Annotated in this window: 40 protein-coding genes (2 of these 40 cut by a window edge); 23 read left to right on the forward strand and 17 right to left on the reverse strand. The window is 68.1% G+C overall.

Annotated elements, in window-relative coordinates; genetic code table 11:
* The 3 genes in view from OHA70_RS15790 to OHA70_RS15800 are tightly spaced (at most 23 nt apart) and all read left to right on the forward strand, a layout consistent with a single transcriptional unit that may run on beyond the window.
* A protein-coding gene (locus OHA70_RS15790; RefSeq protein ID WP_328333142.1) for a DUF5682 family protein crosses the window boundary here: on the forward strand, positions 1–1,074 show its 3' end. Its footprint begins 1,104 nt before the window's first position; only the last 1,074 of its 2,178 coding nucleotides appear in the window; its start codon lies beyond the left edge, outside the window; its stop codon occupies positions 1,072–1,074.
* A 2-nt stretch (positions 1,075–1,076) separates the two neighbouring features.
* A complete protein-coding gene (locus tag OHA70_RS15795) occupies positions 1,077–2,228 on the forward strand; it encodes a VWA domain-containing protein (protein WP_442913890.1) in 1,152 nt (383 codons plus the stop codon).
* 23 nt (positions 2,229–2,251) lie between these two features.
* The gene (locus OHA70_RS15800) at positions 2,252–3,097 is read left to right on the forward strand and encodes a methionyl-tRNA formyltransferase (protein WP_328333146.1); all 846 of its coding nucleotides are present in this window, start codon (positions 2,252–2,254) and stop codon (positions 3,095–3,097) included.
* 88 nt (positions 3,098–3,185) lie between these two features.
* On the opposite strand, the gene OHA70_RS15805 is transcribed toward OHA70_RS15800, so the two are convergent.
* From OHA70_RS15805 to OHA70_RS15815, 3 genes are all read right to left on the reverse strand, one after another.
* The gene (locus OHA70_RS15805) at positions 3,186–3,815 is read right to left on the reverse strand and encodes a hypothetical protein (RefSeq protein ID WP_328333148.1); all 630 of its coding nucleotides are present in this window, start codon (positions 3,813–3,815) and stop codon (positions 3,186–3,188) included.
* Positions 3,816–3,885: 70 nt separating this feature from the next.
* Positions 3,886–5,085, reverse strand: a complete 1,200-nt coding sequence (locus OHA70_RS15810; RefSeq protein WP_328335136.1) for a hypothetical protein — start codon at positions 5,083–5,085, stop codon at positions 3,886–3,888.
* Positions 5,069–6,118, reverse strand: coding sequence for a glycosyltransferase (locus OHA70_RS15815; protein ID WP_328333150.1), 1,050 nt, complete (start codon positions 6,116–6,118; stop codon positions 5,069–5,071). Before OHA70_RS15815 ends, OHA70_RS15810 begins: the two co-directional genes overlap by 17 nt.
* 103 nt (positions 6,119–6,221) lie before the next feature.
* On the opposite strand from OHA70_RS15815, the gene OHA70_RS15820 reads away from it, so the two are divergent.
* Genes OHA70_RS15820 through aceB form a run of 3 tightly spaced genes read left to right on the forward strand, consistent with a single transcriptional unit; the run spans position 6,222 to position 9,227 of the window.
* On the forward strand, positions 6,222–6,785 hold the full coding sequence (locus OHA70_RS15820; protein ID WP_328333152.1) for a TetR/AcrR family transcriptional regulator: 564 nt from the start codon (positions 6,222–6,224) through the stop codon (positions 6,783–6,785).
* Positions 6,782–7,648 carry an LLM class F420-dependent oxidoreductase gene (locus OHA70_RS15825; RefSeq protein WP_328333154.1) on the forward strand — a complete coding sequence of 289 codons (867 nt, stop codon included), beginning with the start codon at positions 6,782–6,784 and terminating at the stop codon, positions 7,646–7,648. The genes OHA70_RS15820 and OHA70_RS15825 overlap by 4 nt, the downstream gene beginning before the upstream one ends.
* A 10-nt stretch (positions 7,649–7,658) precedes the next feature.
* Positions 7,659–9,227, forward strand: a complete 1,569-nt coding sequence (gene aceB, locus OHA70_RS15830; protein ID WP_328333156.1) for a malate synthase A — start codon at positions 7,659–7,661, stop codon at positions 9,225–9,227.
* On the opposite strand, the gene OHA70_RS15835 is transcribed toward aceB, so the two are convergent.
* The 9 genes from OHA70_RS15835 to OHA70_RS15875 all read right to left on the reverse strand — a co-directional run bounded on the left by OHA70_RS15835 (position 9,209) and on the right by OHA70_RS15875 (position 19,400).
* Positions 9,209–9,586 carry a cupin domain-containing protein gene (locus OHA70_RS15835; protein WP_328333158.1) on the reverse strand — a complete coding sequence of 126 codons (378 nt, stop codon included), beginning with the start codon at positions 9,584–9,586 and terminating at the stop codon, positions 9,209–9,211. The two genes, aceB and OHA70_RS15835, sit on opposite strands and share 19 nt — an antisense overlap.
* A 4-nt stretch (positions 9,587–9,590) precedes the next feature.
* On the reverse strand, positions 9,591–10,493 hold the full coding sequence (locus tag OHA70_RS15840) for a universal stress protein (protein WP_328333160.1): 903 nt from the start codon (positions 10,491–10,493) through the stop codon (positions 9,591–9,593).
* Positions 10,490–11,941, reverse strand: a complete 1,452-nt coding sequence (locus OHA70_RS15845; RefSeq protein ID WP_328333162.1) for an amino acid permease — start codon at positions 11,939–11,941, stop codon at positions 10,490–10,492. The genes OHA70_RS15840 and OHA70_RS15845 overlap by 4 nt, the downstream gene beginning before the upstream one ends.
* 39 nt (positions 11,942–11,980) lie before the next feature.
* The gene (locus OHA70_RS15850; protein ID WP_328333164.1) at positions 11,981–14,401 is read right to left on the reverse strand and encodes a VIT domain-containing protein; all 2,421 of its coding nucleotides are present in this window, start codon (positions 14,399–14,401) and stop codon (positions 11,981–11,983) included.
* A complete protein-coding gene (locus OHA70_RS15855) occupies positions 14,398–15,258 on the reverse strand; it encodes a MerR family transcriptional regulator (protein ID WP_328333166.1) in 861 nt (286 codons plus the stop codon). The genes OHA70_RS15850 and OHA70_RS15855 overlap by 4 nt, the downstream gene beginning before the upstream one ends.
* A gap of 256 nt (positions 15,259–15,514) precedes the next feature.
* The gene (locus OHA70_RS15860) at positions 15,515–16,168 is read right to left on the reverse strand and encodes a Rid family hydrolase (RefSeq protein ID WP_328333168.1); all 654 of its coding nucleotides are present in this window, start codon (positions 16,166–16,168) and stop codon (positions 15,515–15,517) included.
* Positions 16,165–17,745, reverse strand: coding sequence for an FAD-dependent oxidoreductase (locus OHA70_RS15865; protein WP_328333170.1), 1,581 nt, complete (start codon positions 17,743–17,745; stop codon positions 16,165–16,167). The genes OHA70_RS15860 and OHA70_RS15865 overlap by 4 nt, the downstream gene beginning before the upstream one ends.
* A gap of 148 nt (positions 17,746–17,893) precedes the next feature.
* A complete protein-coding gene (locus OHA70_RS15870; protein ID WP_328333172.1) occupies positions 17,894–18,679 on the reverse strand; it encodes a S1 family peptidase in 786 nt (261 codons plus the stop codon).
* Positions 18,680–18,689: 10 nt separating this feature from the next.
* A complete protein-coding gene (locus OHA70_RS15875; protein WP_328333174.1) occupies positions 18,690–19,400 on the reverse strand; it encodes a DUF4386 domain-containing protein in 711 nt (236 codons plus the stop codon).
* Positions 19,401–19,500: 100 nt separating this feature from the next.
* Between OHA70_RS15875 and OHA70_RS15880 the strand changes: the two genes are divergently transcribed.
* From OHA70_RS15880 to OHA70_RS15925, 10 genes are all read left to right on the forward strand, one after another.
* Entirely contained in the window at positions 19,501–20,187 is a 687-nt protein-coding gene (locus OHA70_RS15880) for a TetR/AcrR family transcriptional regulator (protein ID WP_328333176.1), read from the forward strand.
* A 184-nt stretch (positions 20,188–20,371) separates the two neighbouring features.
* Positions 20,372–21,076 (forward strand): GAF and ANTAR domain-containing protein, encoded by a 705-nt coding sequence (locus OHA70_RS15885; RefSeq protein WP_328333178.1) that lies wholly within the window; start codon positions 20,372–20,374, stop codon positions 21,074–21,076.
* A gap of 35 nt (positions 21,077–21,111) precedes the next feature.
* Positions 21,112–22,083 (forward strand): TIGR03885 family FMN-dependent LLM class oxidoreductase, encoded by a 972-nt coding sequence (locus OHA70_RS15890; RefSeq protein ID WP_328333180.1) that lies wholly within the window; start codon positions 21,112–21,114, stop codon positions 22,081–22,083.
* Entirely contained in the window at positions 22,080–23,753 is a 1,674-nt protein-coding gene (locus tag OHA70_RS15895; RefSeq protein WP_328333182.1) for an alpha-amylase family protein, read from the forward strand. Before OHA70_RS15890 ends, OHA70_RS15895 begins: the two co-directional genes overlap by 4 nt.
* Before the next feature lie 191 nt (positions 23,754–23,944).
* Positions 23,945–32,998 carry an RHS repeat-associated core domain-containing protein gene (locus OHA70_RS15900; protein WP_328333184.1) on the forward strand — a complete coding sequence of 3,018 codons (9,054 nt, stop codon included), beginning with the start codon at positions 23,945–23,947 and terminating at the stop codon, positions 32,996–32,998.
* Positions 32,995–33,741: a hypothetical protein gene (locus OHA70_RS15905; RefSeq protein ID WP_328333186.1), complete on the forward strand. Its 747-nt coding sequence runs from the start codon at positions 32,995–32,997 to the stop codon at positions 33,739–33,741. Before OHA70_RS15900 ends, OHA70_RS15905 begins: the two co-directional genes overlap by 4 nt.
* 63 nt (positions 33,742–33,804) lie before the next feature.
* Positions 33,805–35,922 (forward strand): glycogen debranching protein GlgX, encoded by a 2,118-nt coding sequence (gene glgX, locus OHA70_RS15910; protein ID WP_328333188.1) that lies wholly within the window; start codon positions 33,805–33,807, stop codon positions 35,920–35,922.
* Positions 35,919–38,324, forward strand: coding sequence for a malto-oligosyltrehalose synthase (gene treY / locus OHA70_RS15915; RefSeq protein WP_328333190.1), 2,406 nt, complete (start codon positions 35,919–35,921; stop codon positions 38,322–38,324). The genes glgX and treY overlap by 4 nt, the downstream gene beginning before the upstream one ends.
* Positions 38,325–40,046, forward strand: coding sequence for a malto-oligosyltrehalose trehalohydrolase (gene treZ, locus OHA70_RS15920; protein WP_328333192.1), 1,722 nt, complete (start codon positions 38,325–38,327; stop codon positions 40,044–40,046).
* A 194-nt stretch (positions 40,047–40,240) separates the two neighbouring features.
* On the forward strand, positions 40,241–40,423 hold the full coding sequence (locus OHA70_RS15925; protein ID WP_328333194.1) for a hypothetical protein: 183 nt from the start codon (positions 40,241–40,243) through the stop codon (positions 40,421–40,423).
* 73 nt (positions 40,424–40,496) lie between these two features.
* On the opposite strand, the gene OHA70_RS15930 is transcribed toward OHA70_RS15925, so the two are convergent.
* The 4 genes from OHA70_RS15930 to OHA70_RS15945 are packed head-to-tail and all read right to left on the reverse strand — an operon-like array spanning position 40,497 to position 45,776.
* Positions 40,497–42,152, reverse strand: coding sequence for a right-handed parallel beta-helix repeat-containing protein (locus OHA70_RS15930; protein ID WP_328333196.1), 1,656 nt, complete (start codon positions 42,150–42,152; stop codon positions 40,497–40,499).
* Positions 42,152–42,799: a helix-turn-helix transcriptional regulator gene (locus tag OHA70_RS15935; RefSeq protein WP_328333198.1), complete on the reverse strand. Its 648-nt coding sequence runs from the start codon at positions 42,797–42,799 to the stop codon at positions 42,152–42,154. The genes OHA70_RS15930 and OHA70_RS15935 overlap by 1 nt, the downstream gene beginning before the upstream one ends.
* Positions 42,796–44,067, reverse strand: coding sequence for a hypothetical protein (locus tag OHA70_RS15940; protein WP_328333201.1), 1,272 nt, complete (start codon positions 44,065–44,067; stop codon positions 42,796–42,798). The genes OHA70_RS15935 and OHA70_RS15940 overlap by 4 nt, the downstream gene beginning before the upstream one ends.
* The gene (locus tag OHA70_RS15945) at positions 44,064–45,776 is read right to left on the reverse strand and encodes an AfsR/SARP family transcriptional regulator (protein ID WP_328333203.1); all 1,713 of its coding nucleotides are present in this window, start codon (positions 45,774–45,776) and stop codon (positions 44,064–44,066) included. The genes OHA70_RS15940 and OHA70_RS15945 overlap by 4 nt, the downstream gene beginning before the upstream one ends.
* A gap of 53 nt (positions 45,777–45,829) precedes the next feature.
* On the opposite strand from OHA70_RS15945, the gene OHA70_RS15950 reads away from it, so the two are divergent.
* The 7 genes from OHA70_RS15950 (at position 45,830) to OHA70_RS15980 (ending at position 56,782) form a co-directional block, all read left to right on the forward strand.
* Positions 45,830–46,507: a response regulator transcription factor gene (locus tag OHA70_RS15950; RefSeq protein WP_328333205.1), complete on the forward strand. Its 678-nt coding sequence runs from the start codon at positions 45,830–45,832 to the stop codon at positions 46,505–46,507.
* The gene (locus OHA70_RS15955; protein ID WP_328333207.1) at positions 46,504–47,766 is read left to right on the forward strand and encodes a sensor histidine kinase; all 1,263 of its coding nucleotides are present in this window, start codon (positions 46,504–46,506) and stop codon (positions 47,764–47,766) included. Before OHA70_RS15950 ends, OHA70_RS15955 begins: the two co-directional genes overlap by 4 nt.
* A 103-nt stretch (positions 47,767–47,869) precedes the next feature.
* Positions 47,870–50,233: a fibronectin type III domain-containing protein gene (locus OHA70_RS15960; RefSeq protein WP_328333209.1), complete on the forward strand. Its 2,364-nt coding sequence runs from the start codon at positions 47,870–47,872 to the stop codon at positions 50,231–50,233.
* Entirely contained in the window at positions 50,230–51,192 is a 963-nt protein-coding gene (locus OHA70_RS15965; RefSeq protein WP_328333211.1) for an AAA family ATPase, read from the forward strand. The genes OHA70_RS15960 and OHA70_RS15965 overlap by 4 nt, the downstream gene beginning before the upstream one ends.
* 25 nt (positions 51,193–51,217) lie before the next feature.
* A complete protein-coding gene (locus tag OHA70_RS15970; protein WP_328333213.1) occupies positions 51,218–53,509 on the forward strand; it encodes a fibronectin type III domain-containing protein in 2,292 nt (763 codons plus the stop codon).
* A gap of 7 nt (positions 53,510–53,516) precedes the next feature.
* Positions 53,517–54,653 carry a DUF58 domain-containing protein gene (locus OHA70_RS15975; RefSeq protein ID WP_328333215.1) on the forward strand — a complete coding sequence of 379 codons (1,137 nt, stop codon included), beginning with the start codon at positions 53,517–53,519 and terminating at the stop codon, positions 54,651–54,653.
* Positions 54,650–56,782 carry a transglutaminase family protein gene (locus OHA70_RS15980; protein WP_328333217.1) on the forward strand — a complete coding sequence of 711 codons (2,133 nt, stop codon included), beginning with the start codon at positions 54,650–54,652 and terminating at the stop codon, positions 56,780–56,782. Before OHA70_RS15975 ends, OHA70_RS15980 begins: the two co-directional genes overlap by 4 nt.
* 3 nt (positions 56,783–56,785) lie before the next feature.
* On the opposite strand, the gene OHA70_RS15985 is transcribed toward OHA70_RS15980, so the two are convergent.
* Positions 56,786–57,671, reverse strand: the 3' portion of a protein-coding gene (locus tag OHA70_RS15985; protein WP_328333219.1) for a serine/threonine protein kinase. Its footprint extends 443 nt past the window's final position; only the last 886 of its 1,329 coding nucleotides appear in the window; the start codon falls outside the window, past its right edge — the gene reads right to left on this strand; it ends in the stop codon at positions 56,786–56,788.

A 57,671-nucleotide genomic window follows, 5' to 3' on the forward strand; every position in this document is an offset into this window, starting at 1 on the left:
GACGCCGCCGAGCGAGTCGTCGAGCTGGATCTGCGGAAGCCGAACGATCTGGAGAAGTCGCGGCTGCTGCACCGGCTCAGGATCCTCGGCATCGACTGGGGCGTGCCGACCGCCGACGAGCGACGCAATCAAGGCACCTTCCGCGAGACCTGGACGCTTGCCTGGGACCCGGGACTGGAGGTCGATCTCGTTGCCGCCGGCGCCCATGGCACGACCGTGCTCGGTGCCGCGACGACGACGATGCTCAAGGCTGCTGAGGATTCGGCGACTTTGGCCGAGGTCACCTCGGCGTTGGAGCGTTCGCTGCTGGCCGACCTCTCGGACGCGTTGCCGACGCTGCTCCAAGGCGTCGACACCCGCGCGGCCAAGGATGCCGATGTCGGGCACCTGATGGCCGCGTTGCCCGCCCTCGCGCGCTCCGCCCGGTACGGCGATGTGCGCGGCTCATCAGCGGAAGGCCTCGGTCAGGTCGCCGCCAGGATGGTCTCGCGCGTGTGCGCAGGACTCGGCCGGACCGTGCACGGACTCGACCCCGAAGCAGCCGCCAAGGTCCTCGAACTCATCGACGACGTCCAGGACGCGACGGCCTTGCTGGACGAGGCGATCCGCGAAGAATGGCTCGCGACCCTGCAAGGCTTGAGTGACCGCGCATCGGTACCGCCGTTGATCGCCGGCCGCCTCACCCGCCTCATGCTCGACACCTCGCGGCTGGAAGCGTCCGAGGTTGCGCTGAGGCTTGGCCGCGCACTGTCACCCGGTACGCCGACAGCCGACGCGGCGGGCTATGTCGAGGGCTTCCTCGCTGGTGGCGGCCTCTTGCTGGTGCACGACGAACGACTGCTGGCCCTGGTCGACACGTGGCTCGCGGCGATCCCCGACGAAGCGTTCCTGGAGGCGTTGCCCTTGCTCCGCCGGACCTTCGGCACCTTCGCCTCACCAGAACGACGCTCGATCGGCGACCGTGCCCGATCACTAGGTGACCCGGCTGCCGCGGTCATTGCCGATGACAACGAGATAGACCAGTTGCTGGCGGCATCGGTTCTCCCCGTCGTCAAGCGATTGCTAGGGGTGTGACGATGGCGGACGACGAACGCATGCGGCGCTGGCGGATGGTCCTCGGCAGCGAGGCCGACCCGGAGACCGGTACGGAACTTTCCACCTCCGACCGCTCCATCGACGCCGCGCTGGCCGCCTTGTACGACGCCGAGCGAGGCGAACCGGGTACCAAGAGATCCGCCGGTCTGGGGTCGAGTGCGCCACGCGTCGCCCGCTGGCTGGGCGACATCCGGCAGTACTTCCCCAGCACCGTCGTCCAGGTGATGCAGCGCGACGCGGTCGAGCGCCTCGGCATCACCCGGATGCTGATGGAACCCGAGCTGCTCAACGCGGTCGAGCCCGACGTCCACCTGGTCAGCACGCTGCTCGCGCTCAACGAAGTCATGCCCGAGGAGACCAAGCACACCGCCCGCGAGGTGGTCGGCCGGGTCGTCGCCGAGTTGGAGGCCCGACTGGCCGAGCGCACGCGAGCAGCGGTGAGCGGTGCACTCGACCGAGCCGGCCGGACCGGGCGGCCGCGGCACTCGGACATCGACTGGGATCGGACGATTCGCGCCAATCTCAAGCACTTCTCGCCGACGCTCGGCACGATCGTCCCGGATCGGTTGGTCGGGTATGCCCGGCGCAACCACAGTGTGCAGCGGGACGTAGTACTGGCGATCGATCAGTCGGGGTCGATGGCCGAATCTGTCGTCTACGCGAGCCTGTTCGGGGCGGTACTGGGCTCGATGCGCGCCTTGCGGACGAGCCTGGTCGTCTTCGACACGGCCGTCGTCGACCTCACCGAGGAGCTGGACGACCCGGTGGACGTGCTCTTCGGCACCCAGCTCGGTGGTGGCACGGACATCAACCGCGCCGTCGCGTACTGCGAACAGCTCATCACCCGGCCGGGCGAGACGGTGATGGTGCTCATCAGCGACCTGTACGAAGGCGGCATCCGCGAGGAACTGCTCAGAAGGGCCCGCAATCTGGTCGAGTCCGGCGTCCAGCTGATCGCGTTGCTGGCGCTCTCGGACTCGGGCACTCCGTCGTACGACGCCGAGAACGCGGCTGCCCTCGCGGACCTCGGCGTACCGACCTTCGCCTGTACCCCCGAGCTCTTCCCCGACCTGATGGCGGCCGCGATCCGCCGCGACGACATCTCCGCCTGGGCAGCGTCGAATATCGATTGAGCAGTGGTGATTGACTGGGCTTCATGCGGATCGTGACGATGAACGCCTTCCTGCCCGGCTACCACAACATCGCCGGGTGGGCCGAGGAGCACGGCCACGAGATCGTGCTGGTGGTGACGCCACCAGCCGGTGCCAGCGACCGGTACGACGCGGCTGCGCCGCCGTTCGTGGTCGGACTGCCGCGGACCGCGAACGTACTGGTCACCAGCAAGCTCAAGACGGTGGCCGCGCCGGTGATCGCCGCGCTGGAGCCCGATCTGGTCATCTCGGCCGCGTTCCCTCGGCTGATCCCCGCAGAGATCCTGAAGATCCCGACGTACGGAGCGGTGAACCTGCACCCGTCGCCGCTACCGGCCGGGCGGGGACCGAATCCGGTCCGGCTGGTCTACGAAGGCGCCACCACGGTGGGCGCGACGCTGCATCGGACCGAGGCCGAGTTCGACACCGGCGCGATCCTGAGTCAACGCGAGCGGCCGTTGCCCGAGAACGTCACCGGTCCGGCGATCTTCCAGGCCTGGCGCGAGATGCTGCGCGAAGTACTGGTCGAAGGTGCCGCGCGGGCGCTTGCTGGTGAGTCTGGGACTCCGCAAGATCCGGCGGTGGCTTCGGAGGCGCCGATGTTCACGCCGGAGGAAGAGGTGCTGCGGCTGAGCGATCCGGGCGCGGTACTGGTCCGGAAGTCCGCCGCTCTCAACGTGCTCGCCGCGAAGAGCAAGGTGATCGTGGCCGGGACGAAGCAGTCCGTTCGCCGGATCGAGCTCGTATCGGCCGGTGAGGAGTCGTCGCAGGCGGGCGAGATCATCACGTACCACACAGACGGCTGGACGGTCCGGTCCGGCGACGGAGTGGTCAGGTTGTACACGACCTGAAGAGCCTTCAAGGGGCAGAGGTTCGCCTCCCCCGCGAACCTCTGCCCCTTGGTGTAAAGCGGTACCCCCGATACCGCCGGTACTTCGGTCAGCCGGCCAGGTAGGCCGACGTGGTGGCGCGGGCGAGGACGGTGGTCAGGCCGGCCTTGTCCGCGACGGTGCCGCCGACGGTGATCTCGACCCCGGCCGAGCCGCCGCCGCTGTACGCGTCCTGGAAGCGGGTCGCGACCCAGCGGGTGTGCTTGGCCGAGTCGGTGTAGGTGTAGACGATCGTGGAGTACACGATCCCGCCTGAACGGGCAGTGGCCACGCCCTGCACCTTGAGGTTCTTGGTGCCCTTCAGCGACTTCTGCTTCTGCGCGACGGCCTGCTTGGTGGTCAGGTCGTACGGGCCCTGGGCGACGCGGAGGAAGTACGAGCCGGACTTGGGGGTGAACTTCGCGTCGCTGTGGTTGATCGACGTCACCTTCCAGCCCTTCGGCACGACCGCCCCGATGTGGCAGTCCTTGCCGCCGAACCAGTTGCCGTCCTCGCACCACCAGCGGGCGTTGACGAAGCTCAGGCTGGACGGCTTGAGGCCGGTCGCGTTGCTCGCGGCAACGTTGTGCGTGGTCGCCGCGTCACTCGGCAGCGCCCCGAGCAGTACCGCCCCGACGGCGCCGATGGCCGCAATCCCTGCAGTGGAAGCGGAAACGGCCAGCTTGATCTTCTTGTTCATGATCCCCAAACCCCTTGTGTGTCAGTCTCTGCAGCACCCCCTCGGCCCTGCACACACTGAGACGGCGGCTCTAGGAAAAAGGTTGGCCGTTGATGAGATTTTTCTTCGGGGCGTAGTAGCTGGTGGGGCTGGATGCTCTCGGCAAGCTGTCCAGAGCAGGCGCCAGGGCATCCGGGGTGGGGATGAGGACCGAGTCGCCGCGGGCGATGGTGGGGTCCAGGTACTCGTGGCCGGGGAGGTTGGCCACTGCGGTGCGGCAGCCGAGCAGCATGCCTTCGAAGAGGGCGGTGGTGGAGACGCCTACCTGGTAGGTCGCGGCGGCCAGGACGGCGAGGGTGTTGCCCGCAGACAGCCGCACGCCATCAGGAAGGACATAGTCCGTACTGCGCTCGCTCGGGTGCAAGTGGAAGGCCACGTCCAGGTCAGGGCGGGCAGCCGCGAGCTCGGCCGCATAGGAGAGTAGTGCCGGGCCGGTCGTGCCCTGGGACAGGAAGACGACCAGGCGTGGGTCCTTGGCCGCCAACTCATCCGGCGACAGCGGGGAGATGAAAGAGGCGCCGGCTACCTCAGCCTTCATCCCGGCCGGCAACTCGGCGACGTCGGTCCAGTACGAGCCGAAACACCAGAGCTCATCGGGCTGGTCGGCCACGTCGGGACGCCCGGGATAGCTGTAGCCGAGGTGGTACGGGCTGATGGCGCCGTGCTGGAGCTCGACGACCCGGATGCCGAGGTCGCGGGCGGCGCCGACGATGTGCTGGTGGAAGTACGCCACCACGACGTACACGGTCTTGATCTCTCGGCGTTTGAGCAAGGTGCGATAGATCGCACGCAGCCGACTGTGTTTCGGCAACTCGCGAGCAACCAGCGCGGCGACGGGGACCTTGACGCCCGTCTCGGCCTCCAGCGCGGACGCGATCTCAGCGCAACGGGCGTGCACACGCCGGCTCCGAACGGCACCAAAAGCCGAGGTGAAGAAGTCGAGGTTGACGCTCCCCGGCAGCGGCGTCCCGTTGATGCCCGAGTCCAGTACCAGGGCCGAGTCGCCGAGCGCCGTACGCAGTGAGTCGGTGTAGATCTCGATGCCGCCCGGCTTTCGCGGGTGCGGGACCACCAGAGCGTCGTACGAGCCGCGGGCCAGGAACGGGTTGCGGGTGACGGTGCCGGCCACGTGCTTGCCGACGAGACGGGCCTGGTCGGCGCGGGTCCGGCGTACCGGGTGGGGGTCGCCGTGCAGGCCGCTGCGGCGGGTCAGCTCATGGAAGATGCGCATCCGGATGATCGGCCACGGTCGGACGCCGTCGATCTGCCAGGTCAGCAGGTCCAGCTCCCGCTCCACCTTCCAGATCGCCTGGCAGAGTGTCGTCACCGTCAGGATGGTGCCGCTCCCGGTACTCGTCATGGTTGATCCCTACTATCCCCGCGAGGCTGCCGATGCCCGAGAAGAACCGGCGGACAGCCTTCAGCAGGTACGCCTTCCGGAAGAGCACCAGACCGCCGAGGCCGAACCCCAGGGCCGACACGATCCGGGCCAAAGAATAGGCCAGTACCAGGACGTACCCGCGCACGCCCGGCCGGATCAGCAGCCGGCTGATGGTGTCGCCGCTGCCGGACCGGAAGGCGCGGCGGACCAGCCAGGACAGGGTCGTCCGGGACGGTGGCACGTGTTCGTGGATCTGGGCTTCCTCGCACCAGACGATCCGGTAGCCGGCCCGGTGCACGCGGAGGAAGAAGTGCAGGTCGCTGGAGCCGGTGTAGCGGAAGGCGGGATGGAAGCTCGGCGTCACCGAGTGGTAGACGTGCTGGGCGACCAGGGTGTTGTTCGTGTACGCCTTGTTCCGCAGATCGCCCGTCTCGTGCCGGCCGGTCGAGTCGTGGACGTCGCTGTACCGGTTCCAGCCGGGTGCGTCGGGAGGCAGGATGCCCCGGACCGGGCCGGTCACCACGTCGGCGCCGGCCGTGCGCCAGGCGCGCAGCAGAGTGCTCAGCCAGCCGGGCGGCGCCACCTCGTCATCGTCGACGAAGATCAGCGCGTCGTCGTCCCAGGCGAGCAGGACCGACTTCTCCCGGGCGAAGGGGATACCGGGCTCCGGCTCCATCGCTGCCTCGACCGGGTAGCGGCCGTCCTTGGCCGCGCGCTCGATCACGTCGGTGGCAGTGCCCTCGTCGTCGTTGTCGACCACGATGATCCGGACGGTGTAGTCCTCTTCTTCCGGAAGTTCCTGGGCGAGCAGGCTGTCGAGCAGCGCTTCCAGCAGAGCGGGTCGCCGAAAGGTGATGACGGCGATCGCGACCCTGGTGCCCATGCCGCCAGACAATATCTGTACATGGCCACCCGGCGTGAGGTCGGCTGTGTCGTGAAACCTGCTAGAAACAGCGCCTGTACCTACGCGTGGGTACAGTGGCGAGGTGGAGACAGCGGAACGGTTGATCCGGAGTACGCAGGAATTGCTCTGGGAACGGGGCTACGTCGGTACCAGCCCGAAGGCGATCCAGCTCGCCGCCGAGGCCGGTCAGGGCAGCATGTACCACCACTTCAGCGGCAAGGCCGAGCTGGCCAAAGCGGCCATCGAGCGGTCCGGCGCGGAACTGCGTGAGGCCGCCGAGCAGCAGTTCGAAGCGGCCGGTACGGCGACCGAGCGGATCGCCGGCTACCTCGAGCGCGATCGCGAGGTGCTCAAGGGCTGCCGGATGGGCCGGCTGACCGCTGACCCGGACGTGATCGCCGATCCGGTACTGCGTGCGCCGGTCGCCGAGACCTTCAGTTGGCTCCGCGCCCGGCTCGCCGAGATCATTGCTGAGGGCAAGGAATCGGGTGAGTATCCGGCCGGCCTGGATCCGGACCGGACCGCCGCGACGATCGCGGCGGTGTTGCAGGGTGGCTACGTGCTGGCCCGCGCGGACGGGTCGGACGAGCCGTTCGAACTTGCTGTCCAAGGCCTGGTTGATCTGCTCAAGGGAGTTACTTCGTGAGAATCGGTGCGATCTTTCCCCAGCTCGAGATCGGTGCGGATCCGGGTGTCGTCCGGGACTGGACCGAGACGGTCGAGGCGGCCGGCTACACGCATGCGCTCGCCTATGACCACGTGCTCGGCGCCGATCCCGCCAACCGGCCGGGCTGGACGGGGTACACGGACAAGTCGCTGTTCCACGAGGTCTTCGTGCTCTTCGGGTACATGGCCGCCATCACCACGACGCTGGAGCTCGTCACCGGCGTACTGGTCCTCCCGCAACGCCAGACCGCGCTGGCCGCCAAGCAGGCGGCGGAGGTCGACGTCCTGAGCGGCGGCCGGCTGCGGCTCGGTGTCGGCATCGGATGGAACGCGGTCGAGTACGAAGCGCTCGGTGTGCCGTTCGAGCAGCGCGGCGCCCGGCTGACCGAGCAAGTCGAGTTGCTCCGCAAGCTCTGGGCCGAGCCGGTCATCTCAGCTGAGGGCCGGCACGAGAAGATCGTCGAGGCCGGGCTCAACCCGTTGCCGCCGCGTCGGCGCATTCCGGTCTGGTTCGGCGGTGGGGCGGAGGCCGTACTACGCCGTACCGGCCGGATCGGTGACGGTTGGATGCCGCAGAGCCCGCCGACCGCTGAGGCGCGACGGCAGGTCGAGCTGGTCCGGTCAACCGCAGTCGAGGCCGGGCGCGATCCGGCGGAGATCGGGTTCGAGGCGAGGCTGTCGCTGGGGGCGGTACCGGAGAAGGAATGGCCCGATTTCGTCGAGGGATGGCGGGAGCTGGGAGCCACGCATCTCGGGGTGAATACGATGAACATGGGTCTCGGGAAACCCGAGGAGCACGCCGCCGTACTACGAGACGTCCTGCCGCTGCTGCAGGGCCGATAGGAGTCCAGCTGTGTCAGTCGACGTCATCGGGCCGATGGGTGAGCGGTACGACGAGATCTTGAGCGAGCGGGCGCTGGAGCTGATCGGGCTCCTGCACCGGGAGCTGAACCCGCGCCGGCTGGAGTTGCTGGAGCGACGGCAGGCGCGGCAGGAGGAGATCGCGGCCGGTGGGTCGCTCGGGTTCCTGGACGAGACGAAGGCCGTCCGTGAGGACCCGTCATGGCGAGTGGCGGAGGCAGCGCCGGGGCTGGTCGACCGGCGGGTGGAGATCACCGGGCCGACCGACCGGAAGATGACGATCAACGCGCTCAACTCGGGCGCCAAGGTCTGGCTGGCCGACCAGGAGGACGCGAACACGCCGACCTGGGAGAACGTGGTCGGCGGGCAGCTCAACCTGCTCGACGCGGTGACCCGCAAGATCGACTTCAGTACCTCCTCAAAGTCGTACGCGCTGAAGCCGGACGAAGAGCTCGCGACGATCGTCGTCCGGCCGCGCGGCTGGCACCTGCCGGAGAAGCATCTACTGGTCGACGGCGAGCGGACCTCGGGGTCCCTGGTCGACTTCGCGCTCTACCTCGTGGCCTGTGGACAACTGCAGCTCGACCGTGGCGCCGGGCCGTACTACTACCTGCCGAAGATGGAGTCGCACCTCGAGGCGCGGCTGTGGAACGACGCGTTCGTCCTCGCCCAGGACTTCCTCGGGCTGCCGCGCGGCACGATCCGCGCGACCGTGCTGATCGAGACGTACCCGGCGGCCTTCGAGATGGAGGAGATCCTGTACGAGCTGCGCGAGCACTCGGCCGGGCTGAACGCCGGGCGCTGGGACTTCATGTTCTCGGTGATCAAGACGTACCGCACCCGTGGCGCCGACTTCCAGCTGCCCGACCGCAACTCGGTGACGATGACCGTGCCGTTCATGCGGGCGTACACGGAGCTGCTCGTCCGTACCTGCCACAAGCGCGGCGCGCACGCGATCGGCGGGATGGCGGCGTTCATCCCGAGCAAGGACCCGGCGGTCAACGAGCAGGCGTTCGCGAAGGTCGAGGCGGACAAGACCCGCGAGGCCGGCGACGGCTTCGACGGGTCGTGGGTCGCCCACCCGGGCATGGTCGAGACGTGCAAGACGGTTTTCAGTTCGGTGCTGGGTGACCGGCCGAACCAACTCGACGTACTGCGCGAAGACGTGCACGTCACGGCCGAACAGCTCCTCGACGTGGCGGCAACGCCCGGCGAGGTGACCGAGGCCGGGCTGCGGAACAACATCAGCGTGGCGGTCCAATACCTCGCCGCCTGGCTCGAAGGCACCGGCGCGGTCGGGATCTTCAACCTGATGGAGGACGCTGCCACCGCTGAGATCTCGCGCTCGCAGATCTGGCAATGGCGCCGCAACGGCGTGGTGCTGGACACCGGCGCCGAGGTGACGACCGATCTCGTCACCGCCCTCGCCGACGAGGAGATCGCCAAGCTCGGTGGCGACCCTGCTGCCTATGCCACCGCCCGCGAGACCTTCCTCGCGGTGGCGCTCGCCGACGAGTACATCGACTTCCTGACGCTGCCCGCCTACGAGCGCTTCAAGTAGTCCTCGACGTTCACGGTCGGGATGCCGCCACCCGCGCGGGCGATCACAGCGACAGAGACCTCGTCGGTGGGATTGCTCTCGCGGTGGATGGTGAACGCCGGCACGTGGATGAAGTCACCGGCCTCGGCATCCACGTAGCCCTCGCCGCCGTCGAACTCCAGCCGGAGAATGCCCGAGACGACGTACAGGCTGGTCTCGTTGCGGTCGTGGTGATGCCAGCCGGAGATCGCGCCGGGCTGGGTCTCGACCCGCCCGGCCCACAGGATCGGCAACTCGAACGCCTTCTTGCGAAGCATCCCGCTGGTCGGGTCGGTCGCCACCAGCTCGACTTCGCGGATCACGCGCACAGGTTCGCTCATGGGATCAGTCTGACCAGGTGTAGGTGCCAGCCGGTACTACGAGGGTTGGTACTGGCGTGTGGCGGAGGATTTTGGTCGCGGTGGAGCCCAGGAACACTCGGGCCAGTTGGCCCAGGCGGCTGGAGCCGAGGACCAGGACGTCGTCGGGGGACCAGGGGATGGCGGTGAGGGCGCCGGCCCAGCCGCGGCCACGGGCGACCACCGTCTCGACGTCGGTGATGCCGTGGTTCTTGCAGAACTCCAAGGCGTCCTCGTGGAGTTCGACGGCCTGCTCGGCCCATTGGGCGGCGACCATGTCCTCGGCGTCGAGGCCGACCTCGGGTGGGTACATCGTGTTGGCGCGCGGGACGAAGGTGGCGACCCGGAGATGGCCGTTGTAGCGCTTGACCAGGGAGCAGGCCGCGGCGAGTGCTTCGCGAGACCGATCGGTACCGGCGTACGCGCAGGTCAAGGAGCCGAAGGTGGCGTGGGGGTCGCCACCGTAGCCTTGGGGAGCGAGCAGGATCGGGACCGGCGACGAGTGCAGCAGTCTGGAGCTGACGCTGCCCGCCAGGAACGAGCCTTGAGTGGCGGCTCTGGCGGAGCCCAGGACGAGTAGGTCGACGCCGGCCTCCTCGGCGACGCGGACCAGCCCGTCGGCAACGGAGCTCGAGGCGATCCGGCGGAACTCCAGCCCGTCGGGATTGCCGGGTGACAACGCTTCGACCGCGTCGCGATGGGCCTGGTCGGCGACGGAGTCGAGCCATTGACGGTACTCGAGGTCGACTCGTTCGGTACCGGGTTCGGAGCCGGGCGGTAGGACGGCGACGACGACCAGCTCAGCTCCCGTAGTACGGCGTAATGTCGCGCCGAGTTCGAGGGCTTCGGGGGTGTCGTCGCCACCGCGGTAGGCGACTACGGCCTTCACAGTTCACCTGCCTCGGTGTCGTGCAGGATCGAATGCTTGTGGCTGTAGAGGAAGTAGACGGTCAGCGCCAGGAGCAGCCAGATCCCGACCGAGATCCAGGTGACGGCGGCGATCGTGCTCGCGGCGTACGCGCAGGAGACGATCGACAGGACCGGGATCACCGGGCCGAACGGCAACCGGAAGCCGCGCTCCAGGTCGGGCCGGGTCCGGCGCAGGATGATCACCGTCGCCGACACCACCATGAACGCGGCCAGCGTGCCGATGCTGACCAGGTCGAACAGCTTGTCGATCGGTACCACCGCTGCCAGCACCGCGATGAAGGTGCTGGTGACGAGCACGTTCTTGTTCGGCGACAAGGTGTTGCTGTTCACCTCTTTGAACAACGGCGGCAGCATCCCGTCGCGGCCCATCGCGAACAGGATCCGGGTCTGGCCGTAGACGGTGATCAGGGTGACCGAGAAGATCGAGATGACGGCGCCCGCGGCGATGATGATGCCGGGCAGCGCGACCCCGGTGACGTCGTTCAGGATCGCTTCCAGGCCGGCGTCCTGACCCTCGAACTTGGGTGTGGGCTGGGCGGCCACGGCGGCGAAGGCGACCAGCAGGTAGAAGACGGTGACGATCGCGACCGCGCCGAAGACCGCTCGCGGGATGGTCCGGCCGGGGTTCTTGACCTCCTCACCCGCGGTGGAGACGGCGTCGATGCCGAGGAAGGTGAAGAAGATCGCCGGGATGGCGGCGGAGATCCCGCTGATCCCCTCGGGCGCGAAGGGCTTCAGGTTGCCGGACTTGAAGCCGGTCAGCGCCAGTACGACGAACAGCGCCAGCACACACAGCTTGATGACCACCATGATCGCGTTCGCCCGGGCGGACTCCTTCGCGCCGCGCAGCAGCAACAGGCAGCACAGGCCGACCAGGACGACGGCGGGCAGGTTGATGATGCCGGGGCCTTCGGCGAGCAGCCCGGAGCTCAGCGATTCGGGGATCCGGAAGCCGAAGACGTCGTCGAGCAACGCGTTGAAGTACTCGGCCCAGCCGACCGACGTGGCGGCGCCGGCCACGCCGTACTCGAGGATGAGGGCCCAGCCGACGAGGTAGGCGGGGAGTTCGCCGAGCGAAGCGAACGAGTAGGAGTAGGCCGAACCCGAGACCGGGATGGTCGAGGCGACCTCCGCGTAGCAGAGCGCGGTCAGGGCCGCGATGATCCCGACCAGCAGGAAGGTGATCATCACGGCCGGGCCGGCCTTGGGGACGGTCACCGCGAGCACGAAGAAGATGCCGGTACCGATGGTGGCGCCGACGCCGAACATCATCAGCTGGAACGTGGTCATCGTTCGCTCGAGGTGCTCCGACCCGTGTTCGCCCCGGCTCGCGGCGAGCATGTCGTCGATACTCTTCTTGCGCAACAACGGATGCGACGGTGACGGCGGACGAGTGGCTCTGCTCATGGTGGCCTCCGACCGGATCGGTCGGGCCAGCGTGACAGGTTAACTGCGTTTCCAGAAGTCCCGGGTGGGTGCCTTGACCGGCGCGGTGGTGCCGGCGAACTCGTCGAGGGCTTGCAGGGTTTCTGTCCAGAGGGCGTCGAGGCGGGTGTCGTCGAGTGGGATGGTGTCCAGGGACTTCAGGGTGGTGATGAGGTTCTGGAGCTTGGTGACTTCGAGGTTCTGGAGTACGGCTTCCAGGCGGCTGGCCAGGTCGGACAGGATGATTCGGCGCTGGGCCGCGGTCGGCGTACCGGCTGAGCGGAGGAGTTGGGCCTCAGCGGCTGCCTGGGCGCGGGCCTCTTCGATCAGTCCGCCGGCCGACTGCTCGATGACAGGGCTGGGGGCCATGCGCTTCGAGCTGCGGGAGAAGATTCCTGGGCCATCGCCGAAGGCCCGGCCTCGGCGGGCTGGGGCTGCTGCGCCTGCAGGTGCTGCGCCTCCAGGAGCAAAGCCCATCGCGTTCAGCGGGGCTGCAGCGAACCCCATAGCGGGCGCGGCGGGCATGGCTAGTTGGCGGGGGTCCCAGCCGGCGGGGAGTTCTACGGGTTGCGTGACGCGGTGCTTGGGGCCGCCTTCGGCGACGACTCGGGTGTCGACGGCGACTAGGGCTGTGAAGCGGCAGAGGACGTGGTGCTTCAGGGAGACCGCGACGATCTGGTGTTCCAGCTTCTCGAGATCGACCGAGCCGCCGCCGAAGGTGTCGCTCGCGGTGGCGTAGCGGTCTTCGAGGTCGCGCAGATGACCGCGGGCCCAGACGGCGGCTGCGGCGCCTTCGGTTTGGACGGCTGGGATCGTCACCTGCCATGGCTCGCCTGCGGGCGTGAGGCCGTGGAGGTGGGCCGTGGCGTTCTCGGGGGTACCGCTGTAGCGGCCGCGGAGTACGAGCGGGACGCCGGCGAAGGCGTTCGGCATCCGGGCCGGGCTGATCGTGTCGTCGAGCAGGGTGAGGCCGTCGGCGGTGAGCGTGAGGTTGGTGAGCAACGGCGTACCGATCCTGAGGTGGATGCGGTCGAGTGCCTCGTCGAGACGGTCCTCGCTCTCGACTAGCTCGCAGCGGCCGCCGCCGAGGCCGGCCAGGCGACCGAGGAAGCCGGCGTTGACGGCTTGATCGATGCCGACGGTGTGGATCCGTACGCCGGCCAGCGGTGTGGCCAGTCCGGCGAGGAGCTGGTCCTCGTTGCCTACCTGTCCATCCGTCACCAGGACGAGGACGCGGTCGCGGGAGTTGCTGTTCTCGCCTAGGAGCCGGGCGGCTTCCTGGAGCGGGGTGAACATTTCGGTGCCGCCGCGAGCGGTCAGGCCGGCGAGGTGCTCGACGGCGCGGAAGCGGTTGCGGTCGGTGGCTTCGGCCAAGGTGTTCTCGGGCAGGCCGGTGGGGCGCTCGATGACGGTGTCGAAGCTCAGTACGGCGAAGCGGTCCGTCGCCGTCAGGGTGTCGACGATCCGGGCTGCGGCTCGGCGGGCGGCGACCATCTTCCAGCCGCTCATGCTGCCGGATCGGTCTAGTACCAGCACTACGTCCCGCGGTCGGGTTGCTGTGTCGTTGACCGGCGGCAGGATGGTCAGCTCGAAGGTTCCCTCGCTGGTGGACTCCTGGTCGGGCTGGGTGGTGAAGGCTGTGGCGGTTGCTTCGGGTTCGCCGTAGGCGAGTCGGAGGATGAAGTCGCGGTCGACGCGTTCGCCGGGGTTGATGGTGACGGTGGTCTGGCGAGCGCCTTGTTCGGTGGCGATCGCGTGCAGGCTGGAGCGGATGCCGTTGAGGGGAAGGCCTGCCGGGTCGATGTCGGCGGTGATGCTGAGGCGGACGGGGTTGGGGAAGCCGGGGAGCAGGATCGGCGGGGTGATACGAGAGGCATCCGGTACTGCGTCCGTGTCGGGTACGACGCCGTCGCCGACGGACGGTCCGCTGATCGGCGTACCGGGGATGTAGCGCGGGGCGACGACCAACGGCAGCCGGTACGTCGCTTCGCCGTCCTCGTACGGGAGGGGGCCGACGAGGGTGAGCTCCACCGACACGCGCTCGCCGGGGACGATGTTGCCGACCCGCAGCGTGAAGACGTCGGGGCGCTCTTCTTCCGCGATCGACGCACGCTGACCGGCCGCGATCGCCTGGTCGTAGGTCTCCCGTGCCTCGGCGCGCTCTTTCAGCTCAGCCTCGACGGTTCGTCCATCCGCAGTCATCCGCAATCCAGTCACCGCGGCGCGCGGCGGCAACGGGAAGATGTACGTCGCCTCCAGCGCGACGTCATGGGGGTTGTGGAACCCCTGCGTAATCACCGTCCGAGACACCAGCCCCGTCACAGTCGCCCGCACGTCGATGCTCTCCAGCGGCAGATTCCCCCGCTCAGTACTCAAGCTACCGAGCCCCGCATCAGAAGCACTCTGCAACTCGTCGGGTCGGAGGGTAGGCAGAACAGTCATAACTCGTCTCCTGACGATTGAGAAAGAAGCCCCTGCCGCCTCAACTCAGCAAGCAACGGACCAGCCGCAGCAGCAAGCCGCTCGACATCCGGAACAGCCCCACCCTGATCCAGCACCACAGTCACCCCGTCAGCAATCCGCACAGCAGCAACCACCGCGACCTCCGGCGCTAACGCGCCGGAGGTCGCGGGAAGCAGGTCGGGCGCCGAGGCAGCAGCGAGACGGTGAGTGCCGCCGGTGGCAGTGCCGGCGGGGAGTACCTCATGCTCCGCCGCGCCGAGCGGAGCGTTAGCGGAGCGAGGGGTCTCGCCGGGGGCGGTGTCGGCGGGGCTGGGCTCGGGTGAGCGGTCCGCCCAGAAGCGGGCTCGGGCCAAGGCGGGCTGGCCCGCCGTCGCAGCTGCGGCCGACTCGGGGGCCGCGCCCCCGGGAGCTGCCGGCGCGGGCGCCGCACCTGCTGACACGCCCGGCTCGGGCGCCGCATCGCTCGCGCCGCCCACTCTGCCCGCGTCGCTCACCGCGGCTGGCGCGGAGGCCGCCTTTGGGGGGTTGGGTGGGAGGGCGGCGATGGGTTCTAGGGCTTGGTTGGTGGCGCCGGCTAACTCGGATTGGATTTGGGCGATGGTTTGGCCCTGGGACTGGCGGCGTTTGATGGCTACCAGTTGGAGTAGGTGGCGGTGGCTGTAGAGAGCCGTGCGGCCGCGCATTTCAGTGGGGCGGTCGACCAAGCCCGTCGTGGTGTACCAGCGGATCGTTCGCTGGTCGGGGACTGCGCGGACGCGGCCATTGGCTTGGCTCGGGTAGTCGGCCAGTGCCGCTTCTACCCGTTCCGCCAACTCACCGAGGGTCCACAGTTCCATGCGAGGATCATGACACTGTTATATGACAGTGTCAACATCCTCTCGCGGAACAGCTGAGCCCGCTCCCGCTCCCGCCACCGCCCCGCGCCAGCACCATTTCGGTGGTCAACCCCCGAAATGGCCGGTTGCCACCTGTGGTTCAGGGGTGGCAACCCACAAGGTCAGGGGTTAACCACCGAAATGTGGCGGTAGAGACGGGGCGGGGGCGGTGGGGTGAGGAGGGGATGGGGGTGAGGAGGAGGTGGGGGCGGGGCAATCAGCGTTTGGGGTAGGCGGCGTCTACCTCTACCTCGACGAGCCAGCCGGTGACGGGGAGGTTCTCGATCTCGAGGGCGAAGCGGGACGGGCGGGACTTGTTGACGACGAAGGGCTTGGCGGGGGCGGCGGTGCCGAGGGGGACGGGGACGAACTTGCCGGTGGTGAGGTCGGTGTTGGCGAAGTACTGGCGGTACGCCCGGTTCCAGCCGGCGAAGTCAGCGGCAGGTGCACCTAAAGGGTTCTGCAGGAAGACGCGCATCGTGTAGACGTCGGAGTACGAGAGCCCGACCGCCTTGAGGTTTTCGCCGATCCGGCGCAAGGCGTTGATTCCTTGGGCTTCGGTGATCGTGACGCCGGCGGGCAACACTCCACCCGGGAAGATGACAGTGTCGACGTACGAGGCCTCACTCCCCGCGGGAGCGTCAGCATTCAAGGCGCTCGGCCCGAGCCCACTCGTCTTGTAGATCGGGGTGTCGGCGCCGATCCCCACACCGGTGGCGATCATCGGGTTCGCCTGACCGGCGGGCAGGGCCGGTACGACGGTGCCGGGCCGCGGCGGCTTCGGCCGATCCCACCAGCCGTCGGCGGTCGCAGTACCGGCAACAAAAGAAAGCGCTACGACGGCAACCCCAGCAACCAAACGCTTCTTCATCGGCTCATCACCTTGCTGTGCAGGGCGGTCACGGTGGCCCGGGCGGAGACCATCGCGCCGTGCTGCCAGGCGATGGTGTGGCTGAGGTGGTCGCCGGCGAAGTAGATGTTGCCGGTCGGTTCGAGCAGCTTCGCGTAGACGCCGTCGGTCTGCGACGGCCAGCCGACCCACGAACCGCGCGAGTACTCCGTACCCGCCCAGTCCACCGAGAACGACGCCTTCACGTCCTTGCCGTAGCCGTCACCGTGAATTTTGATGCCCTGGGCAATGGCTCGCTCGAGCCGAGCGGCCGGGCTGAGCGCACCGTACGCCGTGGCGTTGGCGCCCGTGTTGTAGTAGCCGATCATCGTTCCGCGCTCGCCGTGGAAGCCGGTCGACGGGTACCACATGTTCACCAGGTCGAGGTTGCTGTTCGTGATCCCGCCGTAGATCCGGTGGTCGAGCTCCCACCAGCGTCGCCCGTACTCGATCCCGATCTTGCCCGCGTTGGTCGGCCTCGCGTACTGCAGCGCGGTGATGATCTCGGCCGGCAGGTTCGACGGCACGGTCGCCGCGATGTGCGGCGGCAACGCGCAGATCGCATAGTCCGCCTTGAGTTCCCGTGGCTTGCCGCCGCTGCTGTAGATCACCGAGACGCCGGCCGACGTGTTGCGCAACCCGAGCACCTTGGCGCCGTACACGAACTTCTCCCGGCCGATCGCCCGCTCGAACGCGTACGGGATCCGGTCCATCCCGCCGACCGGCTGGAACATCATCATCGCCTGGTCCCAGCCGAACTCGAACGAGAAGTAGTTGCCGACCCCGCTCGCGAGCACATCGCTCAGCCCGTACGGCGCTGCGGTACGCCCACCCTCCAACCCGGCGCCAGGTTCGACCTCGTACCCCCGCCGCCCATCGGTGCCCGTGTAGGCGAACCCGGCCGCTTTGTTGCCAATGGCACCAAAACTGCCGAGGAAACCGATCAGCGCCTCCTTGTCGGTCGCCGTCAACAGGCCGTCGAGCGCACCCTGGTCGGTCGCCTTGGCGAGCAACTCGGAGACGTACCCGTAGACGTCGGCCTTCGCGGTCCGATGCCGGATCGCCTTGTTCGAAAGAGAAGTGGTGCCTTCGCGATAGAGGTAGGCGTCGGCGTTCTGGTTCACGAACGGCTCGACCGCGACGCCGAGTTCGCGACAGTAGTCCAGCGTTACGTGATGCTGCGGGATCCGGCCGGGCCCGGCGTTCATGTACTGCCCCTTGGAGAACTTGGCCCGTTGCGTGTTGCCGTGCAGGTCCTTCTCCTCGGTGCCGCCGCGGACCGTCCAGTTCCGCCCACCCGGCCGCTGGCGGGCCTCCAGCAGCGTCACCTTGTAGCCGGCCTTGCCGAGTTCGTACGCCGAGGTCAGCCCGGAGATCCCGGCGCCGAGGATGACGATGTGCTTCTTGCCGCGTCCGTTCAGGTCAGTGCGCGTCGGCGCCGCGAAGGCCGGGGTCTCCGCGGCGGTGGTCAGGCCGAGCGCGCCCATCGTCGAGTACAAGACACCGGCGCCACCGGTGATACCGACCTGTTGCAGGAACTGCCGTCGGGTTTGGGGCATGTGCGAACTCCTCACTAGGCGGGTGGGGTTGCCTAGAAAGGTAAGGACAAAGTGTTTCCCGCCCGTATCCGCGCTGTGAGAATTTGGCGGCGATCGCGACAGTAATGTTTCGTATTAACGACCCTGTGGCCGCGGCGGGTCTGCTCTGTTACTTGGCGAGCTGCGCCTGAAGGGCTTTCGCTGCTGATGAGATCTGCGCGTAGACGCCGGGGTAGCCGCTTTCGGCGCAGCCCTTGCCCCACGAGACGGTGCCGAGCAGGCGGCCGTTGAGGACGAGCGGGCCGCCGGAGTCGCCTTGGCAGGCGTCGCGGCCGCCTTCGACATAGCCCGCGCAGATGTTCGTCGCGGCGGCGTAGCCGTTGGCTGTGTACTCCTTGTTCGCCAGGCAGGTCGCGTCGCCCAGGTCCGGTACGGCGAGCTTCTCCAGGGTGTCGGCGGGGCCTGTCTCTTGTGTATCGCCCCAGCCGTAGACGGTCGGTACTGCGCCCTTGCGGTCGGCCTTCGGATTCGTCTCCAGCGGCAGGACCGGTACGCCGGTAAGCGGCCGGCTCAGCGTAAGTACGGCGAAGTCGTAGCGGTTCTGGTCGTGGTTGTAACCGGGATGGACCCAGATCGACTTGATGCCGGACGTACGGCCGACGCTGGTGTCCGTCAGGTCCGGCCGGCCCTGGACCGCGGTGTAGGTCGATGCGGGCTGGATCATGCAGTGGGCGGCCGTGATGATCTTGTTCGCGCTGACCAGGGCCGCACCGCAGTACCGGCCGGTCTCTTCGGCGGAGTTGGAGTTCGTCAGCGCGATCGCCCACGGCGCTTCCGTAGTACTGGCCAGCGTGCCGCCCACGATCAGCTTGTGGTCGTGGCCATCCGAAGCACTCGCGGCACCCGCGGTGGCGAGCAGAAGAACCCCGGCGATGGCAGCAGCACGCTTCAACATGCGAGCGAACCTACTGCACGTGGTCACACGATTGCGGTAGGTCATCGGTACGTCGCCAAACCGACACGCCCAAGGCGATCGTCCACACGCCCCACGCGGTACTGCCGATCAGCCCGCCAAGATCCCAGACCGGGAAGCTGGGGATCGCCGTCGCGAGGATGTCGCCCTGGTTGGTCAGGTAGAGCACGCTCGCCACGAGTCCGGAGCTGGCGACCCACCGATGCTCGCGCAGCAAGGCGACGCAAACGCCAATGCTCCAAGCGATCGCGAGTAGTTGGCCGAGGTGCTCGCCGAGCAGTGCTCCACCGAACTGATGCTGTGCGGTCCAAGCAGCCTCGACTGCGGCTCGCGTCGTCTCGTCGCCCCCGGCGTAGGCGCGGGCGAGCGGTGGGACGACGAAAACCCAGCGCAGGAAGCCGATCAGCGAGAGGAGTACTGATGCGGCGCCTAGCCAGGTGGCGGTTCGGAGTACCGGGTCGTGGCGGCGGTTGAGCGCTTGTGGGACCAGGAGGATCGGGATCGCGAGCAGGGCATAGGTCCAGGCGACCGCGAACCAGGTCCAGATCAGGCTGGTGCCGCCCGCGGTGAAGGCCGGCAGGACGACGTCGGCCGGCTCCCGCAGGATGTCGGGCCAGTCGAAGGTCGATGAGAGAACGCTCGCGGCCACCCCGAAGGCGATGGCGGCGAGGACGAACAGTGCACCGGTGAGGCGACGCAGCATGATGGGCTCCTAGAAATTGTACGGCGTACAGAATCTGTACAGTGTCCAAATAATGTACGCTGTGCAGAGATGCGTCAAGGGGTCGAGCAAAGGAGCCTGGATGGCACCGGCAGGACGGGGGCGGCCCGGGCCGCGGCGGGCGTTGACGGAGGACGAGATCCTCGATGCCGCGCTGGCGTTGCTGGACGAGGGCGGGCCGGCAGCGGCGTCGATCCGGGGGATCGCGGCGAAGGTCGGGGTCGCGCCGAACGCGGTCTACACCTACTTCCCGGACAAGGCAGCGGTGACCAGTGCGCTGGTCGAGCGGCTGCTCGGTGAGTCCGACCAGGGCGTGTTCGCCGACCCCAGTCGGTCGTGGCGGGAGCGGATCGAGGGTGCGGCGATCGACCTGCGCGAACGGATGGTGGCGCATCCGGGCGCGGCTGCTCTGCTGATGAGCGGTCCGATGGACGGCCCGCGGGCGACCGCGCTCGGTGAGCAGTTGCAGGAGCTGCTGGTCGGGGCGGGGCTCGAGGAGCAGGAGGCCGCGCGGGCGACGTACCTGCTGATCGTCTACGTCCTCGGCTCGATCGCGCTCGAGGTCGCCGACGAGTCCGAGCCCGGCCCATTGCCTCCCGAGTCGGAGCGGATCGCCACTCGCCGCCGGGTTTTCGACCAGATCCCGGCCGAGGTCTTCCCGCGGTCAGCTGCCGCCGCCCCGACGATGGCGACCTATATCTCGACCGATCAGTACCTGTGGGGCCTGCATCGGGTGCTGGACGGCATCAGCGGCCCGAATCATGCATAGGTCCGCGCTGTAGGGGCACAGGGCGGTCAAGAGGTTGCCGGAACTCGAGGTCCCGCAACCTCCAGGCCCCGGCGTTGAGGAAACCAGCGCCGGGGTCGCCTCATGCACAACTTCGATGACGCACACTGGGGATTACTGCACGCCGAGTTCCCGGGGGGAGATCGGCTTCGGCAAGGAGCTGACGATGATCGAAGAACAAGCCCCACATCTGGAGATCGCCGCGGCGATGACCGAGGTGGCGGCCGCGATGACCGGGCCGACCGACCTGGACGAGACGCTGCTGGTGATCACCCGCTGCACCGTCGACACCATCCCGGGGATCGTCGACGCGAGCATCTCGATCACCGCCAAGGACGGCCTGATCAAGACGCTCGCGCCGACCGGTCCGCGGGTCACCCGGGCCGACCACCTGCAGTACGAGCTGGGTGAGGGGCCGTGCCTGGACGCGGCGATCGAGGATCCGGTGGTCGCGGTCAACGATCTGGCCAACGACCCGCGCTGGCCGGACTTCGGCCCGAAGGCGGCGGCGCTCGGGTTCGGCTCGCAGATCGCGTTCCAGTTCCGGGCCGAGCCGCACATCCGCGGTGCGCTCAACCTGTACGCGCAGGAGCCGAACGCGATCGACCATGACTCGGTCCAGCTCGGCAGCATGTTCGCCGGCCAGGTCGCCGTCGCGATGGGCTGGGCCCGCCAGGACCAGACCCTGACCGAGGCGCTCGCCACCCGCAACATGATCGGCCAGGCGGTCGGCATCGTGATGGAACGGTACAAACTCGACTCCGACCGAGCCTTCGCCTTCCTCACCCGCCTCTCCCAGACCAGCAACACCAAACTCAACGCCATCGCCAAGGCCCTGGTCCAGCAGGCGAACGAGCAGTCTCAGCAGTAACCGTGTAGCCCCGCGCCACATGGGCACGGGTAGCTATGACTGTCTACGGCTTCCATGCCTCGCACGAACAGGTCCCGCCCGCCGACCTGCTGAAGGCGGTGGTGCGGGCCGAGCAGGCTGGGTTCACCGCGGCGATGTGCTCCGACCACTTCAGCCCTTGGAGCACTCGTCAGGGTGAGTCCGGGTTCGCGTGGTCCTGGCTCGGCGCCGCTCTGCAAGCGACCGAGCTGTCCTTCGGTGTGGTGAACGCGCCAGGGCAGCGGTACCACCCGGCGATCATCGCGCAGGCGATCGGGACGCTCGGGTCGATGTATCCGGGGCGGTTCTGGGCCGCGCTCGGTACCGGCGAAGCGAGCAACGAGCACATCACCGGCGATGGCTGGCCGCGGAAGGCTGTGCGGCAGCAGCGGCTGGAGGAGTCCGTCGAGGTGATGCGGAAGCTCTTGCAGGGTGAGGAAGTGAGCCACGACGGGCTCATCACCGTGGACCGCGCCCGGCTCTGGACCTTGCCAGCCGAACCGCCCGCGCTGCTCGGCGCAGCGGTTTCGACGGCGACGGCGGAGCGGGCGGCCAAGTGGGCCGACGGGATGATCACGATCCCCACCGGTGATGACGAAGGGCTGCGCCGGATGATCTCGGCGTACAAGGACAACGGCGGTCGCGGGAAGGTCTGTCTGCAGGTGCATGTGAGTTATCACCCGGACGAGGCCGAGGCGACCAGGATCGCGCACGAGCAGTGGCGGACCAATGTGTTCTCGCCGCCGTTCTGCTGGGACACCGAGACCGCCGAGGCGTTCGACCAGGCGGCCGAGCATGTTCAGCCCGAGTCGATGCACCAGGCCGTGCGGATCTCGTCCGACCCGGGGCAGCACGCCCAATGGCTCAACGACTACGCCTCGCTCGGTCTCGACGCGATCTATCTGCATCACGTCGGGCAGGAGCAGTCGGAGTTCATCGACGTGTTCGGCGACAAAGTACTGCCCCAACTGGAGGTGACCCGACCGTGAGGCTGACCGAGACCGCTGACGTCTGGTGGAAGAACGCCGTCGTCTACTGCCTGGACATCGAGACCTTTTTCGACACCGATGGCGACGGGCGTGGGGACATCCGCGGGCTTTCGCAGCGGATCGACCATCTGGCCGAGCTGGGGGTGACGTGTCTGTGGCTGATGCCGTTCTATCCGACGCCTGACCGGGACGACGGGTACGACATCACCGACTTCTACGGCGTCGATCCGCGGCTCGGGACGCACGGCGACCTCGTCGAGCTGATCACGCTGGCGCAGGACCGGGGGATCCGGGTGATCGCGGACCTCGTGGTGAACCACACGTCGGACCAGCATCCGTGGTTCAAGAGCGCGCGGGCGTCGCGCACTTCGCCGTACCGGGACTGGTATGTCTGGCGGGACGAGCCGCCGGCGAACCAGCACGAGGGAATCGTGTTCCCGGACCAGGAGGACAGCCTCTGGCAGTACGACGAGGAAGCGGGCCAGTACTACCTGCACCAGTTCTACAAGCATCAGCCCGACCTCGACATCGCGAATCCCGCGGTCCGCGAGGAGATCCTCAAGATCATCGGCTTCTGGCTGCGACTGGGGCTCTCCGGGTTCCGGGTCGACGCCGTGCCGTTCCTGCTGGACACCGCGGGCGCGACGGACGCCGCGAACCTGGCTGATCCGCACGACTACCTGCGTGACCTGCGCGCTTTCCTGAACCGGCGCGACGGCCAGGCGGCATTGCTCGGCGAGGTCAACCTCTCCTACAAGGACACCCGGACGTTCTTCGGTGACGAGGACGGCGACGAGCTGACCATGTGCTTCGACTTCATCGGCATGCAGAAGCTGTACCTCTCCCTGGCGCGCAAAGACCCGGCCGAGCTGGTCAAGGCGCTCCGCGAGCGGCCCGCGCCGCCCGAGGAGGCGCAGTGGGGGACCTTCGTCCGCAACCACGACGAGCTGACCCTCGACAAGCTGAGCAAGGACGAGCGGCAGGAGGTCTTCGACGCGTTCGGGCCGGACGAGGACATGCAGCTCTACGGTCGCGGACTGCGCCGCCGGCTGCCGCCGATGCTCGGCAATGACCAGGCCCGGATCAAGATGGTCTACAGCCTGCTCTTCTCCCTGCCCGGTACGCCGGTGCTGTTCTACGGCGAGGAGATCGGTATGGGCGAGAACCTCGCCGCCGAGGGCCGCAGCGCCGTCCGGACTCCCATGCAGTGGACTACCGGCCCGACCGGCGGCTTCTCCACGGCCGACCCCGACGACCTGGCCGGCCCGGTGGTGGAGGGCGAGTTCTCGCCCGAGCACGTCAACGTGGCCGCTCAGCGGAAGGATCCCGACTCCCTGCTGAGCTGGATCAAGCTGCTCGCCCAGCGTTACCGCGAGTGCCCCGAGCTGTCCTGGGGCGAGTGCACGATCCTCGAGCACGACGCGCCGTCGGTGGTCGCCCACCGTTCGGACTACGAGGGCGGCACGGTGATCGCCCTGCACAACTTCTCGGCCGATCCCGCCGAGATCACCCTGGCGGTCGCAGGCGCCGGCGTCGGCGTACGGGTTGCCGATCTCCTCACCGGCGCGACCTCCGACGTGGACAACGACGGCACCCTGCGGCACCGCGTAGAGCCCTACGGCTGCTGCTGGCTGCGGGTACTGCGCCCCGGCGACCGGTACCTCGTCTGAGCGTTGTCCAACGGGACAACAAGAGCAGTTTGGGAGGTTCTGGGCAGGTCGGTGCCGATTGTGGGCAGAGGCCTCCGCAGAGCGAATTACCTGCATAGAATTCCCGGCGGCCGTGGATCGGCCGCCGGGGGATTTCTTGTTCGCCTGCAGGTCTCTGCTGGGGGTTGTCTGTGCTGCGTCGAAGCATCGCCATGCTCGTTTCCGCCTCGCTTCTCACCTCGTCTCTGGTGGTCCCGGAGGCCACGGCCAGGCCGGTCGCCGCTGAGGTTCCAGCGAGTCCCGCCCAAGCTCTGGCGGCTCCTGAACTGCAGCCGGCCGCCGGTCAGTTCGTACCGGTCGCGCCCGCGTCAGTGATCAACGGAGTCGCGGTGGCCGCGGCCGGCGTCTCGACTGTCACGGTCGCCGGTGCCAACGGCATCCCGGCCGCCGCGCAGGTCAGCGCCGTGGCAGTCCAGGTCACCGCGATCGGGACCACGGCCGCCGGGTATGTCCAGGCCTATGCAGCCGGTACTACGCGCCCCACCGACAGCACCAACAACTTCGTCACCGGTCGCAACACGGCCAGCTATGACGTAGTACCGGTGTCAGCGTCGGGCCAGATCAGCGTCTACTCCAGCGCTGCGTCGAAGGTCTGGGTCAGGCTCCGCGGGTACTTCACCTCGTCGTCCGCAGTGACCGCCGGCTCGACGTTCGTCCCGCTTCCGGCGACCACGGTGATCAACAACGTCGCGCTAGCCGCCAACGGCACCACCAACTACACCTTCGCCGGCACCAACGGCATCCCCGCGGCCGCCGACGTCGCTGCGGTCGCAGTCGAGGTCACCTCGGCCGCACCAACGGCAGCAGGCGTCCTTAAGGCCTATCCGACAGGCGAAGCCGCACCGGCCGACGCTGCCGTGAACTACCCGGTCACTCAGGCTCAGACCAACTACGAGACGGTCAGGCTGTCCGCAGCCGGGCAGGTGACCTTCTCGGCCAGTGGAGCCACCAAGCTGACCGTCCGCCTCCGCGGCTACTACTCCAAGCCGACCGCGACCGCTGCAGCCGCCTCGTACGTCCCAGTCGCCCCAGCGACCGTCGTGAACAACGTCGCCCTGGCAGCAGCCGGTACTACCACCGCGACCCTCGCCGGCGCCAACGGAGTACCGGCCGCCGCGACCGTCGCTGCCGTCGACGCCAACGTGGTCGCGTCCGCCCCGACCGCCGCAGGCTTCCTGACCGGCTACGCAGCCGGTACGACGCGCCCGACCGATGCCTCGGTGTACTACGCCAATGCCACCAACACGGCCGCCCACGACACCCTCAAGATCTCGTCGGCCGGGCAGACCACCTTCTACGCGAGTGGCGCGACCAAGCTGCTCCTGCGTCTGCGTGGCTACTACAGGAAGGCCACGGCTCCGCTGGCCCCGACCGGCATCACCGCTGCATCAGCGGACGGCCGGGCGACGGTCGGCTGGACCGTCCCGAAGGACGGCGGCGCCGCAATCACCGGCTACACGGTCACTGCGAACCCGGGCAACCTCAAGACCACCGTCGGCGCGACCGACACCGCGACGATCACCGGCCTGACCAACGGCACGCCGTACACGTTCGCAGTACAGGCAATCAACGCTGCAGGCACGAGTACCGCGTCTGCCGCTTCCAAGCCCGTCGTGCCGATGGGTGGCGAGGTCCTGTACGCCCATGACGCCGCAGGCCGGGTCAAGGCCGTCTTCACCTCCGACGGCGCCGGCGTCGCCTACACGTACGACGCGGTCGGCAACATCACCGCAACCCAGGCACTGCCCGCCAACCAGCTGTCCGTTGCGCAAGCCGGCCCGGCGACCGCCGTCGTCGGCGACTCCTACGAGATCTACGGCACCGGCTTCGGGCTCGACCCCGAGCAGGTGTCGGCGACCATCGGCGGCGCCACCGCGCCGATCAGCTCGTTGCGACGCAACCACCTGGTCGTCACCGTGCCCGCGGGAGCAACCACCGGCCAGGCATTGGTGAAGGTCGCCGGTGCGACGGTCACCGCCGGGTCGGTCACCTTGCTGTCAGCGCCGCAGGTCACCAGTGTCAGCCCCGCGATCGTCGACCGTGGCGCGACGTTGACCGTCTCCGGCAGCAACTTCGCCCCGGCGACCACCGCCAACACCGTGTCGGTCAACGGCACCAAGGTGCAGGTGCTCTCGGCGACCGCGACGACGCTCACCGTCCGGGCGCCCGGCTTCGGCGTGGCCGGCAAGCTGATGGTCCGGACCCGTGCGGGCACTGTCACCTCGGCCGGGCAGGTGACCGTACCGCCGTCACCGTTCCTGGCCGTGGACGTCGCAGCCTCGGTGCACCTCACTCCCGACGCCCCCGCGACCATCACGATGGCAACGTCCAACCAGCTGGCCTTGTTCAGCATCGACGGCACTGCCGGGCAGCGACTCGGGTTCCAGGTCGACGAGACGATCAGCGGTTGCTACGAAGCGCACATCTGGGCGCCGGACCGCACCGCGGCGTACGCCGAGGAGACGATCTGCGGCAAGGACTACCTCGAGCTACCGCGACCGGCCGTCAACGGCACCTACCTCGTCGAGCTGGACCCGCGGAACCCCGAGACCGGCACCTTCACCGTGGTGGCCAGGCAGAGTGCGGATCTCACCGCGCCGCTGACGATCGACGGCCCGGTCGCGAGCCTGACCACGACCGTCGCGCCCGCCCACGCGACCTTCACCTTCACCGGTACCAAGGGCCAGCTCGTCTTCACCACGCTGACCGCGCCGAGCAACCTGGCTTCCGGGGCGGTGCTCTGGGGTCCGCACGGCCAGAAGCTGGTCACCACCAACTCGTACTACGGCAGTACGAGTGGCTTCCTCAGCTCGGTCCTGTTGCCCGAGGACGGCGTCTACACCGTCGACGTGGATCCCTACAACTTCGAGTTCGGGACCTACACCGCCCAGGTCAACCTGGTCCCGGCGCCGATCTCCGCGACCACCACGCTCGACGGAGCAGCCGCGCGACTGACCATCACCAAGCCAGGGCAGACCGGCTCGGTCGCCTTCACCGGTACGCAGGGTCAACTGGTCCACGTCGACCTCGCCACCCAGCTGACGTCGACAGCGACCGGCAAGGTCGACCTGCGCGGTCCGGACGGCTCGTTCCTGTTCAGGGACCAGACCTGGACCTACTTCATGGACTACCTTGCCGACCGCTACGTGCTGCCGCAGACAGGTGAGTACCTGTTGCTGGTCGAGCCGGCCGGCGCCCAGACGGGCACGATCGACGTCGCGGTCAACACGATCCCGGCGGATGCTGTCGTCGCCACCACGGTCGACGCCGCGGCGGTTGCCGTGAGCAACAGTAAGCCGGGGCAGCTGGCCCGGATGACCTTCCCGGCCACGGCCGGCCAGCGGGTGATGATCACCTGCGTCGCGATCACCGGCCACGAGTACGACGTCAGCTACCAACTGCTGAACCCGGCCGGGACGAAGGTCGAGACCGGCAACTGCGCCTCGTCGGACAAGGGCATCCTGTTCGACACCCGGGCGCTGACGGCAGGCACCTGGACCGTCCTGGCCGACCCGAACCGGGCACTCCTGCTCACCTCCACCCTGCGGGCCGTCTCGGTCGCGGCGGACCCGGTGGTCAACTCGACGCTCGGCTCCAGCCCGGTGGTCAACCTCCTGCCGGGCCAGAACGGCACTGTCGTCTTCCCCGTCACGGCGGGCCAGCGGATCTACGTCGGCTGCACGCTGAGCGTTCCGGACCAGCAGTACGACATCTCCTTCGAGTTGCTGCGCCCGGACGGCACCAAGGCCGACACCGGTAGTTGCTACACCTCCTTCAAGGGTGAGCTCTTCGACACCGTCACTGCCGCGGCCGGCGGCAACTGGACAGTGCGGATGGATCCAAAGCTCAACGCGAACGCCGGCGCGACGATCGGCCTGTACGCCGTACCGGCCGACGCAGCCGTGGCGGCGACGATCGGTGGGGCCGCGGTCACCTTCGACACCGTGGTCGGCCAGAACGCCACGGTCTCCTTCACCGCGACCGCCGGGCAGCGCGTGCTGATCGGTTGCAGCCTCGTGGACTGGGCTGCCAAGCAGTACGACGTGTCCTTCAAGCTGCTGCGGCCGGACGGCACCACGGAGAAGACCACCAGCTGCTACGAGTCCAGTGGCGGCATGCTGGTCGACACACTCGCCCTCTCGCAGGCGGGGACGTGGCAATTGTTCGTCGACCCGGACTACATGGTGACGGCCCGAACCACTGTCCGCCTGTACTCGGTACCGGCTGACGTCGCGAAGACCACGACCGTCGGTGGCGCCGGTGTGAGCGTGACGACCGTGGTCGGGCAATCGGGCACCATCACCTTCACCGGTACGGCCAGCCAGAAGATCAAGGCCACCGTGAGTTCGTCGAGCTACCCGGCGTGTGGCGGCTACCTGCGGCTGCGCAACTCCGCGGGCACCAACCTCACCTTGACCTGTCTGACGGCTGCCAGCTATCTGACTTACACGCTGCCGTCCGCGGGCACCTACACGCTGTTCGTCGATCCGGCAGACCTCAGCGCCGGTACTGCGACGATCGCGGTCGCCAACAATCCGACGGCGGCTGCCGCAAATCTCGAGGACCGGCGGGACTTCCCGCGCGCCAAGCCGGCGGCCGCTCCCGCTCGCGCTGTCAAGACAGACGAGGAGGAGGAGCCACCACCGCCGGTCTATCCCCGGAAGCGGGACGCATCGCTGACCGGGCGGATCCTGCGCACCGATGGCAAGCCGTTGGGCAACGTGACGGTTCGGGTCGTCGATCGCGCGGTGAAGACCAAGGCGGACGGTTCATTCGTCCTGACCCGCCTTCCGCAAGGCACGTACTTGTTCGTGATGGATGGCAGGACGGCGTCGACCCGGCGGACGAAGTACGGGTACTTCGATGTCCAGGTCAACCTGCGCAAGGGTGCGAACAAGCTCTTCTACCAGCCGTACCTGCCGATTCTCGACACCGCGAACGAGATCAGCATCGCGGGCCCGACGACCGAGCCGATCGTCATCAAGACCCCCAAGGTGAAGGGCCTGGAGGTGCACATCCCGGCCGGCGTGACGATCACCGATGCCGATGGCAAGAAGGTCACCAAGGTCGGGATCACGCCGATCCCGGTCGACCGGACGCCGATCCCGATGCCCAAGGGCGTCCAGGTGCCGGTGTACTTCACGGTCCAGCCGGCCGGCGGTGAACTGCACGGCGGTGTAGCGAAGATCTATTACCCGAACTATCTCGACCAGAAGCCCGGCACCCGAGCCAACTTCTGGAACCACGAGAAGTACGCCGAGGGCTGGGAGGTCTACGGGATCGGGACGGTCACCGCCGACGGGACCCAGGTCCGGCCCGACGAGGACACCGCGATCGAGAACTTCGACGGCGCGATGATCAACGTCTCCGGCTGGCTGGAGGGCCTGACCAAGGGCATCCTCGAGGCGCTCGGCTCGGCCGGCGACCCGGTCGATCTGGGCACCGGACGGTTCACCTACAAGCAGACCGACCTGACCCTGGGTGGCTTCGTACCGATCGAGGCGGAGCGTGCCTACACCTCCGGCGACGGCCGGGCCCGGCCGTTCGGGATGGGCACGATCGGGACGTACGACACTTTCCTGACCTCCAAGAAGCAATGGCAGGAAGCCGATCTCAACCTGATCGACGGCAGCCAGGTGCACTTCGCCCGGACCTCGCCGGGTACCAGCTTCACCGACGCGGCCTTCGAGGCGCGCGGGACCACCGGGCAGTTCGCCGGGGCAACCATGGCGTGGAACGGTCGCGGCTGGGACCTGCGGCTGCGCGACGGCACCGTACTGATCTACGGCGACGAGGCGCCGCTGCAAGGGATCCGGGACCGCTTCGGCCACACCGTGACGATCCGGCGGATCGCGAAGAACGTCTACGGCAGCCAGATCGGCGCGATCGTCTCGATCACCTCGTCGGAGGGTTTCTGGCTGACCTACGACTACGACACGGCCGGGCAGGTCCTGGCGATCCACGACAACGCCGGGCGCACCGTCTCGTACACGTACGACACCGGGCTGCTGAAGACCGTCACGGACGTGAACGGCGGCGTCACGACGTACGGGTGGGACGCGGCCAAGCGGCTGACGACGATCACGGACGCGAAGGACCAGTTGTTCCTGACCAACACGTACGACACCAACAACCGGGTGATCCAGCAGAAGCTGGCCGACGGTGGGCTGTACAAGTTCGACTACGTGCTGGACAGCACCGGCAAGAAGGTGGTGAAGACCACCGTCACCGACCCGGCCGGCGCCAAGCGGGTGGTCGAGTACGACGCGGCCGGCTACCTGGTCAAGGACACCAGCGCCTCCGGTACTGCGAACGAGCAGGGGTACAGCCTGGAGCGCGACCCGGCGAGTCACCTGCCGACCAAGACGACCGACACCGACGGCCGGTCGATGGTCAGCACCTACAACGCGGACCAGCAGGCGACCTCGACGACCGTCACGCTGGGTACCGAGCAGCAGCAGGAGACGGCGACGTACAACGGGCCCGAGGGCGCGATGGACTCGAGCACCGACGCGCTGGGCAACACCACCCGCTACACGTTCGATGCCAAGGGCAACGTCCAGACGGCGACCGACGGGGAGAACCGCAAGACCACCTACGAGTGGAACGACGAGGGGCTGATGACCAAGCAGACCCCGGACGGCGCCGGCTCGACGACGTACGAGTACCTGGACGGCATGACGTCGGAGGTGACCGATCCGCTCGGCCGCAAGACGACGTACGGGGTCGATTCGGCCGGGCGGGTGCAGGAGACGATCGGGCCCGACGGCGGCGTCTCCACCGTGCAGTACGACGCCGCCAACCAGGTGCTGTCGACCAAGGATCCGCTGGGCGCGATCACGACGTACAAGTACGACAAGAACGGCAACCTGGAGTCGCTGAAGGACGCCCGGGGCGGTACGAGCGGCTGGTCGTACGACCAGATGGACCGGGTGCACGAGCTGACGGATCAGGTCGGCAAGAAGACGACCTACACCTACAACGCGCTCGGGCGGCCGGAGACCATCACGGATAGGCGTGGGCTCACGACGGAGTACCGGTACGACGAGCTGCAGCGGGAGGTGTTCACCGGGTACGGCCGGACCGGCTCGCCGGGTGCGTACCAGTACCAGTCGTCGCTCGTCTCGGCGTACGACGACAAGGGCCGGCTCGAGTCGGTCACTGACTCCACTGCCGGCGCGGGGGCGGTCGCCTACACGTACGACGGCAAGGACCGGGTCGCCACCGAGACGACTCCGCAGGGCACGATCACGCGCGAATGGGATGACACGGGCCGGCTGAAGACGCTCAAGGTGCCGGGGTTGCCCGACACGGGCTACGAGTACGACAAGTCGGACCGGCTGACCAAGGTCACGCGTGGGGCGGTCGTGGCGTCATACGGGTACGACTCGACCGGGCGGCTCAAGACGCAGACGCTGCCGGGTGGAGTTGTGCGCACCTCCTCGTACGACCTCGCTGGCGGCCTTACCGGGTTGACGTTCACGTCCGGGGCGCAAGTACTGGGCGACCTGACCTACCACTACGACGCTGCCGGTCAGTTGGACCGTACTGGCGGCTCGTGGGCGCGTGCCGACCTGCCGTCGCCGGTCGGGTCCGCAGTGTTCGATCCGGCCAACAGGCTGACGTCGCTGGACGGTGTCACCCGGACCTACGACCCGGAAGGCAATCTGACCGACGACGGCACCTCGACGTACGCATGGAACGCCCGTGGCGAGATGACGTCGACCACGGGTGCAGTGGGCGCCTCACAGATGCGCTACGACCCACTGGGGCGTCGCGTCGGAGCCACTGTCGGCAGCGAGACCTGGAACCTCCGGTACGACGGCGACAACGTGCTGGTCGAGGACGGCCCGGGTACTGCCGACGCGACGTACCTGTCCGGGCTCTCCAGCGACTCAGCGGCCGCACGGGTCGATGGGCTGGATGGGACGGGCAGCGCCTCGGCACTGCTCACCGACCGGCAAGGCTCGGTGGTAGCGAGGACGGCCCCGGGCACTGGGACAGTGGCGGCGGAGTACACGTACGACCTGTATGGCAAGGCGCGTTCCAGCCTCGCGGGCGACGCCAACCCGGTTCGCTACACAGGGCGCGAGTCCGGGCCGGGTACGCCGGCCGGCCTGCAGTTCAACCGTGCCCGGTGGTACGAGCCGGGTACTGGCCGCTTCCTGTCCGAGGACCCGGCTGGGTTCGACGGAGCGGGGCCGAACCTCTACTCGTACGTCGATGGCGACCCGGTCGACGCCACTGACCCCAGTGGCGCAGTACCGCAGATCGTGGCGGCCTGTGCTGGTGGCGCGATCATCAACACCGTCGCGGGCGCACTGCTGGGTCGCAAGCACTCCGCGGGCGACTACCTGCGCGGGCTGGCCAAGGGCTGCGTCGACGGCGTGCTGATGTTCGGGGTCGGCAAGTTCCTCAGCGTGGGACTGCGCTCGGTCCGGCCCTTCGCCCGGTACCTCGACGAGGCGGCCGAGACGGCGGCCAAGGCCTGCAGCTTCACCGGCGAGACGCTGGTACTGATGGCCGACGGCTCCAAGAAGCCCATCTCGCAGGTGGAGGTCGGCGACGAGGTACTGGCGACCGATCCCGAGACCGGCGAGCAGGGGCCGCACAAGGTCACCCAGGTCTTCGAGCACTCCGACCAGGTGATCGATCTCGAAGTGGCCGGTGATGTGGTCACGACGACGGCGAACCACCCGTTCTGGGACGCCACCGACCAGCGGTTCGAGCCGGCCGCCGAGCTCGACCGGGGCGACCAGGTCCAGTCGGCCGACGGCAGGCGCTTCACGATCGGTGGGCTGAAGACCGCCGGCGCGCGGCAGGCGACGGCGTACAACCTCAGCGTCGAGGGCATCCACACGTACCACGTGGGTCCGGACGAGCTGCTGGTGCACAACGCGTGCGTGATCCCGAGGATCACCCCACGCGGCCTGCAGCACTCGTTCGGGCGGCATGCGGAGCAGTGGTTCGGCCGCGAGGTCGGAGCGAGCAAGATGGGCGAGTGGAGCGCGCTGATCCAGCGGGCGTCGCAGAGCGGCAAGGTGTTCCCCTGGTCGAGCGGCTCGACCCTTACCCAGGCACACCTGGCCCGGATCGACGGCAAGTGGTTCGTCGCCCAGTTCGACCGGACCACCGGTGACCTGGTGACGGCCTTCGTACCCAACAACAAACAGGTGTCCGCGATGCTGCGACTATTGGGCAAGTGAGCAAGGACGCGCTCTATCCGGAACCACCGCACCTGACGATCGCAGTGTGGTCGCCCGAGGACGAGGAGTCGGTCTTCGGGCGAGCCTGCGACGTCGTGGTGGCTGCGGGCTGTGTATCGGCCGGGGTAGTCGAGTCGGCGCCTCGCGGGCAGCAGTACGCGATGCTGCAGGACCTGGACGACCGGTCGATCGCACAGCTCGGCGCGGACGCCTTCGAGACGGCCGTGCACGGCCTTGACCCGGTCCGGCGGCCGCTCAGGGCGGGTTATCGGATCAAGGGCTGGGGCACGGTCGTCGTGGAGCACCTCTTCGGTACGGAGGGTGAGACCCACCCGGTGGCGGTGTCACTGGCTGCTGACCGGCTCGGGCTGCCGGACTCCACCTGGAAGGCCAGCGACCGGAAGGCGGCTCGCCGGCTCGCGGAGTGGGCGACTGGCGTACTACGGGAGCTCACGGTCAGTACTGGAGCCGCGTACGGCGCGATCGGGGTGGAGGAGACGCTGCCCACTCCGAGCGCGTTGCGGGCGGGTGCCCCGGTCGGGAGCGTCGTGTTCGTCGGGTCGGCGCTGCCGGACGGCGTACAGGACCGGTTCAGGGCGGCTCTGCCGGGGGTGGAGTGGCCGGGCGGAGTGTTCTTTCCGGGCTGGCACCCGTTCGCCGAGTCGCCGGGCGCGGTCGACCAGAAGAAGCTGACGGGCGCCTCGGTCGCGCTCGGAGGGGCGCTTTCCGGGTCCGCCGAGTGAATTCACGGTACGGAAACGCACCACGGCTCCGCAGTTGGGGCTAGGGGTGGGTACCGTCATCGGGTGCAGAAATGGCCTGGTCGTCCTTATCCCCTCGGAGCCACGTACGACGGTTCCGGTACGAACTTCGCGCTCTTCTCGGAGGTAGCTCAGCAAGTTGACCTGGCACTGATCGGTGACGACGGGTCGGAGCAGTTGGTCCAGCTCACCGAGGTGGACGGTTTCGTCTGGCATGCCTACCTGCCCGCGGTGCAGCCCGGCCAGCGGTACGGGTACCGCGTGCACGGACCGTACGAGCCCGCCAACGGGCACCGGTGCAACCCGTCCAAGCTGCTGCTCGACCCGTACGCGAAGGCCATCGACGGACAGGTCGACGCCGATGAGTCACTGTTCAGTTACCGGTTCGCCAAGCCCGACGAGCTGAACACGATGGACAACCGCGAGCACACCATGCTGTCGGTGGTGACCAACCCGTTCTTCGACTGGGGCAACGACCGGCCGCCGGGGCACGCGTACCACGAGACGGTGATCTACGAGGCGCACGTCAAGGGCCTGACCAAGACCCACCCGGGGCTGCCCGAGGAGATCCGCGGCACGTACGCCGGGATCGGGCACCCGGCGATCATCGAGCACCTCAAGGAGCTCGGGGTGACCGCGATCGAGCTGATGCCGGTGCACCAGTTCGCCCAGGACGGGCACCTGCAGGAGCGGAACCTGTCGAACTACTGGGGCTACAACACGATCGGCTTCTTCGCCCCGCACAACGCCTACTCGTCGCTCGGCGGCCTCGGCCAGCAGGTGACCGAGTTCAAGACGATGGTGCAGGCGCTGCACGAGGCCGACATCGAGGTGATCCTCGACGTCGTCTACAACCACACCGCCGAGGGCAACGAGTTCGGCCCGACGCTGTCCTTCAAGGGCATCGACAACGCCGCGTACTACCGGTTGGTGGACTCCGACAAGTCGCACTACTACGACACCACCGGCACCGGGAACAGCCTGCTGATGCGGCACCCGCACGTGCTGCAACTGATCATGGACTCGCTGCGCTACTGGGTCACCGAGATGCACGTGGACGGCTTCCGGTTCGACCTCGCGTCGACGCTGGCCCGTCAGTTCCACGAAGTGGACCGGCTGTCGGCCTTCTTCGACCTGGTCCAGCAGGACCCGGTGGTCAGCCAGGTGAAGCTGATCGCCGAGCCGTGGGACGTCGGCGACGGCGGCTACCAGGTGGGAAACTTCCCGCCGCTGTGGACCGAGTGGAACGGCAAGTACCGCGACACCGTCCGGGACTTCTGGCGTGGCGAGAAGTACACGCTGGCCGAGTTCGGCTCGCGGCTGACCGGCTCGTCCGACCTGTACCGCGACGACAGCCGCCGGCCGCTCGCGAGCATCAACTTCATCACCGCGCACGACGGCTTCACCCTGCGTGACCTGGTCTCGTACAACGACAAGCACAACGAGGCCAACGGCGAGGGCGGCAACGACGGCGAGAGCCACAACCGGTCCTGGAACTGCGGGATCGAGGGCGAGACCGACGACCCGTCGATCCGGAAGCTGCGGGCCAAGCAGCAGCGCAACTTCCTGGCCACGTTGCTGATCTCGCAGGGTGTGCCGATGCTGGCCCACGGCGACGAGCAGGGCCGGACCCAGTCGGGCAACAACAATGTCTACTGCCAGGACAACGAGCTCGCCTGGGTCAACTGGGACCTCAGCGAGGAGCAGCAGGACCTGCTGGAGTTCACCGGCGAGCTGGTCAAGCTGCGCAACGAGCACCCGGTCTTCCGGCGCCGCCGGTTCTTCCACGGCGACACGGGAGTCGACGGACTGGGCGACCTGGTCTGGTTCACCCCCAACGGCCAGGAGATGCAGGACGGCGACTGGAGCCGTGACGACGCCCGCGCGGTGGCGGTGTTCCTCAACGGCGACGCCATCTCCGAGCCGGACCCGCGCGGTGAGCCGGTGGTCGACGACTCGTTCCTGATCCTGCTGAACAGCAACTACGAGCCGGAGGACTTCCTGCTGCCGGCCAAGGAGTACGGCGAGGCCTGGACGGTGGTCGTCGACACTGTCAGGCCGACCGGTCGCGTCAATGAGGAAGAGCACCCGGCCGGGAGCACTGTGCGGATCGAGGACCACGGCATGCTCGTCCTGACGAGGCCGCGGCAGGCAGCGCAGTGACGGCGGTCCCGCAGGCAACCTACCGAGTACAGATTCATGCGGACTTCGGCTTCGATGCTGCTGCCGAGGTGGTCTCGTACCTGCACAGCCTCGGGATCTCGCATCTGTACCTGTCCCCGATCCTGCAGGCCGCACCCGGCTCCATGCACGGGTACGACGTGGTGGACCACAGCAGGTTGTCCGAGCCAGCCGGTGGACGACCGGCCTTCGACCGGCTCGCCGCCCGCCTGGCTGACCATCGCATGGGGGCCATCGCGGACGTAGTACCGAACCACGTGGCTGTGCCGACTCCTGCCCGGCTCAACAAGGCTCTGTGGTCGGTACTACGGGATGGCCCGGGCTCGCCGTATGCCGAGTGGTTCGACGTCGACTGGGGGTCGGGCAACCAGCCGCTGTTGATGGCAGTGCTCGGCCACCGGATCGGCAAGGTGCTCGCCGACGGCGAGTTGGCGGTAGAGGGCGAAGTACTCCGGTACTACGAGCACGAGTACCCACTGCGCCCCGGGACGGAGAACCTGCCGATCGCCGAGCTGGTGACCGAGCAGTGGTACCGGCTGGCGCATTGGAAGGTCGCTGACGAGGAGCTGAACTACCGGCGCTTCTTCGACGTCGACACCCTGGCTGCTGTCCGAGTGGAGAACCAGGAGGTCTTCGAGGCGACCCACGAGCTGCTGTTCTCCTTGCTGCACGAGGGGAAGCTCAACGGCTTCCGTATCGACCACCCGGACGGCCTGGCCGACCCGCGTGGCTACCTGCGTCGCCTAGCCGAGCGCACGGGCGGTGCTTGGGTAGTAGTGGAGAAGATCCTCGAGGGCTCTGAAGAGCTACCTGGCGACTGGCCTTGCGCAGGCACTACCGGGTACGACGCACTACTGCGGGTCGGTGGGCTCTTCGTCGACCCGGCCGGGGCAGCGCCGCTCTCTGCCTTCCACTCGGAGCTCACTGGCGAGCCTGCTGACTTCGCTCAGGTAGTGGAGCAGGCCAAGCGTGAGGTGGTGCAGCACGGCCAGTACGCCGAGGTGCACCGACTCGTGGAACTACTGGCTCGCATCTGCCAGGACGACGTGCGTCTGCGCGACCACACCCGCCGTGCGTTCCACGAGGTGGTTGTCGAGCTACTGGTGAACTTCGACCGGTACCGGGCTTACGTAGTACCGGGTGAGCAGCCTGATCCGACTGCTGTGCATGCGCTGGAGCATGTGACCGAGTTGGCTCGGCGCAACCTGGATGAGGACCAGCAGGAGACGCTGGAGCTTGTGCGGGACCTGCTGCTCGGGCGTGAGGCCGGTACTGCGAGTCGCATCGACGAGCACGCGCGGCACGAGCTGATCGTGCGGTTCCAGCAGACATGTGGGCCGGTGATGGCCAAGGGGATCGAGGACACCGCCTTCTACCGGTGGTTCCGGCTGACCTCGCTGAACGAGGTCGGTGGGGATCCCTCGCATTTCGGGGTGTCGCCTGAGGAGTTCCATGCGTTCGCTGCCCGGCTGAACGATCGCTGGCCGCGCACGATGACGACGCTGTCCACACATGACACCAAGCGGTCCGAGGATGTCCGGGCGCGGTTGGGGGTGCTCTCCGAGCAGCCGGCGGCCTGGACGGAGGCGGTGCGGTCATGGCGGACGTTGTCGGAGCCGTATCGCGATTCGGGGCTGGACGGGAGTACGGAGTACCTGGTCTGGCAGACGCTGTTCGGTACCTGGGCTGATGGGCCTATTGCTGAGGAACGCTTGCAGGCTTACGTGTTGAAGGCCGTGCGGGAGGCCAAGCGGCATACGAGCTGGACGTCGTCGGACGCGGAGTACGAGGCTCAGGTCGCTGCCTTCATCACTGGTGTGTTGGGGGACTCTCAGGTGCTGGAGGCTGTCGGGCACTTTGCTGCTGGGCAGGCCGAGTACGTACGGGCGGCGACGCTCGGGCAGAAGCTGGTGCAGCTGACCATGCCGGGGGTGCCTGACGTGTACCAGGGCACGGAGTTCGTCGACCTCTCCCTGGTCGACCCGGACAACCGGCGGCCGGTGGACTACTCGGAGCGGATCGCTGGGCTGGCCCGGCTGGACGCTGGTGCTCGGCCGCATGGGCTGGCCGAGGAGAAATTGCTGGTGACGGCCAAGGCGCTGCGGCTGCGGCGGCAGAACCCGGAGGCCTTCGCTGGCAGCTACAAGCCGCTGCCGACGTCTAGTGGGCATGCGGTCGCGTTCCGCCGCGGTGACTCCGTGGTGACGATCGCTACCCGGCTGCCGGTGGCTCTGCATCGGCTTGGCGGGTGGGGCGACAGCACGGTCGTACTGCCCGAGGGTGATTGGCAGGACGTGTTGACTGGGCGCTCCGTGGGTAGTGGAGCGGCTCGAATCCATGAGTTGCTGGAGGAATTGCCGGTAGCGCTACTAGCTAGGAGCTGAATGCATACCTTCACCGTCTGGGCTCCTGCTGCTTCTACTGTCTCCCTGGTCCTCTCCGACAGTTGGTTGGAGATGAAGGCCGATCAGGGTGGGTGGTGGTCAGTAGAGGTGGCTTCGGCTGGACACGGGACCTCGTATGCCTTCTCTGTCGACGGTAGTGAGCCGATGCCTGATCCGCGGAGCGCTTGGCAGCCTTCAGGCGTGCATGGTGCCAGCCAGGTCTTCGACTCGGAGCTGTTTGGCTGGAGTGACGAGGGCTGGGCCGGGCGGGACGTACGGGGTGCTGTGTTCTATGAGCTGCACCTGGGGACGTTTACGCCCGAGGGGACGCTCGAGGCTGCTGCTGGGCACCTGGATTACCTTGTGGCGTTGGGGGTTGAGGTTGTCTCGCTGATGCCGGTCGCTGCGTTCCCTGGGCGGCATGGGTGGGGCTATGACGGGGTCGACCTGTATGCGGTGCATGAGCCGTATGGCGGGCCTGCTGAGTTGCAGCGGTTCGTGGATCGATGCCATGCGGTCGGGCTGGCGGTGTGTCTCGACGTCGTCTACAACCACCTCGGGCCTAGCGGTAATTACCTTGGGTCCTTCGGGCCTTACTTCACGTCTATGCACACGACGCCGTGGGGTCCGGCCGTCAATCTCGATGATGACGGTAGCGCCGAGGTGCGTCGGTGGATCGTCGACAATGCACTGCGGTGGTACCGGGATTTCCATATCGACGCGCTGCGGCTGGACGCAGTTCATGCGCTTGTTGATGACAGTCCTCAGCATTTGCTGGCGCAGTTGTCTGTGGAGACTGCTGAGCTGTCGATGGAGTTGGGGCGGCCGCTGGGGTTGGTGGCCGAGTCGGATCTCAACGATCCGCGGATGGTCGAGCCGGTGGCTGATGGTGGGCTGGGGATGACGGCGCAGTGGAGCGATGACTTCCACCATGCGTTGCATGTGTTGCTGACCGGGGAGAAGGCTGGGTACTACGAGGACTTCGCCGCGCCGGGAGCTTTTGAGAAGACGCTGACACAGGTGTTCTTCCACGACGGGTCGTACTCGACCTTCCGCGGCAAGGACTGGGGACGGCCGGTGGATCGGGAGCGGCGTCGCGGGTGGGAGTTCCTCGCGTACACGTCGAACCACGACCAGGTCGGCAACCGCGCGCTCGGCGATCGGCCGGCGCTGACGCCGGGGCAGTTGGCGATCGGGGCCGCCCTGGTGCTCACCTCGCCGTACACGCCGATGCTCTTCATGGGCGAGGAATGGGGCGCATCGACGCCTTGGCGGTACTTCACCGATCACACCGAACCCGAGCTGGCCGAGGCAGTGCGGGTCGGGCGGCGGCGGGAGTTCGCGTCGTACGGGTGGGATGCGGAGGAGATCCCGGATCCGCAGGATCCGGAGACCTGGCGGAGCTCGGTGCTCGACTGGACCGAGGTCGACGCTGCGCCGCATGCGGAGTTGCTGAGCTGGTACCGGGATCTGCTGGCGTTGCGGGCTCGGAGCGAGGACCTGCGCGATGGCCGGCTGTCGTCGGTGGAGGTTTCGTACGGCGACTCGTGGCTGGTCGTGCGACGCGGTGCTCTGCGGGTCGTGGTGAACCTGTCGCCGGATGAGGCGGTCGTCGCGCTGGACGGCGTACCGGCGTACGAGGTGATGTCATTCGGGAGTGTTTCGGTGGTCACGGACGGTGTTCAGCTGGCAGGTGAGAGCGTTGCCATCTTTGCAAGCTGAAAGATTTTTGCGTGAAGAAAGTGTTTGCGAAATGTGCTCGTAACGCCTTTGCTCGTTGGAAAGTCTGGACATAGCTGAGAATTTGTCCGTATTCCGTGGGTAGTTCAAGAATCGCTTGTATTCGGCTTCGTGGTGACGGACTGTAGAGGTGGCCAGCAGGAGCCGTTACCGGGGGGATGACCGGGAGGACACCTATGACTGTCGGAGGCGTTGACACCTACTACGACTACGAAGAGAAGCAGTGGAAGAGCAGGAGACTAGGCGGCGGCCCGATCGCCCGCGGCCCGGTCTGCCCGGCACCACGCACCGTAGAACATCCGGCGACAGACCGCCGGCCCCGAGACCGCCACACCAAGGACGACAAGATCCACGCCTGACGGAACCCAGCGCCTGACCACCGGCGCTGCCGCACCGGTCGCAGCCCTCACCCCGACCGGTGCAGCCGTCCGCCTAGCCGGCGGCGGTGTGGACGTCTTCTGAGGTCAGGTGGCGGAGTTCTTCGGTGGTGGGGAGGCGGCCTAGTTTGCGCAGGCGTTGGGATTGGGCCTTGCGGATGGACTCGACCAGGCGGCGGGCTTCTCGGGCGTTGCCGAAGTTGGGGGTGTCGGCGATGCGGTCGAAGTACGCGGTCAGGGGTGGGGTGGCGGTCGGATCGAGGTGGTAGTCGCCGCCTTCGACCATCCGGCTGGTGATCAGCAGGAGTTCGTCGGCCGAGTAGTTCTCGAACTCGATCGTCTTGGAGAACCGGGAGGCCAGGCCCGGGTTCGCGTCGAGGAAGTCGTTCATCTCGCCCGTATAGCCGGCCACGATGATGGCGATCTCGTCGCGGTGGTCCTCCATCAGCTTGACCAGCGCGTCGATCGCCTCCTGCCCGAAGTCCCCGCCGGTACCTGCCGAGCGCGACAACGTGTAGGCCTCGTCGATGAAGAGCACGCCACCCAAGGACTTCTCGAACACCTGAGCCGTCTTCTCGGCCGTATGACCGATGTACTGCCCGACGAGATCCCGTCGCGAGACCTCGGTGAAGCTGCCATGCGGCAAGACACCCAATGCCTTCAGGAGCTTGCCGTACAACCGCGCGACCGTCGTTTTCCCGGTACCAGGCGCGCCCGCGAAGATCAGGTGATGGCTCACCCCGCCGATGCTCAACCCCGCCGTACGCCGCCACTCGTTGACCTGGATCTCGTCGACGAGCGCATGGACCTCCGACTTCACGCCCGGCAGACCGACCATCTCGTCGAGGTCGCTGAGCAGATCGTCCAACGGTCCACCCACCTCGGCCGGCCGGGCCGACGCGCGTTCGATCACCTCGACCGTCGCGCCGTCGGCGATCGCCAGGGCCGGCTGGCCGGTGTTGTCGGTACGGCAGCCTTCGACGGTCCCGCCGCATCCCGGTGAGAAGGTGAACGCCGGCCCCCGGGTGTCATGGATGCTCAGCCGTCGCGCGATCGGCGTACTGCCGTGCGCGACGCCAACCCCTTCTGCGCCGGTGGACGAGATCTCGGTGTCCGTGAGTTCCGGCCGGCTGTACTGGTAGACGTAGACCCCGCGCCCGCCGCAGACCGAGATCGTGCAGCCGCGGATCAGCGGATCGGAGCCCAAGGCAACGACTATCCCGTCGCCGGAGATCTCGGTGACCACGGTGTCGAGGATCCGCCCGCTCGCGCCTTCGACCACGATGCCCGTCTCAGCGCCACTGATGGTGCAGCGGTCGACGGTGAACGCGCTGCTCGCGTGCACGGAGATCGCCGGCCGGGTCCGCGACCGGACCGTGCACTGCTCGACGGTCAGTACGGTCCGGTCGACCGACACGGCTATCCCGTCACCAGCCCGTACGTCCAGCCCGCGCAGCGTCAATTCGCCATCGACGGCCCGCAACGTCGGCCAGTCAGCACCATCACCGTCCAGTACTACGGTCGCGCCCGCCTCGGCCTGCAACGTGATCGACCGGCCATTGAGCTCGAGCGTCTCGGCGTACGTACCGGCCGCGATCGCGACAGCAGCCCCATCGGGCGCCTCCAGCAGCGCGGCGCCGATCGTCGGATACGCCCCGGGCCGGTCCGCTGCGACAGTGAGCACCCGGCCTGCGTGCAACGGAGTAGGCATCAGCTTGCCCGGTCCAGCAGCCAGCCACGGTCGGCAGCCTTCACCCCGGCCTGGAAGCGACTGCGAGCGCCAAGGCGGTTCATGATCTGCGCGACCATCCGGCGTACTGTCCGCACCGAGATGCCCAGCTGGGCAGCGGCGAACTCATCCGTCGCGCCGAGCGACAGCAGCCGCAGCATCTCCTTCTCACGCCCCGAGAGATCCGTGTCGACAGGGATGTCGCAATCGGCCAGCGATACGGCGTCCGGCCACATCCGCTCGAACAGCTCGGTAGCCGTCGTCACCACACTGTTCAGCCGCAGTACTGCGACGCTGCCGTTGGTCGTGTCGGCCGGGAGGACCGCGATCGAGTTGTCGATGACCAGTGCGTTCATCGGCACCATCGGAACGGTACGGACGGCCACACCCGCCAGGGACATCGCACCGAGGTGCCGGCACAGCGTCGGCGCAGTACGGGCCGTGTCGGGGTAGATGGCGCGGTACCGGATGCCCGGGCGGACGTCCCGCGGGCCGAAGGCCGGGCCGCTCGGGGTCAGGGTGCTCATCGCGATCACCGAGTCCTCGGCGTTGGCCAGCAGAGTAGCGATGCCGTCCTGGGCCGGTACCTGGTGGAAGCCGGTGGGGCGGTTCAGCATTGTGACAGTCATGAGAAAGGGACCCCCAGAGGTAGCGTGGCGGCGACAGCGGTGGTGTGCCGCCCGTCGAGGCGTTCCGGCTCCACTCCGAACGAGCGAGCCAATGTGGTCAGGACGTTGATCGCCGTGTCGAGCGTGGCGGCGTGGGCCGCGGCGACTCGTAGTACGGCGTCGTGGAGTGCGGGTTCGTGAGTCTCAGCGGGAGCTGTGACTGTGACGGTGAGCGTCTGCGCGCTTCCTGTGCCGGTGCCGAGCAACGTGTCGACCAGTGCCTGGGCAGTGGGCCGGGGGAGCTGGGCGAAGCCGTTGAGTCGAAGGCCGACCTGCAGGACGGGTCCTGCGGCCCAGGTGGTCCAGCGCTCGCGGATCTGGCCGCGGCCGGCGTTGGCGTGTGCCAGTGCGCCGATCGACGCCAGTAGGTCGGATTCGTCGAGTGGCATGCACTCGATCTGCTCCCGGTCGAAGCGGCGCACCATCCGGCGGACGGTGTTGGCCAGTACCTGGCTGAGCTGCTCGTCGGTGGCGATGTCCGGCGTACGGGCGGCGGCTACGGCGACCCAGGCGCGCTGGGGCTGCGACTGCTTCGTACCGGTGTGTACTACGAGCTGCACCGAGACTCCGACTGGCTGCTCATCGGCGGAGTCGGCGAGTGAGCTCAAGCGCGGCAGTAGTTGGTGCTGGGCGTCGGAGCCGACCCGGAGAGCCACACTGGCTCCGGCTGGCCTGCTGAGCATGCCGTACGGCTGCTCGCGGACGGTCAGCTCCTGGGCTGACGTGCGGCCGCAGAAGACGCTGACCAGGTTCATCGCCGGGTCGCCGGCCAGGTCGAGCCGACGGCGGCGAGCGAGGAAGGCGAGCAGGATGCCGACCCAGCGGTAGAGCCAGAGGCCACGGAAGCGTACTGCCGTCAGCAGGATCAGGGAGATGGCTGCTAGCGCGGTGAGGATCAGTACTAGTCGCGAGCCGGTGGTGGCTGCGCCGATGGCTACTAGCGCGACCTGCCAGCAGACGATCTGGCCTACCCGGATTGCTCGCTCAGGTAGCTCGATCTCGTCGACAGTGGGTTGCTGGGTCGTGGGTGGGGTTACCAGGTACGACCGTTGGGCTGCTGTGGTTGTGGTGGGGAGCGCTGCCGCTGCTGGAGGCGCGGAGCGTTGCGGGAGGGCTGCGGCGCGGGCTAGCGGAGTACCGACTGAGGTAGCCGTCGGTACTGCGGCCGGGGCCGGGGCGTAGGCAACCTGCTCGCCAGGGGCGGGTGCGGTTGCGGCGGGGGGCCTCATGCGACCCTCGGGTTCTTGGGAGCGACCAGTTCGAGCTCGGACTCGGTGGACAGCAGCTTGGCGTGGGCGTGGTCGCGAACCACTGGGTGCATGGCGAAGCGGCCCGGTGCCGGCTCATCCACCAGGTGTCGGTCGAGTAGCTCGTCGAGCATCGGCTCCACCTCCTGCTGATCTGCGTCGATGAGCCGCGCGGCCCGGCGTACGTCGAACTGAGGGGTCGTGCTCAGCAGTCGATAGAACCTGCGCAGCGGCTCCGACAGCTCGTCGTACGTCGAGTCGAACCGCGCGAGCGTGTTGGCCAACTCACCAGCCCGCTCGTTCCGATCACTCAACCGAGCAAGCAACCGTGCCGCAGTCCACGGCTGCCGATCCCGCACCCGGTCACTCAGTTCACGAACAGCCCCCGGATGCCCACCACACACCCGCAAAATCTCCTCGTCCGCCACCAACTCACGATCCAACGGCCGCAGACTCACAGCAGCAACCCGCTCAAGCCCAACCAGCCGCTTCCGACTACTCACCAACACCACCGACCCAGCCGCGTTAGGCACCAACGCCCGCACCTGCGCCACATCCCCAACGTCATCCAGCACCAACAGAACCCGAGGCGCCACCCGCCGCCACAGAGCAGCCAGCTCATCCGTTGCTACGGGCAACTGATCGGCGAAGCCGACCCGCCGAAGCAACCTCCCCAAGGCCTCGATCGTGGTGACCGCTCCAGCCTGCAGGTCCAGGTAGAGCTGACGATCGAGACCGATCCGGTGCGCAGCTTCCAGAACGAACGCGGTCTTACCGATCCCCGCCATTCCGTCGACGGTCACCACAGCAACCCCGTCGATCGGCTTGGCCGCACAGACAGCAGCCAGTTCGGCTGCCCGTCCGGTGAAGCCGGCCGCACGCGCCGGGAGATCCGAGCTGATCGCCGCCATCGGCTCGGCCACCACCGGAACTTCTTCGTTGAGGATTTGCTGGTGGAGCATGACCAGTTCGGCGCCGGGTTCGATGCCTAGTTCTCGGACCAGGGTGGTGCGGGCCCGTTGGTACGCCGAGAGGGCGTCGTGGCGGCGGCCGGTCTGGTGGAGGGTGGTGATCAGTTTGGTCCAGGCGTGTTCGCGGAGGGGCTCCTCGTCGGTCAGGGCTCGGAGGAGGGCGATCGCGTCGGCTGGACGGCCTAGCGCCAGGTGGGCGTCGGCCAGGTCTTCGCGCAAGGAGCGGTGGAGTTCGGTGAGGCGGTCGACGGCGGTGGAGGCGTCGCCCGTCAGGCCGTCGTACGGGCAGCCGCGCCAGAAGCTCAGGGCGCGTTCGACTACGGCAGCGGCTTCGGTAGCCGAGCCACCCGTGAGTAGGCGGCGCGCCTCGTCTGACAAGCCTGCGGCGACGTCGGCGTCCAGTTCGCCTGGCAGGACGGTGACCCGGTACGCGCCTGGGCGGCTCTCGATCCGTTCGCCCGGAAGGGCCCGCCGCAACTGCCAGACGTAGGTCTTCAGGTTGCGCTGGGCGGACGCAGGCGGTTCGCCATCAGACCAGACCGCGTCGATCAGCTGATCCGTGCTGACCCACGCGTTGCGGTGCAGCAGGAGCAGTGTGAGCATCGTGGCGGGCTTGCCGCCGCAGACGTCGATCGGGGCTCCGTCGGGCCCGTCGACCTCGAGCGGGCCCAGCACCCGGAAGGCGATCCGGGCCGGAGTGTGCGCTGAGTGACCGTTCATGACACATACGATCCGTGTCGACGATGACATTTCGATGACACACGAGGCCCAGCGTGCGAGTACTGGTGGTAGAGGACGACGAGGACCTGCGGATCGCGATCTCCGCGGGCCTGCGGACGGCCGCGCTCGCGGTCGACAGTGTCGGTGACATAGCTACCGCAGACGAAGCCCTGTGGGTGAATTCCTACGACTGCGTGGTCTTCGACCGGATGCTGCCGGACGGCGATTCGATCGTCTACATCCGCAGCCGCCGGCAGGAGGGCTGGGCGGTCCCGGTGCTCTTCCTGACCGCAAGGGATAGCCTTGCCGACCGCGTGGACGGTTTCGAGCACGGCGGTGACGACTACCTGGTCAAACCGTTCGCTGTGGCCGAGCTGACCGCCCGGGTGCTGAGCCTGTGCCGCCGCGCCGGTACCGGTCGCCCGCCGGTACTCCGGTACGCCGACGTCGAGGTCGACACCGGGCGACGCGAGGTGCGCCGGGCCGGCGTACTGCTGACCCTGACTGCGAAGGAGTTCTCCGTGCTGGAGTACCTGATGGTCCGGCCCGAGCAGGCCGTGTCCCGGTCGGCACTGATCGAGCACTGCTGGGATGCGGCGGCCGACCCGATGTCGAATGTCGTCGACGTGACCATCAGGCGCCTGCGCAACAAGCTGCGGCAACCCGAGCTCATCCAGGCCGTCCGTGGCCAGGGCTACCGGCTGACCACCGCCGCTGGTGATGCCGGATGAGAGGCCCCTCGGCCGAGCGCCTCCGCCGGCTCCGCTGGCGTCTCACCGCGCTCTTCACCGTGATGAACACCGTCGGCCTGATCGTGCTCGCCCCACTCGTCCTGATCCTCGACTCCGGCCGCCGCACCGACAACCTCGACAACCAGTTGTCCGTCGTCGTCGAGCCCGTCCTGCGCCTGGTGACCGACAGCAATGGCAGCCTCAGCGTCGAGGGTGCCCTCAAGGACCGCCTGGCCGGGCTATGCCCGCAGTACGCCGTACTGCCGAGCGACGCGAGTGGATTCGCGCCTGCCGAAAGCACCAAGAAGTGCGTGAAGATGGACCCCGCAGTGCTGAACGCATTCGTGCAGAGCGCTGTGGCGAGCCCGGGCGTGATCGTGGCCGACCGAACCGCAGCGGACGGCTCCAAGGTCCGGATCATGGCCGAGGCCTTCAAGGACTCGACCAGTGTCCAGCCAATCGGTGCAGTAGTCGCATGGCAGCGCACCAAGGACCAGGACCACGCCCACAACCAGCTGGTACTCACCGTGCTGATCAGCTGCGCCGTCCTGATCGGTGCTGCGGCACTGGCCGGGTACTGGCTGTCTGGCCGTGCGATCCGGCCTGCGATGGCTGCACTCGAGCAGCAGGAGGTACTGCTCGCCGAGACCGCGCACGACCTCCGTACTCCGGTCGCAGCCCTTCGTGCGTTGGCGGAAACGGCTGCGCAGGACCCCCAGCAACGCGCCGAACTCCTGCCCCGAACAGTCCGCCTGGCAGGCCGAATGGGCGACATCATCGACGGCCTGCTCGTCCGTGCCCGTCTCGCGGCCGGTGTCGAACGCCTAACGATGCAACCGGTCTGGCTCGACCAGCTCGTGGCCGGCGTCGTCGAGGACATGCCACCGGGCTCGGCGCGGATCTCGGTGGTGACCGCGCCGACCAAGGTGCGTGCCGATCCGGCCTTGCTGCAAAGGGCGATCGGCAACCTTCTCGACAACGCGATGCGGCACGGCCGCGCTCCCGGCGCGGCGCAGGCGATCGTCACCGTGACGGTCGCCGACGGCCGGGTCACCGTCGCCGACCAGGGCCCGGGCATCGATCCCGCGATCGGCGAGGACATGTTCGAGCGATTCAGTAGCGGCGGCGGATCATCGGGCCTCGGGCTGTCGATCGTCCGCTGGGTCGCGCTCTCGCACGGCGGCGATCTGCAGGTCTACAACGCCGACGAGGGCGGCGCGATCTTCGAGTTCCGGATTCCGGTGGCCACCGACCTGTGACGCGAAGGTTTTCCCTTCCAGCAACGGACACAATTGCGTATGGAAACCGGAGTGGACCGGATCTGGACCCCGCCTGTACCCGTGGTGCCTTAGCCTCAAGGCTGTGAAGGCAATCACTCAGCTGCGTCGCCGCTTCACACTCGGTCACGCCGGAAATGTGCCCGCACAGGCCGCCGGCGAGCCGCAGGGGCGGCGTGCACGGGCTGCCCTCGCCGCCGTGGTCGCCGGCTGCATCGTGATCACCGGGATCGCCGTGGCCGGCGCCGGCAACGCCTCGCCGGGCGTGCAGTTCGCCCGGCAGGGTCAGTGGATCTACAACAGCACGCTGGGCAAGATCTTCCACGTCAACGGCTCGACCAAGAACGTCGACAGCCAGGTACCGCTGGCCGGCGCGGGTCCGGGCACGCAGATCGTCGAGACGGACGAGAACTTCTACGCCCTGGCGCGCGGCCGGACGTTCCAGTTCGGCCAATCGGACCTGCAGGTGACGGACCCAGTACCGGCCCCGCCCGACGAGCAACCCGTCGGACTCTCCGCTGGTGGCGCGGCCTTCGCGGTCTACCGCAACGCGGGCAGCATCGCGCGGTTGGGCCAGCGACCCGTCGTCGACAGGCCCGGCGTACCGCTCGGTCCGCCGATCGTCACGACCACCGGGACCCTGTGGGTGCACAGGCTCGACAATGGCCAGCTCTGCCAGTTGCCGATCGACGCCGACCGGCTCACCTGTCCCGCCAAGACCCAGCTAGGGCACAGCGGCGCACTGGCGCTCATCGGTGACAACCAGGTCGTCTTCGTGGACCTCACCGGCCGTTCCATGTACGCCGTCGACGACAGCGGACTCGGCAAGCAAGCACCGCTCCCACTCCCTGCCCTGCCTGCCGACACAGTCATCGCCCAGAACGACGTCGCCGGCCGGATCGCGATCGTCACCCCGGAACAAAACGTCCTGTACCTGGTCGACACCGCCGAACTGACCACTGGCAAGGCAGCGGCCGAGCCCCTGCGCAAGACGCTGCCCGAGGGCAGGTACGAGCGGATGGCGTCCTCCGGCCAGAGTCTCGCGTTGCTCGACGACCGCAGCGGCACCCTCGTCACCGTCGACCGCGAGGGCAACCAGAAAGACAAGAAGCAGCTCGCGCAGCCGTCGAAGCAGGCCAAGCTCTCCCCGGACGACAAGTCGGGGCTGAACCGTGGCGCCGACTCCCGCGTGTACGTGGCTAACAGGTCCGGCGAGGAGGTGATGGTCGTGGACGACACCGGCGACGTGACGGCGGTCGACACGAGCAAGCCCGAACCCACCTCGCCGAAGCCGACCCAGCCGTCCGAGCACCCGACGACCACGCCGCCCACCCACCGGCCAACCCAACCGCCGCCCAGCCAGCCGCCGACGCAGCCCACCGAACAGACGACCCAGCCGCCGGCGACCCAGCCGACGCACCGGCCGAAGAAGCCGCAGAACCCGCGGACCAACGAGCCCACCGGCCAACCGACAGGCAACCCGCCGCCCGCCAAGCCGACCAAGCCGAACCCGCCCGCCCCCACCAAGCCCGACCCGAAGCCCACCGTCCAGGCGAGCCGGCCCGGGGCCCCCACCAGCGTGTCCGGCAAGGCCGGCACGGGTTCCGCCCTGGTCAACTGGGGAGCCGCTGCGAACAACGGCGCTGTCATTACGGCGTACCAGGTGAGTTGGAGTGGTGGTAGCAAGAAGCTGGCCGGCTCGGCGCGCAGCACCACCATCACAGGCCTCACCAACGGCACGGCCTACACCTTCACCGTCCGGGCCACGAACCGAGTAGGCACCGGCCCAGGTGCCAGCACCACCCGGCTGACCCCCGACGGCGGTGTCCCGGATGCCCCCGGCAACTTCACAGTGCAGCCCGGCAGCGGCAAGGTGACGATGAAGTGGACGCGGCCTGCCCTGCACGGCGGCACCCTGCAGGGCTACGACGTGGCCGCCAACGTCACCTCGGGCGGCGGCACGAGCAAGGGCGACACGGCGACCACGACCAGCTGGACCTTCACTGGCCTGACCAACGGAGCGACGTACCGGGTCACCGTCCAGGCTGTCACCAAGGACGCTCAGGGCCGACTTGTCCTGGGCAAGACCGCCAGCCGCACCGTCAAGGTCGGCAGCGGCGGCAGTAGCTCGGGCGCGACCTTGACCGCCTCCCGTGGTGCCGACACCACCCACGGCGGTGGCGACCAGGCCTGCAACCCGCCGGGCTGTGCGTTCATCAAGGTGGTCGGCAAGGGCCTCAAGCCCAACACGGCGTACTTCTTCCAGCCGTTCACCACCAAATGGCAACCCTCGAACGGCGGCGCGACCCTCACGACCAAGTCCGACGGCAGCATCGTTCTCGACGACCGGTTCGCCACCGACGCACCCGGCCAGCAGGTCTGGGTCGTCGCCACCGCCGACGGCGAGCAGCCCATCAAGTCCAACACATTCACTTGGAGCACCCCATGAGCGCGACCATTCCACCCGGCGAGGCCTACCGACTGGTCGCGGACAACCTGCAGAAGGTGATCCATGGCAAGCCCGAGGTGGTCCGGCTCGCGCTGACCGCGTTGTTCGCCGAGGGACACCTGCTGATCGAGGACGTGCCCGGACTGGGCAAGACGACGCTGGCCCGCTGTATCGCGCGCAGCATCGACGCCACCTGGAACCGGATCCAGTTCACCCCGGACCTGCTGCCCGGCGACATCACCGGCGTGATGGTCTACCACCAGGGCAACGAGACGTTCGAGTTCCACCCGGGCGGCATCTTCGCCAACGTGGTGGTGGCCGACGAGATCAACCGCGGTACGCCGAAGACGCAGTCGGCCCTGCTCGAGGTGATGGCCGAGCGCCGGGTCACCGTCGACTCGATCACCCGCGCGGTGCCGGACCCGTTCCTGGTGATCGGCACCCAGAACCCGATCGAGATGGAGGGCACCTACCGGCTGCCCGAGGCGCAGCTCGACCGGTTCCTGATGCGGATCGAGATCGGCTACCCCGACCACGACGCCGAGGTCCGGATCGTGCTCGGCGACACCGGCCGGATCGGTCCCGACTCGCTCAGCCCGGTCATCGACGTACCGGCGCTGCGCAACGCCATCGCCGCCGTCCGGTCCGTGCATGTGGACCCCGCGATCAGCTCGTACGCCGTGAAGCTCGCGTCAGCCACTCGCGAGCACACGGCCGTCCGGTACGGCGCCAGCCCCCGCGGCAGCATCGCGCTGGTCCGAGCTGCTCGCGCGTACGCGGCAACGGACGGCCGGGCGTTCACCACACCGGACGACGTCAAGCAGGTCGCGATGCCGGTCCTCGCCCACCGGCTGGTCCTCACCCCGGACGCGGAGCTGAGCCAGCGCCCGCCGTCCTCGGTCGTGGACGAAGTACTGGCTGCCACACCGGCCCCGACCGCGAGCGTCGGCAGCGCCTGAAGCAGCAGCAACCAAGGAGACGGGGATGAGCGACGTAAAGCCGATCTGGCGTGCGAGGGCCGCGTTGGCGGCGGTGGTGGCCGTCTGCATGACGGCGACCGTTATCGCGGTCTCCGGCGCCGATGCGTCGAACGCGGGGATGCGGTTCGTTCAGTCCGGCCACCTCGTCTACAACAGCACGCTGGGCAAGGTCTTCCACATCGACGGTGGCACGAAGAGCGTCGACAGCGAGGTCGACGTTCCCGATGCCTCGCCGGGCTCGCCGTCCGCGCAGTCCGACCAGAACGGCTTCGTACTCGCCGACGGCCGGACGATCGAGTGGGGAAAGTCGGACCTCAAGGTGCTCGACCCGCAACGGGCGCCGTCGACGGAGAAGCCGGTCGCCCTCGAGGTCGCCGGTGTGGTCTACGCGGTCTACCGCAAGTCCGGCACCGTCGTCCGGCTGGGTGGCGAGCGGGCCGTGATGACCACGACGGGCCCGCTCGGTCAGCCGGTGGCGACCTCGGACGGCACCGTCTGGGTGTACGGGCTCGAGTCCGGCCAGCTGTGCCAGGCAGCCCTGCAGGCCACTCGCCTGACCTGTACTGCGAAAGTCCCGCTCGGCCACGCGGGCATGCTGACCCTGGTCGGCAACCAGCCGGTGTTCCTCGACCTCGACGCCAAGGAGCTGCGAGCGGTCGGGCCGGCCGGGTTCGGTCGGCAGATGTCGCTGGACGGCGCGCAGCTGACGCCGGACTCGATCGTGGCTGCCAACGACGTGGCTGGACGGGTGGCGATCCTGGACCCGAAGAAGAACCTGCTGCAGCTCGTGGACACCTCACCGCTGACCAGCGGATCGACGGCGAAGCCCCCGGCCAAGCCGACGGCGGTCTCGCTCGGGACCGGCAAGTACGACCAGATCGCCTCCTCCGGTACGGGCCTGGCGCTGATCGACACCTCCGGCGACGGCACCGTGCTGACGCTGGACCGGGACGGCAAGCAGCAGCAGACCCGGAAGATCCCGGCAGCGTCGAAGCAGGCGCCGAGGGCACCGGGTGACCGGCCGCGGCTGTCCCGCGGTGGCGACTCGCGCTTGTACGTCGACGGCGTCGCCGGCGAACACGTGATGGTTGTCGAAGGCAACGGTCAGGTGACCGAGGTGGCGACGAACGGCCAGACCGGCAAGCCGGCGCCCAAACCGGGCAAACCGAAGCCGTCGCAGCCGGTACCTCCGTCCTCGAAGCCGACCCAGCCGGTCGAGCCGCCCAACACCAGCGGCCCGCCCGCACCACCACGGACCACCGAGACCCAAGGGCCCGGAAGGCCGCAGAACACCGGTAACCCGCCAGGGACCGGCAAGCCGCCGGGCAGCGGGAAGCCCCCGGGCAGCGGGAAGCCGGGCGGTCCGGCGAAGACGGAGAAGCCTGAGCCGCCACCGCCGGCGAAGACCGTCCCGCCGAAGCCGCCCGCGCCGCCGACCATCACGGCCAGCCGGCCCGGCGCGCCACGAAGCGTCTCGGCCAAGGCCGCCAACGCCTCCGCCTCGATCACGTGGGGTGCCGCGGCCGCGAACGGCGCCGCCGTCACCTCGTACGTCGTGACGTGGAGCGGTGGGAGTAAGACCGTCTCCGGCTCGGTCCGTAGCGCCACTGCGACCGGCCTGACCAACGGGTCGTCGTACAGCTTCTCCGTGCGCGCGGTGAACCGCGTCGGCACCGGCCCCGCGGTCTCGTCCGCACGCGTCACCCTCGGCGCTGCGGCGGACGCACCTGCCGGGCTGACGGCAGTACAGTCGTCCGGTGCTGTGACGTTGTCCTGGCGCCGGCCGAACCTCAACGGGGGAACGCTGGTGAGCTACGGGATCAGCCAGAACGGCAACTCCAAGAAGTCCACTGGGACGAGCTATCGGTGGAGTGGCCTGACCAACGGCAAGCGCTACACATTCGTAGTCACCACCGTCACCAAGACCTCCGACGGCCGGGTCCTGGTCGGCGCCGGCGCCACGATCAGCGCGACGCCGCAAGCTCCAGGTGGCAACGGCACCCTGAGGATCAGCAAGGGCACGGCCGTCGACAGCGACCCAGACGTCTGCCAGCCCGGCATCTGCTTCAACATCCACATCCGGGCCACCGGGCTGCGGCCGAACACCGCCTACATGTTCCAGGGGCACACCACGAACTACGGCGAACTGCACAAGGAAGGCCCCGAGGAGCTCACGTCGAACAGCCAAGGTGTGATCGACGTCCAGAAGTTCTACAACGACGACACCGCGGGACAGGTCTGGGTCACCGCCACTGGTCCGGGGATCCCGGCGCAATCGAACGTCATGGACTGGTGAGGCACTGATGCGGCTGACTGGACGTGGGATCTCGGTGCTGGTGGGGTCGATCGCGCTCTATGTGCTGGGCGAGCTCGGCGGCTACACCTTCTTCCGGGCGCTCGGTGGGATCGGTATCGGGGCGCTGATCGCCGCGACGCTGCTGACCGTGCGGCAGCCACATGTGTCCGTGAAGCGCGGGCTGACGCCTGATCGCGTCGAGCGTGGCCGGCCGGCGTTGGCGACCCTGCGGGTGCGCAATGAGGGCACCCGGTGGCAGCCGGCCTTCGCGGCACACGACTCCGCCGGGGTCGAGCGGCAGCAGGTGCGGATCCGTCGACTCGGGCCGTCCGGCGAAGCGACGTACCGGTATGAATTGCCGACGACTCGGCGTGGGCGGATCCAGGTGGGCCCGCTGACGCTCGAGCGCACGGACCCGCTCGGGCTGGCGGTGAACCGGCTGGCGACGGGTGAGGTGGCGACCCTGTGGGTGCATCCCAAGCGGCATGCGACCCGCACGGTTGTCGCCGGGCGGCCGCGGCACCACCACGTCGGCCGGACCGCCGACGACTCGCTGCGAGGCTCGGCCGACCTGCGCGATGTTCGCCCGTACGTCGTGGGCGATGAGGTACGGCACCTGCACTGGAAGGCGACCGCGCGCACTGGGCAACTGATGGTCCGCGACTTCGTCGATCCCGACCAGCCGCGGTTGACCGTCCTGCTCGATACCCGGGCGGAACCGTTGCCTGAGGCAATGTTTGAGGAAGGGGTCGAGGTGGCTGCGTCGATCTTGTTCGCCGCCTCGATGGCCGGGCACCGCTGCCGGTTGATCACCTCGGCCGGCGCCGACATCGCTGCGCCGGGTGGAGCACTGGCCTCGCGACAGTTCCTGGACGAGTTGTGCATCGTGGAGCAGAAGGATGATCGGGATGCCTTGCTGCCAAGGTCGTTGACCACCGGCGCCTCGAGCGGAGGTGCGATCGTCGTCGTCACCGGAGTCCGCGGGACGGCGAGTGATCTTGCGCCGTTGCTGGTTCGCTACAGCTCGGTGACGGTGCTCGGGCTCGGGCCTGTGCATGGAGTCGCGCCGATCCTTGGGGCGCGCGTCATCCTCGCCGCCGACGCGGCTGAAGCGTTGCAGCAGTGGAGTGGGGTGATCGAGTGAGCAGCCGGCGCCGGACCCTTGCGGTGATCGTTGCCGCGTTCATCGGCGGTCTTTGCTTCGGGCCCGTTTTCTCGGTGGCCGGGTTGTTGCCGTCGGTCGGCGCGGTCTGCCTGGCGGCGTACCTGGTCACCGAGCTTTGTCGGCTGTGGCCGTCGTTGCTGGCCTGGCGGCCGATCCTGGTGATCGCGGCCGGGCTGCTGGCCGTGATCGAAACGGTGCTGCGGGCAACTACTCTGGCCGGCTTGCCTACGGGGTCGACGTTCTCGGCCTTGGGGCACGGATTGAGTTCGTGGCAGACGACGCTGGAGTCGACCTGGCCGGCTCGGCCGGATGCGGAGCTGGTGCTGTTCGTTCCGCTGCTCGTGTTGCTCGCTTGTCTGCTGGGGTTGGAGTTGCTCGATCGGACGCCGCCTCTGGTGGCAGTCCTGCCGGGTCTTGCGGTGGTCGGCGTGAGTCAGCTCTATATTGCGTTGGCTGGGCTTACCGCAGTACTGGTTGCTCTTGCGTATGGCTTGGTGGTTGCCGCGTTGCTGGTGGCCGATTGGACCGGGCGGACGGACAAGGCCCGGCGTACGAGTCCCTTGTCGCCGTTGGTGGCTGCTGCCATCGTGATGGTGATCGCTGTGGTGGGTGGCGTCGCGGTGAGTGCGCTCGACGTGAGCGGGCGGACGCCGTACACGCTGCAGAAGGCCCAGAGCGCCGCCGTCCCGAACTCGCGCGTCGCCAGTCCGCTGGACGAATTGGCGAGCCGGTTGAGCCAGCAGAACCAGGGAAAGTTGCTGTTCCGCTACAAGTCGTCGGAGCCGGTCAGCCGGTGGCGGCAAGTGGCACTGGAGCAGTTCGACGGTGCCAACTGGTCCACCGACTACTCCTTCCTCCGCTTGGGATCGCAGCTGGCTCCGGGCCCCAGGGTGACCGTCGGGACAACCGAGCAGCACGCCACGGTCGAGCTGAAGGGGCTGACCGGACCGTGGCTGCCCGGACAGTTGCTGCCGTCCTCCGTCAGCGGAGTGGAGGAGCCACAGATCGAGCCGAACGGCGGCACGCTGATCTCGGCAGTCCAGCCGCAGAGCTACGACCTGACTTGGTCCAAGCCGGCCGTGTCTGCCAAGCAGTTGTACCGGTCGGGGATCGACCCGGACGAGGTCGATGGCCTGGGAAACCTCGGTCCGGTGCCCAACGAGATCTATGCGAAGGCCGAGGAGGCCATTCAGGAGAAGCGGGCGACCTTCGCGACGGCCCTCGCGCTGGAGACCTACATGTGGGACCACTACCAGGTCGCCACCAAGGATCCGTTGCCGACCGGACACAGCTGGCCGCAACTCAAGCCGTTCCTGGAAGGCGAGACGTACGGCACCAGCGAGCAGTTCGCCGCCGGGTACGTCGCGCTGGCGCGGCTGAAGGGCATCCCGGCCCGGCTGGCCGTGGGGTTCCGGGCACCCGACAAACCGGATGCTGATGGCTGGTACTCGGTCTACAACCGCGATGCGTTCGCCTGGCCGGAGGTCGCTGTCGACGGCGTCGGGTGGTGGCCGTTGGATCCGGCGGGGAAGGCTGCCGAGGGCAACAAGAAGCCGGCTCCGGGCAGCGACGCGGAGGTGACTCAGCAGGCGCGGGAGGAGTCGGTACCGGTCGACAAGATCGAGGATCCGGTGGTACCGCCGTCGACGGACGACCCGGGCGACGATCGGAGTTGGGGCGGGGTCGACGTACCGGTGTTCGGGATCTTCATCGGGTCCGTCGCGTTGCTCTTGCTATGGCTGGTGGGGGTGCCGTTGCTGAAGCTCGTCCGCGGGATTCGACGGCGTCGGCGTACCGGGAGTGCGGCGGTGGTTGGCGCGTGGGCGGAGGTACGGGATCGCTTGCGGGCTCACGGGGTTGCGGTGACGACCGGTATGACCGTGCGGGACTTGGTTGCGGCTTCGGGCGATGTGGCGGATGACCGGGCCCGGGCTGGGATCGGCGTCGTGGCGCAGTCGGTCGACCGAGCCTTGTGGTCAGGCGCGCCGGCTGGCCCTGATCTCGGGAAGCAGGCGTGGGACGGCGTACGGGAAGTCAGCCGTGGCCTGCGGTCTCGCCCGTGGACCGACCGGCTGCAAGCGGCCTTCGAGATCCGGAGCCTCTTCTAGCTCTCAGCTTGAGCAGGAGGCGCCGCGGATCGGCATCGGCTTGCTGGTGTAGCCGCCGACGCCGTCAGTGCCCTGGACCTCGAAGCAGTACTTGAGGCCAGGGGTGATCTTGCCGCTCCAGGAGGTGCTGGTGCCCTTGTAGAGGAGCACCGGCTCCTTCTTGCCTTGCTCCGCGCCGAATACGGCGACCGTCATCGGCTTGAACGTGCTCCACTGCAGCTTCACCGAGGTACCGAGGTCCTGCGGCGGCTTGAGCTCGATATCCACCGGCTGCGGGGTTGCCGTCACGGTTGGCGTCATCTGAGGGAGCGGACCGGCAGTCGGCTCCTTCTTGTCGCCAGGCTGCAACACCACCGGTACTACGGCGAGCAGCGCCACCGCGGCGGCCCCTGCGATCACCATCGTCTTGGACGGCTTCTTCCACGACGCCTTCTTCTTGGCGGTCTTCTTCACCGGCACCCGGGCCGGCGCAACCTGCGTGACCCGTCCGGTGGCGAGCTCATCGCGGAAATCGTCGAAATCCAGGTCGTCCACCGCGGGCTCATCCGCCTGCAGCAGAAGGGCTTCCAGCTCCTGTACGACCTGCGCCGCCTCGGGTCGGGCGTCCGGCTCCTTGGCCATCATCCGAGTGAGCAACCCCGCCAAGGCCGCGGGCACATCGCGGCCGGAAACCTCAGGCACAGGTTCGCGGAGGACCCGTAGTACGACATCATCCGCGGCCTCACCGGTCCTTGCCGGGAAGGGCGAGTGCCCGGTCAACGCCAGGTAGAGCACGGCCCCCAGCCCGTAGACATCGGCCTGCTCCGACAGCTCACCATCCCGCAACACCTCAGGAGCCGTGTACGCCGCGTCCCCCATCAAGTCCCGCGGAAACCGCAACCGCAACGCC

It is taken from the genome of Kribbella sp. NBC_00382, from assembly GCF_036067295.1.
In the GTDB taxonomy this organism is placed as follows: Bacteria; Actinomycetota; Actinomycetes; order Propionibacteriales; family Kribbellaceae; genus Kribbella.

What these genes read in the sequence shown, in the direction of transcription:
- OHA70_RS15890 (WP_328333180.1), top strand. Translation starts at nt 21,112, where the DNA reads ATGACTGTCTACGGCTTCCATGCCTCGCACGAACAGGTCCCGCCCGCC.
- OHA70_RS15945 (WP_328333203.1), bottom strand. Translation starts at nt 45,776, where the DNA reads ATGAACGGTCACTCAGCGCACACTCCGGCCCGGATCGCCTTCCGGGTG.
- OHA70_RS15855 (WP_328333166.1), bottom strand. Translation starts at nt 15,258, where the DNA reads ATGGAACTGTGGACCCTCGGTGAGTTGGCGGAACGGGTAGAAGCGGCA.
- OHA70_RS15800 (WP_328333146.1), top strand. Translation starts at nt 2,252, where the DNA reads ATGCGGATCGTGACGATGAACGCCTTCCTGCCCGGCTACCACAACATC.
- OHA70_RS15935 (WP_328333198.1), bottom strand. Translation starts at nt 42,799, where the DNA reads ATGACTGTCACAATGCTGAACCGCCCCACCGGCTTCCACCAGGTACCG.
- OHA70_RS15805 (WP_328333148.1), bottom strand. Translation starts at nt 3,815, where the DNA reads ATGAACAAGAAGATCAAGCTGGCCGTTTCCGCTTCCACTGCAGGGATT.
- OHA70_RS15900 (WP_328333184.1), top strand. Translation starts at nt 23,945, where the DNA reads ATGCTCGTTTCCGCCTCGCTTCTCACCTCGTCTCTGGTGGTCCCGGAG.
- OHA70_RS15880 (WP_328333176.1), top strand. Translation starts at nt 19,501, where the DNA reads ATGGCACCGGCAGGACGGGGGCGGCCCGGGCCGCGGCGGGCGTTGACG.
- OHA70_RS15845 (WP_328333162.1), bottom strand. Translation starts at nt 11,941, where the DNA reads ATGAGCAGAGCCACTCGTCCGCCGTCACCGTCGCATCCGTTGTTGCGC.
- OHA70_RS15965 (WP_328333211.1), top strand. Translation starts at nt 50,230, where the DNA reads ATGAGCGCGACCATTCCACCCGGCGAGGCCTACCGACTGGTCGCGGAC.
- OHA70_RS15970 (WP_328333213.1), top strand. Translation starts at nt 51,218, where the DNA reads ATGAGCGACGTAAAGCCGATCTGGCGTGCGAGGGCCGCGTTGGCGGCG.
- OHA70_RS15940 (WP_328333201.1), bottom strand. Translation starts at nt 44,067, where the DNA reads ATGAGGCCCCCCGCCGCAACCGCACCCGCCCCTGGCGAGCAGGTTGCC.
- treZ (WP_328333192.1), top strand. Translation starts at nt 38,325, where the DNA reads ATGCATACCTTCACCGTCTGGGCTCCTGCTGCTTCTACTGTCTCCCTG.
- OHA70_RS15795 (WP_442913890.1), top strand. Translation starts at nt 1,077, where the DNA reads ATGGCGGACGACGAACGCATGCGGCGCTGGCGGATGGTCCTCGGCAGC.
- OHA70_RS15875 (WP_328333174.1), bottom strand. Translation starts at nt 19,400, where the DNA reads ATGCTGCGTCGCCTCACCGGTGCACTGTTCGTCCTCGCCGCCATCGCC.
- OHA70_RS15930 (WP_328333196.1), bottom strand. Translation starts at nt 42,152, where the DNA reads ATGCCTACTCCGTTGCACGCAGGCCGGGTGCTCACTGTCGCAGCGGAC.
- OHA70_RS15925 (WP_328333194.1), top strand. Translation starts at nt 40,241, where the DNA reads ATGACTGTCGGAGGCGTTGACACCTACTACGACTACGAAGAGAAGCAG.
- OHA70_RS15865 (WP_328333170.1), bottom strand. Translation starts at nt 17,745, where the DNA reads ATGCCCCAAACCCGACGGCAGTTCCTGCAACAGGTCGGTATCACCGGT.
- OHA70_RS15860 (WP_328333168.1), bottom strand. Translation starts at nt 16,168, where the DNA reads ATGAAGAAGCGTTTGGTTGCTGGGGTTGCCGTCGTAGCGCTTTCTTTT.
- OHA70_RS15850 (WP_328333164.1), bottom strand. Translation starts at nt 14,401, where the DNA reads ATGACTGTTCTGCCTACCCTCCGACCCGACGAGTTGCAGAGTGCTTCT.
- OHA70_RS15870 (WP_328333172.1), bottom strand. Translation starts at nt 18,679, where the DNA reads ATGTTGAAGCGTGCTGCTGCCATCGCCGGGGTTCTTCTGCTCGCCACC.
- OHA70_RS15810 (WP_328335136.1), bottom strand. Translation starts at nt 5,085, where the DNA reads ATGCGCATCTTCCATGAGCTGACCCGCCGCAGCGGCCTGCACGGCGAC.
- OHA70_RS15815 (WP_328333150.1), bottom strand. Translation starts at nt 6,118, where the DNA reads ATGGGCACCAGGGTCGCGATCGCCGTCATCACCTTTCGGCGACCCGCT.
- OHA70_RS15835 (WP_328333158.1), bottom strand. Translation starts at nt 9,586, where the DNA reads ATGAGCGAACCTGTGCGCGTGATCCGCGAAGTCGAGCTGGTGGCGACC.
- OHA70_RS15955 (WP_328333207.1), top strand. Translation starts at nt 46,504, where the DNA reads ATGAGAGGCCCCTCGGCCGAGCGCCTCCGCCGGCTCCGCTGGCGTCTC.
- OHA70_RS15885 (WP_328333178.1), top strand. Translation starts at nt 20,372, where the DNA reads ATGATCGAAGAACAAGCCCCACATCTGGAGATCGCCGCGGCGATGACC.
- OHA70_RS15975 (WP_328333215.1), top strand. Translation starts at nt 53,517, where the DNA reads ATGCGGCTGACTGGACGTGGGATCTCGGTGCTGGTGGGGTCGATCGCG.